Origin of the sequence: Pseudomonas sp. DE0010 (assembly GCF_007680745.1) — a bacterium.
Taxonomy (GTDB): Bacteria; Pseudomonadota; Gammaproteobacteria; order Pseudomonadales; family Pseudomonadaceae; genus Aquipseudomonas; species Aquipseudomonas parafulva_B.
This window is the reverse complement of sequence record NZ_VEJQ01000018.1, coordinates 57,672-114,299: the sequence shown is the minus strand read 5'-3', so window position 1 is coordinate 114,299 and position 56,628 is coordinate 57,672. Positions and strand designations below refer to the sequence as shown.

The 56,628-nt window shown below is 61.3% G+C and carries 49 protein-coding genes (1 of these 49 cut by a window edge); 27 read left to right on the top strand and 22 right to left on the bottom strand.

Annotated features, from left to right (window positions below; all coding sequences use genetic code 11):
• Positions 1-218: 218 nt before the first annotated feature.
• Complete coding sequence (gene rlmM / locus FS767_RS14985; RefSeq protein ID WP_144966543.1) at positions 219-1,283, bottom strand: 23S rRNA (cytidine(2498)-2'-O)-methyltransferase RlmM; 1,065 nt, start codon at positions 1,281-1,283, stop codon at positions 219-221.
• A gap of 225 nt (positions 1,284-1,508) precedes the next feature.
• Here rlmM and acnA point away from each other — a divergent pair, with 225 nt between their 5' ends.
• Both acnA and FS767_RS14975 read left to right on the top strand, forming a co-directional pair.
• Entirely contained in the window at positions 1,509-4,250 is a 2,742-nt protein-coding gene (gene acnA, locus FS767_RS14980) for an aconitate hydratase AcnA (RefSeq protein ID WP_144966541.1), read from the top strand.
• A gap of 235 nt (positions 4,251-4,485) precedes the next feature.
• Positions 4,486-6,051, top strand: a complete 1,566-nt coding sequence (locus FS767_RS14975) for a PAS domain-containing methyl-accepting chemotaxis protein (protein WP_058604537.1) — start codon at positions 4,486-4,488, stop codon at positions 6,049-6,051.
• Positions 6,052-6,102: 51 nt separating this feature from the next.
• On the opposite strand, the gene FS767_RS14970 is transcribed toward FS767_RS14975, so the two are convergent.
• The 5 genes from FS767_RS14970 to FS767_RS14950 form a co-directional block, all read right to left on the bottom strand.
• Positions 6,103-6,984 carry a pseudouridine synthase gene (locus FS767_RS14970; RefSeq protein ID WP_144966539.1) on the bottom strand — a complete coding sequence of 294 codons (882 nt, stop codon included), beginning with the start codon at positions 6,982-6,984 and terminating at the stop codon, positions 6,103-6,105.
• A gap of 52 nt (positions 6,985-7,036) precedes the next feature.
• The gene (locus FS767_RS14965; RefSeq protein ID WP_144966537.1) at positions 7,037-7,345 is read right to left on the bottom strand and encodes a transcriptional regulator; all 309 of its coding nucleotides are present in this window, start codon (positions 7,343-7,345) and stop codon (positions 7,037-7,039) included.
• Between the two features lie 65 nt (positions 7,346-7,410).
• Positions 7,411-7,842 (bottom strand): D-Ala-D-Ala carboxypeptidase family metallohydrolase, encoded by a 432-nt coding sequence (locus FS767_RS14960; RefSeq protein ID WP_144966535.1) that lies wholly within the window; start codon positions 7,840-7,842, stop codon positions 7,411-7,413.
• Positions 7,843-7,951: 109 nt separating this feature from the next.
• A complete protein-coding gene (locus tag FS767_RS14955) occupies positions 7,952-8,200 on the bottom strand; it encodes a glutaredoxin family protein (RefSeq protein ID WP_058604533.1) in 249 nt (82 codons plus the stop codon).
• Between the two features lie 72 nt (positions 8,201-8,272).
• Positions 8,273-9,481, bottom strand: coding sequence for an ammonium transporter (locus FS767_RS14950; RefSeq protein WP_058604532.1), 1,209 nt, complete (start codon positions 9,479-9,481; stop codon positions 8,273-8,275).
• Positions 9,482-9,788: 307 nt separating this feature from the next.
• On the opposite strand from FS767_RS14950, the gene FS767_RS14945 reads away from it, so the two are divergent.
• The 8 genes from FS767_RS14945 (at position 9,789) to dacB (ending at position 18,866) form a co-directional block, all read left to right on the top strand.
• Positions 9,789-10,103 (top strand): YqjD family protein, encoded by a 315-nt coding sequence (locus FS767_RS14945; protein WP_078478256.1) that lies wholly within the window; start codon positions 9,789-9,791, stop codon positions 10,101-10,103.
• A gap of 9 nt (positions 10,104-10,112) precedes the next feature.
• A complete protein-coding gene (locus tag FS767_RS14940; RefSeq protein WP_144966533.1) occupies positions 10,113-10,487 on the top strand; it encodes a phage holin family protein in 375 nt (124 codons plus the stop codon).
• On the top strand, positions 10,484-10,816 hold the full coding sequence (locus tag FS767_RS14935; RefSeq protein WP_144966531.1) for a hypothetical protein: 333 nt from the start codon (positions 10,484-10,486) through the stop codon (positions 10,814-10,816). The genes FS767_RS14940 and FS767_RS14935 overlap by 4 nt, the downstream gene beginning before the upstream one ends.
• Positions 10,817-10,908: 92 nt before the next feature.
• Positions 10,909-12,240 (top strand): deoxyguanosinetriphosphate triphosphohydrolase, encoded by a 1,332-nt coding sequence (locus FS767_RS14930; protein ID WP_144966529.1) that lies wholly within the window; start codon positions 10,909-10,911, stop codon positions 12,238-12,240.
• 279 nt (positions 12,241-12,519) lie between these two features.
• Positions 12,520-13,137, top strand: a complete 618-nt coding sequence (locus FS767_RS14925) for a response regulator transcription factor (RefSeq protein ID WP_144966527.1) — start codon at positions 12,520-12,522, stop codon at positions 13,135-13,137.
• A 7-nt stretch (positions 13,138-13,144) separates the two neighbouring features.
• On the top strand, positions 13,145-16,783 hold the full coding sequence (locus FS767_RS14920; RefSeq protein WP_144966525.1) for an ATP-binding protein: 3,639 nt from the start codon (positions 13,145-13,147) through the stop codon (positions 16,781-16,783).
• 41 nt (positions 16,784-16,824) lie between these two features.
• On the top strand, positions 16,825-17,169 hold the full coding sequence (locus tag FS767_RS14915; RefSeq protein ID WP_023533709.1) for a YggL family protein: 345 nt from the start codon (positions 16,825-16,827) through the stop codon (positions 17,167-17,169).
• Positions 17,170-17,408: 239 nt separating this feature from the next.
• Positions 17,409-18,866, top strand: a complete 1,458-nt coding sequence (dacB, locus tag FS767_RS14910) for a D-alanyl-D-alanine carboxypeptidase/D-alanyl-D-alanine-endopeptidase (RefSeq protein WP_144966523.1) — start codon at positions 17,409-17,411, stop codon at positions 18,864-18,866.
• Positions 18,867-18,908: 42 nt separating this feature from the next.
• On the opposite strand, the gene rlmKL is transcribed toward dacB, so the two are convergent.
• Positions 18,909-21,101 carry a bifunctional 23S rRNA (guanine(2069)-N(7))-methyltransferase RlmK/23S rRNA (guanine(2445)-N(2))-methyltransferase RlmL gene (gene rlmKL, locus FS767_RS14905; protein WP_144966521.1) on the bottom strand — a complete coding sequence of 731 codons (2,193 nt, stop codon included), beginning with the start codon at positions 21,099-21,101 and terminating at the stop codon, positions 18,909-18,911.
• Positions 21,102-21,659: 558 nt separating this feature from the next.
• Here rlmKL and rmf point away from each other — a divergent pair.
• Positions 21,660-21,875: a ribosome modulation factor gene (gene rmf, locus FS767_RS14900; protein ID WP_023533691.1), complete on the top strand. Its 216-nt coding sequence runs from the start codon at positions 21,660-21,662 to the stop codon at positions 21,873-21,875.
• Positions 21,876-21,970: 95 nt separating this feature from the next.
• Here the strand turns inward: rmf and FS767_RS14895 are convergent, their stop codons facing one another.
• The 9 genes from FS767_RS14895 to ppsA all read right to left on the bottom strand — a co-directional run bounded on the left by FS767_RS14895 (position 21,971) and on the right by ppsA (position 31,329).
• Positions 21,971-22,996: a quinone-dependent dihydroorotate dehydrogenase gene (locus tag FS767_RS14895; RefSeq protein ID WP_144966520.1), complete on the bottom strand. Its 1,026-nt coding sequence runs from the start codon at positions 22,994-22,996 to the stop codon at positions 21,971-21,973.
• Between the two features lie 236 nt (positions 22,997-23,232).
• A complete protein-coding gene (locus FS767_RS14890) occupies positions 23,233-24,270 on the bottom strand; it encodes an OmpA family protein (protein WP_023533705.1) in 1,038 nt (345 codons plus the stop codon).
• Between the two features lie 110 nt (positions 24,271-24,380).
• Positions 24,381-24,947, bottom strand: coding sequence for an RNA polymerase sigma factor SigX (sigX, locus tag FS767_RS14885; protein ID WP_144966517.1), 567 nt, complete (start codon positions 24,945-24,947; stop codon positions 24,381-24,383).
• A gap of 113 nt (positions 24,948-25,060) precedes the next feature.
• A complete protein-coding gene (locus FS767_RS14880) occupies positions 25,061-25,885 on the bottom strand; it encodes a mechanosensitive ion channel domain-containing protein (RefSeq protein ID WP_144966515.1) in 825 nt (274 codons plus the stop codon).
• Between the two features lie 2 nt (positions 25,886-25,887).
• Positions 25,888-26,160, bottom strand: a complete 273-nt coding sequence (locus FS767_RS14875) for a hypothetical protein (RefSeq protein ID WP_023533663.1) — start codon at positions 26,158-26,160, stop codon at positions 25,888-25,890.
• A gap of 87 nt (positions 26,161-26,247) precedes the next feature.
• On the bottom strand, positions 26,248-27,243 hold the full coding sequence (locus tag FS767_RS14870) for a zinc transporter ZntB (RefSeq protein WP_144966513.1): 996 nt from the start codon (positions 27,241-27,243) through the stop codon (positions 26,248-26,250).
• A gap of 27 nt (positions 27,244-27,270) precedes the next feature.
• Positions 27,271-27,762: a ribonuclease E activity regulator RraA gene (gene rraA, locus FS767_RS14865; protein WP_058604522.1), complete on the bottom strand. Its 492-nt coding sequence runs from the start codon at positions 27,760-27,762 to the stop codon at positions 27,271-27,273.
• A 95-nt stretch (positions 27,763-27,857) separates the two neighbouring features.
• Positions 27,858-28,850 (bottom strand): alpha/beta fold hydrolase, encoded by a 993-nt coding sequence (locus FS767_RS14860; protein WP_256674274.1) that lies wholly within the window; start codon positions 28,848-28,850, stop codon positions 27,858-27,860.
• 103 nt (positions 28,851-28,953) lie between these two features.
• Positions 28,954-31,329 (bottom strand): phosphoenolpyruvate synthase, encoded by a 2,376-nt coding sequence (gene ppsA / locus FS767_RS14855; RefSeq protein WP_144966509.1) that lies wholly within the window; start codon positions 31,327-31,329, stop codon positions 28,954-28,956.
• Between the two features lie 177 nt (positions 31,330-31,506).
• Here ppsA and FS767_RS14850 point away from each other — a divergent pair, with 177 nt between their 5' ends.
• A complete protein-coding gene (locus FS767_RS14850) occupies positions 31,507-32,325 on the top strand; it encodes a pyruvate, water dikinase regulatory protein (RefSeq protein ID WP_144966507.1) in 819 nt (272 codons plus the stop codon).
• Between the two features lie 118 nt (positions 32,326-32,443).
• Here FS767_RS14850 and FS767_RS14845 read toward each other — a convergent pair whose 3' ends face one another.
• Entirely contained in the window at positions 32,444-37,309 is a 4,866-nt protein-coding gene (locus tag FS767_RS14845; RefSeq protein ID WP_100851154.1) for an NAD-glutamate dehydrogenase, read from the bottom strand.
• A gap of 61 nt (positions 37,310-37,370) precedes the next feature.
• Positions 37,371-37,505 (bottom strand): hypothetical protein, encoded by a 135-nt coding sequence (locus tag FS767_RS23220; RefSeq protein ID WP_255212324.1) that lies wholly within the window; start codon positions 37,503-37,505, stop codon positions 37,371-37,373.
• Between the two features lie 77 nt (positions 37,506-37,582).
• On the opposite strand from FS767_RS23220, the gene FS767_RS14840 reads away from it, so the two are divergent.
• A complete protein-coding gene (locus FS767_RS14840) occupies positions 37,583-37,936 on the top strand; it encodes a hypothetical protein (protein ID WP_144966505.1) in 354 nt (117 codons plus the stop codon).
• Between the two features lie 40 nt (positions 37,937-37,976).
• Here the strand turns inward: FS767_RS14840 and FS767_RS14835 are convergent, their stop codons facing one another.
• Positions 37,977-38,882, bottom strand: a complete 906-nt coding sequence (locus tag FS767_RS14835; protein ID WP_144966503.1) for a LysR family transcriptional regulator — start codon at positions 38,880-38,882, stop codon at positions 37,977-37,979.
• 123 nt (positions 38,883-39,005) lie between these two features.
• Here FS767_RS14835 and lysA point away from each other — a divergent pair, with 123 nt between their 5' ends.
• The 8 genes from lysA to FS767_RS14795 all read left to right on the top strand — a co-directional run bounded on the left by lysA (position 39,006) and on the right by FS767_RS14795 (position 47,168).
• The gene (lysA, locus tag FS767_RS14830; RefSeq protein ID WP_144966501.1) at positions 39,006-40,238 is read left to right on the top strand and encodes a diaminopimelate decarboxylase; all 1,233 of its coding nucleotides are present in this window, start codon (positions 39,006-39,008) and stop codon (positions 40,236-40,238) included.
• 249 nt (positions 40,239-40,487) lie between these two features.
• Positions 40,488-41,198, top strand: coding sequence for a helix-turn-helix domain-containing protein (locus FS767_RS14825; protein ID WP_144966499.1), 711 nt, complete (start codon positions 40,488-40,490; stop codon positions 41,196-41,198).
• Between the two features lie 106 nt (positions 41,199-41,304).
• Entirely contained in the window at positions 41,305-42,720 is a 1,416-nt protein-coding gene (locus FS767_RS14820; RefSeq protein ID WP_256674275.1) for an efflux transporter outer membrane subunit, read from the top strand.
• Positions 42,721-42,806: 86 nt separating this feature from the next.
• Positions 42,807-43,952 (top strand): HlyD family secretion protein, encoded by a 1,146-nt coding sequence (locus tag FS767_RS14815; RefSeq protein ID WP_144966497.1) that lies wholly within the window; start codon positions 42,807-42,809, stop codon positions 43,950-43,952.
• Positions 43,942-45,456, top strand: a complete 1,515-nt coding sequence (locus FS767_RS14810; RefSeq protein ID WP_144966495.1) for an MDR family MFS transporter — start codon at positions 43,942-43,944, stop codon at positions 45,454-45,456. Before FS767_RS14815 ends, FS767_RS14810 begins: the two co-directional genes overlap by 11 nt.
• A gap of 80 nt (positions 45,457-45,536) precedes the next feature.
• On the top strand, positions 45,537-46,301 hold the full coding sequence (locus FS767_RS14805; RefSeq protein ID WP_144966493.1) for a GntR family transcriptional regulator: 765 nt from the start codon (positions 45,537-45,539) through the stop codon (positions 46,299-46,301).
• A gap of 33 nt (positions 46,302-46,334) precedes the next feature.
• On the top strand, positions 46,335-46,799 hold the full coding sequence (gene soxR, locus FS767_RS14800) for a redox-sensitive transcriptional activator SoxR (RefSeq protein WP_058604511.1): 465 nt from the start codon (positions 46,335-46,337) through the stop codon (positions 46,797-46,799).
• A 120-nt stretch (positions 46,800-46,919) separates the two neighbouring features.
• On the top strand, positions 46,920-47,168 hold the full coding sequence (locus tag FS767_RS14795) for a CsbD family protein (protein WP_023533700.1): 249 nt from the start codon (positions 46,920-46,922) through the stop codon (positions 47,166-47,168).
• 60 nt (positions 47,169-47,228) lie between these two features.
• Here FS767_RS14795 and FS767_RS14790 read toward each other — a convergent pair whose 3' ends face one another.
• Positions 47,229-47,501, bottom strand: a complete 273-nt coding sequence (locus tag FS767_RS14790; RefSeq protein ID WP_023533665.1) for a PepSY domain-containing protein — start codon at positions 47,499-47,501, stop codon at positions 47,229-47,231.
• A 106-nt stretch (positions 47,502-47,607) separates the two neighbouring features.
• A complete protein-coding gene (locus FS767_RS14785) occupies positions 47,608-48,834 on the bottom strand; it encodes an MFS transporter (RefSeq protein ID WP_144966549.1) in 1,227 nt (408 codons plus the stop codon).
• 672 nt (positions 48,835-49,506) lie between these two features.
• Between FS767_RS14785 and FS767_RS14780 the strand changes: the two genes are divergently transcribed.
• Genes FS767_RS14780 through FS767_RS14770 form a run of 3 tightly spaced genes read left to right on the top strand, consistent with a single transcriptional unit; the run spans position 49,507 to position 52,433 of the window.
• Positions 49,507-49,605: a hypothetical protein gene (locus tag FS767_RS14780; protein ID WP_058604509.1), complete on the top strand. Its 99-nt coding sequence runs from the start codon at positions 49,507-49,509 to the stop codon at positions 49,603-49,605.
• Between the two features lie 52 nt (positions 49,606-49,657).
• Positions 49,658-50,812, top strand: coding sequence for a YcaO-like family protein (locus FS767_RS14775; protein ID WP_144966491.1), 1,155 nt, complete (start codon positions 49,658-49,660; stop codon positions 50,810-50,812).
• Position 50,813: 1 nt separating this feature from the next.
• Positions 50,814-52,433: an ATP-binding cassette domain-containing protein gene (locus FS767_RS14770; protein ID WP_144966489.1), complete on the top strand. Its 1,620-nt coding sequence runs from the start codon at positions 50,814-50,816 to the stop codon at positions 52,431-52,433.
• A 299-nt stretch (positions 52,434-52,732) separates the two neighbouring features.
• Here the strand turns inward: FS767_RS14770 and FS767_RS14765 are convergent, their stop codons facing one another.
• Positions 52,733-54,022 carry a DUF2235 domain-containing protein gene (locus FS767_RS14765; RefSeq protein ID WP_144966487.1) on the bottom strand — a complete coding sequence of 430 codons (1,290 nt, stop codon included), beginning with the start codon at positions 54,020-54,022 and terminating at the stop codon, positions 52,733-52,735.
• A gap of 227 nt (positions 54,023-54,249) precedes the next feature.
• Here FS767_RS14765 and FS767_RS14760 point away from each other — a divergent pair, with 227 nt between their 5' ends.
• The 3 genes in view from FS767_RS14760 to FS767_RS14750 are tightly spaced (at most 4 nt apart) and all read left to right on the top strand, a layout consistent with a single transcriptional unit that may run on beyond the window.
• Complete coding sequence (locus tag FS767_RS14760) at positions 54,250-55,209, top strand: MoxR family ATPase (protein ID WP_023533720.1); 960 nt, start codon at positions 54,250-54,252, stop codon at positions 55,207-55,209.
• A 4-nt stretch (positions 55,210-55,213) separates the two neighbouring features.
• Positions 55,214-56,158, top strand: a complete 945-nt coding sequence (locus FS767_RS14755; protein ID WP_144966485.1) for a DUF58 domain-containing protein — start codon at positions 55,214-55,216, stop codon at positions 56,156-56,158.
• A protein-coding gene (locus FS767_RS14750) for a DUF4381 domain-containing protein (RefSeq protein WP_058637649.1) crosses the window boundary here: on the top strand, positions 56,155-56,628 show its 5' portion. Its footprint extends 21 nt past the window's final position; 474 of the gene's 495 nt are visible here — the first part of the coding sequence; its start codon is at positions 56,155-56,157; its stop codon lies off the right edge, out of view. Before FS767_RS14755 ends, FS767_RS14750 begins: the two co-directional genes overlap by 4 nt.

Sequence of the window (56,628 nt, the reverse complement as noted above, 5' to 3'; positions counted from 1 at the left end):
CTCCGCAAGCCCTGCGCTCGGCCTCCTGAAGTCGCGATCTGCGGCGCCTGAACTACCGCGCGCTTAGAAGCAAAAGCCAAAGCAACGGCAACGGCAACGGCAACGGCAACGGCAACGGCAACGGCAACGGCAACGTCGATTTTGGCCTGCTTTCAAGCACAGTGGCCGAATTAGTTGAAGGCAGTACAGACTACGCCTGCCTCAACCTCGCCAGACCCTCACCGCCCCTTCAAATCAACCCGCCGCAAATGACACGTCACCTCTTCACGATCGTGATACAGCTGCTTGCACGCAATCAGCACCCTCACCTTCCGGGCCTTGAATGTCGCCTCCATGCGATCGAGCAACCGCCGTACCTCAGCATACCGCTGCTTCATCGGCAGCTTCAGGTTCACCACCGCCTCGCGGCACAACCCCTCCCCCAACCACGCCTCGATCAAGGCCGTCGTCCGCGCCGGTTTCTCGACGATGTCGCACACCATCCAATCCACCGTGTGCTTGGGCTGCCAGGTAAAGCCATCGGCCATCAAATGCTGGACAAGCCCCGTGTCCATCAGGCTCTCGGCCATCGGACCATTGTCGATGGCCGTCACCAGCATGCCCCGCCGTACCAGCTGATACGTCCACCCACCCGGTGAGGCCCCCAGGTCGACACCGGTCATGTCATCGCCCAGCCGCTGCTCCCACTGCTCGCGTGGGATGAACTGGTGCCAGGCCTCCTCCAGCTTCAAGGTCGAGCGACTGGGCGCTTCACGGGGGAATTTCAAGCGGGGAATACCCATCGGCCATAAGGCACTGTTGTCAGCAAAAGCCTGCCCGACGAACACCCGGCGGCCACTGATGAACGTCAACAGCAGTCGTGGGCGATTCGGGTCATCCACCAGGCGACCGGCCTTTTCCAACGCCTTGCGCAATGGTGCTTCGAACTTGCGGCAGAACGTCGACAGTTCCTTGCCCTCGTTGCTGTCGAGCACCTCCAGCCACAGGCTGCCGAACACCGGCTGGTCGGCAAGGTACGCCAGCAACACGCTGATACGATCGCTCTCGGGCAACTCGATGAACGCGCCACGCGCCCACTGCCTTGGGAAAATCAGCTGGTTGAACCGCACCGCCTGCATCAAGCGCTCGGCACCGCCTTGCTCGCTGCAGACGAACTCGGCGCTGGCGCTGCCAGGCTTGCCTTTGGCATAGCCGGCAATCCCCAGGCGGGCGGCATGTTCACTGATTTCGGCGCACACCTCACCCTCGAAGCCGGGCCGGCAATGCATGAACAGGGTTTCCATCTCTCACTCCACGACGGCTGGCGCGACACAGGCGCCGGCAGGGCGGCGATGATAAAGGAAGATCGGAACCTGGGACATGCCCCGCTGGTCCAGAAAAGGGTCAGGTCAGGCAAACAGGACTAACCTGACCATTCAGTCGGACCCGTGCCGTGCGGGCCTGTACACAGCGGTGCCACCGGCAGCCCTTCGAGACGTTGCCGGGCACCGGCTCAGAAGGAGTTGGCAATGCCCTCGCTCGATAGCCTGAATACCCTCACGTCGCTCGATGTCGGTGACAAGACCTATCACTACTTCAGCCTTCCGAAAGCTGCTCGGCAGCTCGGGGACCTGCAGCAATTGCCCATGTCGCTCAAGGTGCTGCTGGAGAACCTGCTGCGCTGGGAGGACGGCAAGACCGTTACCGGCGAAGACTTGCAGGCACTGGCCCAGTGGCTCGTTGAAAAGCGCTCGGACCGCGAAATCCAGTACCGCCCCGCGCGGGTGCTGATGCAAGACTTCACCGGCGTGCCAGCCGTGGTGGACCTCGCCGCCATGCGCGCGGCCATGGCCAAGGCTGGCGGCGATCCCCAGCGCATCAACCCGCTCTCGCCTGTGGACCTGGTGATCGACCACTCCGTGATGGTCGATCGATATGGGACACCGCAGGCCTTTGGCGAGAACGTCGACATCGAGATGCAACGCAACGGCGAGCGCTATGCGTTCCTGCGTTGGGGCCAGAGTGCCTTCGATAACTTCAGTGTGGTACCGCCTGGCACTGGCATCTGCCACCAGGTGAACCTCGAATACCTGGGGCGTACCGTGTGGACCCGCGAAGCCGACGGCCGCACCTATGCCTTCCCGGACACGCTGGTCGGCACCGACTCCCACACCACCATGATCAACGGCCTGGGCGTGCTGGGCTGGGGCGTGGGCGGCATCGAGGCGGAGGCCGCCATGCTTGGCCAGCCTGTGTCGATGCTGATCCCACAGGTCATCGGCTTCAAGCTCACGGGCAAGCTGCGCGAAGGCATCACGGCCACCGATCTTGTGCTGACGGTCACCCAGATGCTGCGCAAGAAAGGCGTAGTAGGTAAGTTCGTGGAGTTTTATGGCGACGGTCTGGCCGAGCTGCCCTTGGCTGACCGCGCCACCATTGCCAACATGGCTCCGGAGTACGGCGCGACCTGTGGCTTCTTCCCCGTCGATCAAGTGACGCTGGATTACCTGCGCCTGTCGGGTCGACCTGAAGCAACCGTGCAATTGGTCGAGGCCTACTGCAAGGCACAGGGTTTGTGGCGCCTGCCTGGGCAGGAGCCCATCTTCAGCGACACGCTGGCGCTGGACATGAATGAGGTTGAGTCCAGCCTGGCTGGCCCCAAGCGTCCGCAAGACCGGGTTGCCTTAGCCCAGGTCAAGCAGGCGTTCGAACAGTTCGTCGAGTTGCAACCCAAACCTGCCGCCAAGGAAGTGGGCAGGCTTGAGAGCGAGGGCGGGGGTGGCGTTGCCGTGGGCAATGCCGATCAGGCGGGCGAAGCCGACTACAGTCACCAAGGCCAGACCCATACCCTGCGCGACGGCGCCGTGGTCATTGCGGCCATCACCTCCTGCACCAACACCTCCAACCCCAGTGTGATGATGGCGGCCGGGCTTGTGGCCAAGAAAGCCCTCGAGAAAGGTTTGCAGCGCAAGCCATGGGTGAAAAGCTCACTGGCACCTGGGTCCAAGGTCGTCACCGAATACTTCGAGGCGGCCGGTCTCACACCCTACCTTGATGAGCTCGGGTTTGATCTGGTCGGTTATGGCTGCACTACCTGCATCGGCAACTCAGGTCCCTTGGACGAGCCTATCGAAAATGCCATCAGCAGCGCCGACCTGACCGTCGCCTCGGTGTTGTCCGGCAACCGTAACTTCGAAGGGCGCGTGCATCCACTGGTCAAGACAAACTGGCTCGCCTCACCGCCTCTGGTCGTGGCTTATGCACTGGCTGGTAGCGTGAAAGTCGACCTGACCCAGGATCCATTGGGCACCGACAAGCACGGGCAGCCGGTCTATCTGAAGGATATATGGCCTAGCCAGCAAGAAGTCGCCGAGGCTGTGGCCAAGGTAAGCACGGCCATGTTCCACAAGGAATATGCCGAAGTGTTCGCGGGCGACGAGCAGTGGCAGGCTATCGAAGTGCCAGAGGCTGCCACGTATGTATGGCAAGAGGACTCGACCTACATTCAGCATCCCCCTTTCTTCGAAGGTATCGAAGGACCGGCGCCTCGGATCACCGATATCCACAACGCCCGCATCCTGGCGTTGCTGGGCGACTCGGTCACAACGGACCACATCTCTCCGGCCGGCAATATCAAGGCCGATAGCCCTGCGGGTCGTTATCTGCGCGAGAAGGGTGTGGAGCCTCGCGATTTCAATTCCTACGGGTCACGGCGCGGCAACCATGAAGTCATGATGCGCGGTACGTTCGCCAATATTCGCATCCGCAACGAGATGCTTGCAGGCGAAGAAGGCGGCAATACCGTGCATGTGCCAAGCGGCGAGAAACTCTCGATCTACGACGCCGCCATGCGCTACCAACAGCAAGGCACGCCCCTGGTGGTGATCGCCGGCCAGGAATACGGCACAGGCTCCAGCCGCGATTGGGCTGCCAAGGGTACGAATTTGCTTGGCGTGAAGGCAGTGCTGGCCGAAAGCTTCGAGCGTATTCACCGCTCCAATCTGGTTGGCATGGGCGTGCTGCCGTTGCAGTTCAAGGCAGGTCAGGACCGTAAACAACTCGGCCTGACGGGTAGAGAGCAGATCGATATCACTGGCCTGGAGGGGGCTGCCATTGTGCCGGGCATGAGTCTGGCACTGACCATCCTCCGCGAAGACGGCACGAAGGAGCAGATCGACGTGCTCTGCCGGATCGACACCCTCAATGAAGTCGAGTACTTCAAGGCGGGTGGGATCCTGCACTACGTGCTGCGTCAGTTGATCGCCGCGTAGGCCCCGCGCGGGTGCCAGTCTGTGCGCAGGCGGGCACCCTCCTTCTTCCAATCTGCCCTTGCTAGCTTCCCCTCCACCAAAGTACCTGTGAAAATCGCAGTGGGAACCGACCGCGAAATGCCAGTAGCCCACCCGTATCTGCCATGCACTGCCATGGGTCAATTCCTGGAAATATTCCCTCAATAAAGCGCGCACCGTGCCGATACCAGTCCAAAGCCCTGCGGACATCCTAGCCATGCGCAACAACCAGCCCATTACCCAGAGAGAACGGACTTTCCCTGCCAAGCAGCGGTTGATTTCCACCACCAATGCCAAAGGCGTGATCACCTACTGCAACGATGCCTTCATCGAAATCAGTGGTTTCACCCGCGATGAATTGATGGGCGCAGCGCACAACCTGGTGCGTCACCCTGATGTGCCGCCTGCCGTGTTTGCTCACATGTGGCAGACCCTCAAGCAGGGCCTGCCCTGGATGGGCATCGTCAAAAACCGCTGCAAGTCGGGCGACCACTACTGGGTCAATGCGTACGTCACACCGATTTTCGACAACAATCAGGTCGTCGGCTTCGAGTCGGTGCGCGTCAAGCCCACTGCCGAGCAAATTCGCCGGGCCGAGGCCCTGTACCAGCGTATCAACCAAGGCAAGCCTGCTGTGCCGCGGCGTGATCGTTGGTTACCCGTGTTGCAGGACTGGTTGCCATTCATCCTGATCAGCCAGATAGGCTTCCTCATCGGCAACTGGCTCGGACACTCATGGGGTTTTGCCTTGGCGGCAGCGTTGTCGGTCCCCCTGGGCCTGCTCGGCCTGACCTGGCAACAACGTGGGCTCAAGCGCTTGTTGCGCCTGGCCGAACAGACCACGTCCGATCCACTGATTGCGCAGATGTATACCGACAGCCGCGGCGTGCAGGCGCGCCTGGAAATGGCCATGCTCAGCCAGGATGCCCGGATGAAGACCTGCCTGACACGGTTGCAGGACAGCGCCGAGCACCTGAGCGATCAGGCGCGTCAGTCAGACGAGCTGGCGCATATGAGTTCATCAGGCCTGGAGCGCCAGCGTGTGGAAACCGAACAGGTCGCTGCCGCAGTGAACCAGATGGCCGCCACCACCCAGGAGGTGGCCAACCATGTACAACGCACCGCCGATGCGACCCAGCAGGCCAATCGCTTGACAGGCCAGGGCCGTCAAATTGCCGGTGAAACCCGGGCAGCCATCGAACGCTTGTCAGCCGCTGTTGGAGAAACTGGCCAGACCGTGACGCAATTGGCCAAGGACAGCGACGAGATCGGCGGTGTGGTCGATGTCATCAAGGGCATTGCCGACCAGACCAACTTGCTGGCGTTGAACGCCGCCATCGAAGCGGCACGGGCAGGCGAAATGGGCCGGGGCTTCGCCGTGGTTGCCGACGAAGTGCGGCAGCTGGCCCAGCGCACGGCTGAATCGACCGGGCAGATACACGGCCTGATCGCCAAGCTCCAGCAAACTGCCAGCAACGCCGTGACGACCATGGAAAGTGGGCACCGCCAGGCCCAGGAAGGTGTCGATCGGGTCATGCAGGCTGACGAGGCGCTAGTGGGCATCAGTGAAGCCGTGGCGAACATCACCGACATGGCCACGCAAATTGCCGCTGCGACCGAGGAGCAGACTGCGGTGGCCGACGAGATCAGCCGTAACATCAGCACCATTGCCGACCTGGCCGACCAAACTGCTGAGCAGGCACAGCATTCGGCAGTGCTGAGTGAGGCCCTCAACAGCACGGCCGGTAGTCAATATTCACTGGTAGAGCGCTTTAACCGCTAGATCGGATAGCCCGCGCGGGGTCGGCATCGTCGACCCTTTGCATGATCAACGCTACCAGTCAAGCCGCAGACGGGTTTCGAAGTGACGGGCCTGCCCGGTCAACGGATCATCGAAACTCAGGCTTTGCGCCAGCAATTTCAGCGGCCGTTGATAGTCATCCTCTACATCAAGCAATGCCGGGTAGAACGGGTCGTTACTGATGCCTGCTCCCAAAGCTGCCATGTGTACCCGCAGCTGATGCGTCTTGCCCGTGATGGGCGAGAGTTCATACCGCCACTGCTCCTGGTTCTTTTCCAATACGCGGGCATGCGTCTCACTGTTGGCCGGCCCTTGCACCTCATGCATGCGAAAGAACGGCTCCCCGTGTTCCAGGCGGCTGCGGTGCACCAGTGGGAAGGTGTGTTGCCCAAGCGCTGCAGCAATGGCCTGATAGCGTTTCTCGATCCGCCGCTCTGGAAACAAGCGCTGGTAAGCGCTGCGTGACTCAGGGTTGGCCGAGAACAGCACCAGCCCCGCCGTGTGCCGATCAATGCGGTGCAGGGGCACCAGGTGCGGATTGTCCAGCCGATGGATGAGACGGCGCAGCAAGGTCTGCTCCACGTACTCACCCCCTGGGGTGACCGGCAGAAAATGGGGTTTGTCAGCTACCACCAGGTGTTCGTCCACATGCAATATCGCTTCCTGCACGGGAATCACTCGCTCGTTCGGCACTTCGCGAAAATAGTGCAGACGCAGACCGCGCTTGTAGGGATGACCGGCCGAAATAGCCTGGCCGTCCGCGCCCAGCACCCGTCCCCGGGCAAAACGGTCCACCCACTGGCTACGGTCAATGGCCTTGAAGTGATCGCACAAGCAATCGAGCACCGTAGCCCATGGACCAGGAGGCAGACATACCGTGCTGGCTTGCAGTCGGGCGGGGTCGAATGGAGTCATCGTCTGGCTCGGAACCTGGCTTGGCGGCGTATTATCCTTCAAGCCCCGCCGATCAGCCAGCCTGGGCCAGCGACTCGCTGCGTGCCTTGAGCCAGCGCAGCACCTGCACGGGCTCCCAGCGGCTGGGATCGTACAGCGCATACACCAGCCCTTCATAACCCACCACATCCAGCCCCCGGTGGTAGCCAGCCCGCTGGAACAGCGCCTCCACCTCTGCAAAGCAGGTGTTGAAGTGCACCTTGCCGAAAGGCGTGCGGTCGTCGGTAACTAGGCCTTCAAGCCGCAGCTCAAGGACAGCGTCGGCCACCTTGTCGATGGGCATCCGATTGACGCTGTACTTCAATTGCTCGACGTTGAGCATGGGCTCACCTTGATACTGTATTTATGTACAGCATACGAACATCCTTCCGTTGCCGTCAATCCGTCTCATACCAGACCCGCGAGGTAACCGGCTCCCTTGCGCAGGGTGAGCACCTGTCGGCGTGGAACGCCAGGGGTTACAGACAGGTGCACCCAGCGGTCGTATTCCAGTATGAGCTGATCGAACGCGATCGGGCTTGTGCTGATGCGGTGCACCGTGTCCCTGGGAGAACGCTCGACGACCGTGAAGTCAGCGGCGAGCCCCTGCATGTGCTGGCTGCTGGAGGCGCCGCCGATCAACCGGTTGACTTGCTCGCTGCGGTATCCGCTGCTGATGATGATCGACGCGTTCCATAGGGCACGCACCTGTTCAAGGGTTTCGCACAGCAGACGAAGATTGTCGATGATCGGTTGGGAAGGCGTGTTATCAACACCGTTCCGGGCCGCAACCTGGGAGACGGTCATTTCGTTGAGGGTGAAATGTGGGGTGAGCAACATGACGTTCAGATCCGATGACAGAAGGCGGAGTCGACACTCAGGCTGCGCCCAGTGCCTGAATCGGATCATCGTATTGATGTTTCTGCAGTGGAGCAGGGTCACAGCTCCACTAGGGGTTTGGGTGCCTCAAAAAGGCCGCTACTTGTTCGGCATCGAAGGGCCAAAGCAATTCCGCCGCATTGTCGCGACGTCTCAGCACGGGGATTGCAAGGCCATAACGCTCGAACAGCGCATCGCTTTCGGCAATGTCGACCAGTTCGACGAGCAATCCATGATCGACAAAAGGCATCAGTATGGCCTCAGCCACCTCGCACAAATGACAACCCAAGGTGCCGAACAGCTGGCATTCAGGCAACATGGCACATATCCTCACTCAGTTGCACAGGCCGTTATTCTATGCCGCCCTACTGACGTCTGCATCTGTTGAGTATCAGTCCTGGCTCGTAGCGCCTATCCGGTGCAAGGACAAATCTGCCCCCTCAAACTCTTGTTCGTGACTGAGCCGCAAGCCAAGTACCTTGCGGATCACGCCATAGACGGCCAGGCCACCCAGCAGCGCCACGGCTGCACCGGCCAGGCTTCCCAGCAGTTGGCTGTAAACGCTGACCCCACCCAGCCCCCCCATCCAGACCTGCCCAAAAATACCGCAGGCGACACCGCCCCATACCCCACACAACCCATGCAGGGGCCACACACCCAGAACATCATCAATCTTCCAACGGTTCTGCGCGGCGGTGAATGCCCACACGAACAGAACTCCGGCCACCAGGCCCGTAGCCAGCGCGCCCACGGGATGCATGATGTCGGAGCCTGCGCAAATGGCGACCAGCCCTGCCAGCGGGCCGTTGTGCAGGAACCCTGGGTCGTTGCGACCCACCAGCAGCGCGGCCAGCGTGCCGCCAACCATGGCCATTAATGAATTTATAGCGACCAGGCCGCTGATGCCCTGCAAGGTTTGCGCACTCATCACGTTGAAGCCGAACCAGCCGATGATCAGTATCCACGAGCCCAAGGCCAGAAACGGGATGCTCGAGGGCGCGAACGCGACCAATCGCCCTTCACGGTAGCGCCCGCGCCTGGGGCCCAGTAGCACAACCGCAGCCAGCGCCAGCCAGCCGCCCATGGCATGTACCACCACCGAGCCGGCAAAATCATGGAACGGCGCACCAACATGCACCTGTAACCACGCTTGGACGCCAAAGTTGCCATTCCACACTATCCCCTCGAAAAAGGGATACACCAGTGCCACGATCAACGCCGTGGCGCACAGTTGCGGTGCAAACCGCGCTCGCTCCGCAATCCCGCCAGAAATGATCGCCGGTATGGCAGCTGCGAACGTCAGGAGGAAAAAGCACTTGACCAAGGCGTAGCCGTTATCAGCCGCCAGGGTTGCGGCAGGCTGGAAAAACGCAACACCGTAGGCCACCCAATAGCCGACGAAGAAATAGGCGATCGCCGACACGGCGAAATCGCTCAGAATCTTGGACAGGGCGTTGACCTGATTTTTGTAGCGTACGGTGCCGACCTCAAGAAACGCGAAGCCGGCATGCATGGCGAGCACCAGAATGGCCCCCACCAGTATGAACAACGTATTTGAACCGTTGACCTGAGACTGAATCGCGCTTGAAGTCATATCCATGAAGCAGCAGCACCTGTCGGCGGCACCAACAATGCTCAGTCGACCCCCATCCTGCACCGCTTCGGTGCCTGGCAAGGCGGTTATGGGCACTTGCCACGAATGGACGGGAGCCCAATCTGGCAGTCTGGGCAATTTGGGTTAATGTTTAGGCGTGGCGGGTGGCACGCGCCCCGAAGCAGCGCAGCGCGTTGAGAGGGCGCCCTGCAACGATGCATAAACCAAGCAAAGCCTGTACCAGTGTGGTGACTTGAACCTTCCAGTAGCCACGTCACTCGAAGTACCAACATCAACCGACAGGGAGAGACACATGGCCAGCAATTCGGCAAAGCATGCACAAGATGTACTGATGGCTGACTTCCAGGCACTGGTCCGCGACACGGAGAAGCTGCTGGCCGATACCGCCAACCTGGCAGGTGACCAGGCGCAAGTGCTGCGCGAACAGATGCACGAGCGCCTGGCGCAGGCACGCGAGGCGCTGGAAGTCACCCAGGAATCATTGCGCGAACGCAGCCAGGAGGCACTGGGCAGCGCCGAGCAGTATGTCCAGGAAAAACCCTGGCATGCCATTGGTATCGCCGCCGGCGTGGGCCTGTTGATCGGCCTGCTGGCAAACCGTCGTTAAGGGGTTTTCATGGACAATGACGCCATCGGCACCGGTGCCACCGGCAAGCGGCTCGGTGCAGCTGTTCTTGGGCTGCTGCACAGCCATATAGAACTGTTCGGCATCGAACTGCAGGAGCAGAAAGGACGAACCCTGCGCCTGTTGCTGTTCGCAGGCCTGGCACTGGTTTTCGCGCTGCTGCTGTTGACAGCGCTTTCCGGGTTGGTGCTTGTTCTGCTCTGGGACAGTTATCGCCTTGCCGGCATAATTGGTCTATGCGTGTTCTATGGGCTGGCGGCGCTGTACTGTGGCCTGCGCCTGAAAAGCGCGGTGTTCGACGAGTCCTCGCCCTTCCACTCCACCCTTGAGGAACTGGCCAAAGATCGGGAGCGCCTTCTGCCATGAACCTGCCTGACTTGCCCAATACACGTAATCCGCGTGAACTGCGCAAAGCGCTGCTGCGCCTGCGCATGGAAATGCACCGCCAGGAAATCCGCCATGAAACCGGCCAATTGCTCGAGCCTGTGCGGCGCATACGCGGCATGGGGAGCTCGCTTCATGCCGGGCTTGGCATCAAGCATGCACCCTTGTGGGGCATAGGTGCGGTAGTGGCCATGGGCTTTTTGACTGGCAAGGGCGTTCGAAGTGGTGGTCTTCCCCGCCTTGTCCGCCTGGGTGCCAGCCTGATTCCCTTGGTCAAGCTCTTCATGCAGAGCAACCGTCATCGCCGGTGATCCCCACCTCACGCCGTGTTCAGTGGTTGATCGCGGACAAGAACCACTGATACGGCGTATGCTTCGCTGCAACCCCTTCTGGAGACTGCGCCTTGGATTGGCATACCCTGCTCACCCGCGAACGCCTGGGCAAAGCTCAGTACAGTGCTGAAGAATTGGGACGCAGCCCGTTTCACAAAGACCATGACCGCATTATTTTCTCCGGCGCATTTCGTCGCCTGGGGCGCAAGACGCAAGTTCATCCTGTCACCAGCAACGATCACATTCACACGCGCCTGACGCACTCGCTGGAGGTGAGTTGCGTAGGCCGGTCCCTTGGCATGCGCGTTGGGGAAACGCTACGTACAAGCCTGCCCGACTGGTGTGAACCGAGTGACTTGGGCATGGTGGTGCAGTCGGCCTGCCTTGCCCATGACATCGGCAACCCCCCCTTCGGACACTCCGGTGAAGATGCCATCCGTCATTGGTTTCAGCAGGCCGCCAATCGTGGTTGGCTGGACGACATGCGCGACGATGAACGTGCCGACTTCCTCAATTTCGAAGGCAATGCCCAAGGCTTTCGGGTACTGACGCAGCTGGAATACCACCAGTTCGATGGGGGCACCCGCTTGACCTATGCCACCCTCGGAACCTACCTCAAGTACCCCTGGAGCGCGCGACATGCCGATGCCCTGGGCTACAAAAAACATAAGTTCGGGAGTTACCAGAGCGAATTGCCGCTGCTGGAACAAATTGCAGCTCGCCTGGGCCTGCCCCAAGTAGACGATCAGCGCTGGGCACGGCATCCTCTGGTGTATTTGATGGAGGCTGCCGATGACATCTGCTATGGCCTGATCGACCTGGAAGATGGCCTGGAAATGGAGCTTCTGCAGTACGCTGAAGTTGAAGCGCTGTTGCTCGATCTGGTAGGCAGCGACCTGCCGGAAACCTACAGGCAGCTCGGTCCAAGTGACTCCAGGCGCCGCAAGTTGGCGATCCTGCGCGGCAAGGCTATCGAACACCTGACCAATGCGGCGGCGCAAGCCTTCGTGGAACAGCAGGATGCACTGCTCGCCGGCCATTTGACCGGTGATCTTGTCGAGCACATGCACGGCCCCGCTAAACGTTGCGTACTGCACGCCAAGGCGATGGCGCGAAACAAGATTTTTCAGGACAAGCGCAAGACGCTTCACGAGATCGGTGCCTACACCACGCTGGAAATCCTGTTGAACACCTTCTGTGGCGCCGCACTGGAGCAACATGGGGGGCGCACGCCCTCGTTCAAGAGCCGTAGGGTATTGGACCTGCTAGGCAACAATGCCCCCGACCCCCATGGTTCGCTTTATCAGGCTTTCCTGCGCATGATCGATTTCATAGCCGGTATGACCGACAGCTACGCCAGCGAAATGGCACGGGAGATGACAGGGCGTTCCGGCTCTGCATAAAGATGCGCAGAAAATCTGTCGGCCTGCGCTTTCAAACAGATGAACCAGGAAAGACTTACATCCAATTCAACCAACCTTGGATACCGAGTTCAAAGCATAAACATTAGCTAACAAACAAGGTTTGACTTTGGTTGTTGACGCTACCGTACGTAAGTAGTTTTTGCTAAGTTTGTAGGCCATTTCCTATATACGGTTATTGAGCCGCCCCCGCATTACTTGCCGCTTTCAACTGGGTTAAGGTGCCAACTGTCACCCTCATTGATAGCAGGGAAGTAGAACATGTCCTCCATATTCATCGTCGACGACCATCCGGTAATCCGGCTGGCAGTGCGCATGCTTCTGGAAAATCAGAATTACAAAATCGCTGGCGAATCGGACAACGGCGTGGATGCCATGCAGATGATTCGCGAAACCAATCCAGACCTGATCATCCTGGATATCAGCATTCCCAAGCTCGATGGCCTGGAGGTACTGGCACGGTTTCAGTCCATGGCGATGTCACAGAAAATCCTTGTGCTGACCGCGCAGTCGCCAGCGCTGTTCGCAGTGCGCTGCATGCAATCAGGGGCAGCGGGCTATGTCTGCAAGCAAGAAGACCTGAGCGAACTACTCAGTGCGGTCAAGGCGGTTTTGGCTGGGTACAACTACTTTCCCAGCCAGGCGATGCAGACTCATGCACCTGTTGACAACGACCTACAACTTCTAAGTACCGTCAATGATCGGGAATTGATGGTTCTTCAACTTTTCGCACAAGGGCGAACCAACAAGGAGATTGCAAAAGGCATGTTTCTAAGCAGCAAGACGGTCAGTACCTACAAGAAACGCCTCATGCACAAACTCGAAGCCAGCACGCTGGTCGATCTGATCGACATGGCCAAGCGCAACGCACTGGTCTGAGGGCTCCATGGCACGTTTTATCGCCCTCCTGCTCCTGGTCGTCACACTGCCAGTCAACCTGGCGAACGCCGGGCAGCAAGGCGCGTCCCAGCTGTCCCTGGTCGCTCGCTCCACCGCACGGCCCGCCATGCCTGCGATCACCCCTGAACAACAGCAATGGTTGAATGCTCGTCACGAACTGGTGGTCGGCACCTCTGCCCCGGATTATCCACCTTTTGACATCAGCAGTGGCGGGCGCGACTACCAAGGCCTTACCGCAGAGTACGCCAGCCTGCTGGGCAAGGCGCTTGACCTGCCAGTGCGCGTGCTGCGCTATCCAAGCCGCCAGGCGGCGCTGCAGGCGCTCAAACAAGGCGACATCGATCTGCTGGGCAGTGCCAACGGCTATGACGCCAACTATGAAGGCGTGGTGCTGTCGCACGCCTACGCCATCGACCAACCCGTGCTGGTCACGCGAGAGGACGAACATCGGGCGCTGGACACTGGCCTGGCAGGCATGCGCCTTGGCATGCTGTATCACTACCTGCCCAGGAAAGAAGTACTCAGTGCCTATCCCGATGCCAAGGTCCTGGCCTTCGGATCATCCAGCGAAGCCTTGAATGCGGTGGCGTTCGGCCAGGCCGATGTCTTCATCGGCGACACGATTTCCACACACTATCAACTCAACCGCGGGCACCTGCCAAGGCTGCGTATGGCCAGCTTTGGCAACCATGAAGCATTTGGCTTCGGCTTCGCCCTACGCCAGCAAGACACGGTACTGCTCGCGCTGGTCAATGCTGCGCTCGACAGTCAGTCCCCCGCCCTGCGTTCGAGCATATTCAAACGCTGGAGTGCAGGCAGCGATTTGCTTCTGACCGACCGCAAGCTTCGACTGACGCGCACCGAAGAGCAGTGGTTGCAGCGTCATCCGGTCATGCGTGTCGTTGTCGACGGTACGGCGGCGCCATTGTCCTACTTCGACAAATCGGGCTATTTCCGCGGCATCACCGCCGACCTGCTGGAACTGATCAGCCTGCGTACGGGCCTGCGTTTCGAGGTGCAACGGGCCAGTGGCATCGCGGACATGATTGCCCGGGTCAAGGACGGGCGCGCCGATGTGATCGCTGCACTGGCGAGTGGCAGCATCGACCAGAACGATCTGCAGATCAGTCAGGCATATCTGGACAGCACCTATGTGCTGGTCAATCGCAAGGGCAACGCTGCAGCCACTTCGCTGGACGACCTGCGTGGGAAGCGGATCGCAATCACGCGCTACAGCGCCCTGGACACCATGCTTTCGCGCTACCACCCGCAAATTGGCTGGATAGAAACGGAAAGCTCGTACTACTCCATGGCCCTGCTCAACAGCGGAGCAGTGGATGCGGTCATCACCACACTGATCGACGCCAACCACGCCTTGGCCAGCAATCCCGACTTGATCATCCGCACCACAGTGGGCAGCGAACCTGCCAGTTATGCCATGGCCACCAGCCCCCCCTCCAAAACCCTCATTTCAATTCTGGACAAGGCACTTTCGAGTATTTCACCTGAAGAGCTGGGGGTGATCAACAACCGCTGGCGAGGCTTCACCCTGTTCGAAGACGCCAAGGGCGAGGGGTTGCGCCGCTTGACGGTATTGGTAGCCCTGGGTGCGGCGGTATTGCTGTTGCTGGCCCTGTTGTGGAATGCCCGCCTGCGTTTGCAGATCCGTCAACGCCAGCAAGCCGAGCGCGCCCTGAACGATCAGGTGGCATTCATGCGCGCATTGCTCAACGGTACGCCACACCCGATGTACGTCCGTGATCGAGAAGGCTGCCTGCAAAGCTGCAACTACAGCTACCTCGAAGCGGTTCAGGCCAGCGCCGAGGAGGTCCTGGGCAAGCAACTGGAGAGCAGCCTGTTTGCCGACTGCGAACAGACCCGACAAATCCAGAACGACTACGCCAAGGTGATGGCGGCTGGTACCCCGTTGATCATGGACCGTCCCTTGCGCATCAAGGGCCGGGAAATCACCATCTATCACTGGATCCTGCCCTACCGGGATTCGTTGGGCGAGGTACAGGGCATCATTGGCGGATGGATCGATATCAGCGACCGCCGCCAGCTGGTCAACGAGTTGCGTCAAGCCAAGCAGCAGGCCGATGACGCCAACCGGGCCAAGAGCACGTTCCTGGCCACCATCAGTCATGAAATCCGCACGCCCATGAACGCAGTCATCGGCATGCTCGAACTCGCCGTCAAGCGCGCCGAGCAGGGCCAGGTCGATCGCGGCGCGCTTCAGCTGGCTCACCATTCGGCCAAGGACCTGCTTGGCTTAATTGGCGATATCCTGGACATCGTGCGCATAGAGTCAGGGCACCTCACGCTGGTCCCTGAAGTGGTCGATCTGGCTGAATTGCTCGAGTCGGTAGGGCGCATATTCGAAGGCCAGGCTAGGCAGAAAGGGTTGGCGCTGGAAGTCATCATCGAGCCCGCGGCACGTTGCCATGTCCTGCTGGACCCCTTGCGTTTCAAGCAAGTGCTTTCCAACCTGGTGAGCAATGCCATCAAGTTCACCGAGCATGGGCAGGTACGCATCCACGCCAAGCTACTACAGAACGAAGACAGCGCCAGCTCGCTGTTGGACATGGAGGTGCGCGACAGCGGCATCGGGATCCACCCGGACGACATGGAACGGCTGTTCCATCCGTTCGTTCAGGCGAACCCGCACAGCCAGGGCGCACGCGCGGGCACCGGGCTGGGCCTTACCATCTGCCGAACACTCTGCGAAATGATGGGGGCCGACCTCAGTATCAAGAGCCTGGAAGGCCTGGGCACTCAAGTCCGGGTGAAGATGCCGCTGCAACAGGCTGACACTGCAGTGCAATCGGCACCGGTACTGGCTGCCGAGCGCTTGCAGGCACTCAACCCCCACCTCAAGGTGCTGGTGATCGACGATCACCCTGCTAACCTGCAACTGATGGCGCAGCAGCTCGGTTACCTCGGGCTGCAGCACGCGACGGCCGAGGACGGTCGCGAAGGCCTGGCGGCATGGCGTGCAGGCGACTTCGATGTGCTGGTGCTCGATTGCAACATGCCCCACATGAATGGCTACCAATTGGCAACTGCGGTACGTGCCGAAGAGCAACGAACAGGACGCAGACGCTGCACGATCCTGGGCTATACCGCCAACGCACAACCCGAGGTACGGCGCAAATGCCTTGACTCGGGCATGGACGATTGCCTGCTCAAACCCATCAGCCTCAGCACCCTGAGTCAGCACCTTGCAGCAGTGAACATGCAGCGCCGAAAAAAGAACCGACGCAAACCCTATTGCCTGGATGGACTCAGCGCGGTGGTTGGGCATGACCCGGCTGATCATGTGCGATTCCTCCAGACGCTGCAACAAAGCCTGGAGACAGACTTCACGCTCTTGATGGACCTGAAGCCTGATCAGGATCAACAGGCCATCGCAGCCCAGGCGCATAAAATTCTGAGCGCAGCACGCATGTTGGAAGCAGCAGCGCTGATGCGAGCCTGCGCCGCCCTTGACAGCGACGACCTCACCCCTGCCCAGGTTCGAGTGCGTCGACAAGCCCTGGCCAGGCACATGCGGCGTGTACACCGAGCGCTGACGCTGGACTTGTCGACAACCACGTGCACGCAGGCGGGCAACCGGGCGTGTTAACTGATAGACTGCGCGGCGTTATTACCTAAGAGGATTGTTTCATGGCCACAAACCGCTCCCGTCGTCTGCGCAAGAAGCTGTGTGTCGACGAGTTTCAGGAATTGGGCTTCGAGCTGAACCTGGAATTCAAAGAGGATCTGGATGACCAGGCAATCGATGCATTCCTCGACGCGTTCCTTGCCGAAGCCATGGATGCCAACGGCCTCGACTATGTCGGCGGTGACGACTACGGCCTGGTGTGCTCGGTCAAACGTGGCTCGGTCACCGAAGAGCAGCGCGCTGCCGTCGAAAGCTGGCTCAAAGGCCGCAGCGAACTGACCAAGGTCGAAGTCAGCCCACTGCTCGACGCCTGGTACCCGGAAAAGCCGATCAACAAGGCAGAGTAATGCTCTGTCGGGTTCGTTCGCAGAAGGCCACCCCTAGGGGTGGCCTTTTTAGTTTCGGGTCTGCGCACAAGCCGCGGTGCAGAGCAAACTCACCGTAGCGGTTCGATTTGAAACCCATGTGCATCGAACTGGCGCAACCCCGGGGGGCTTGGGGCATAATGCGTGTGCATTCGTTCTGGGGCCATCATTCCTCTACAGCCCCAATGCCCTTTCTCCTCGTTGCAGGGTATCCGTTGATCATGATCAAAACGCTCCGCCCCATCGTACTCGCCGGCCTGTTGCTGCCTTTGGCCCTGACCAGCCAGGCCGCTGCGGTCAATACAAGCCTTCCACCCAAGGTGCAGCAGGCACTCAAGGCCAATAAGTTACAAGACACGGCATTGTCATTGGTGATGCTGCCCTTGGATGGCCCCGGCACAGCCACGGTGTTCAACGCCGACGTGTCCGTGAACCCTGCCTCGACCATGAAGTTGGTCACCACCTATGCTGCCCTGGAGCTGCTGGGGCCGACCTACCAGTGGAAAACCGAGTTCTTCACCGACGGTACGCTCAGCAACGGTGTACTCAACGGCAACCTCTATCTCAAAGGTGGAGGCGATCCGAAGCTGAACATGGAAAAGCTGTGGTTGCTGATGCGTGACCTGCGCGCCAACGGCGTGCGCATCATTACAGGTGACCTGGTGCTCGACCGCAGCCATTTCGTGCAGCCCAACCTGCCGCAATTCAATGACGACGGAGGAGACCAGAACAAGCCGTTCCTGGTGAAGCCTGACGCATTGCTGGTCAATCTCAAGGCCTTGCGCTTCGTGGCGCGCAACGATGGGGGCAGGGTCAGCGTTGCCGTGGAGCCGCCGATTGCCAGTATTCGCATCGACAACCAGGTCAAGGCTGTCAACAGCAAGAATTGCGCAGGCGACGTACGCTACAACCCCGTGTCACAGCCGGACGGCATTACCGTGACTGTCAGTGGTCAACTGGGCGATGGCTGCAACTCGCAGACCTACCTCTCGCTGCTCGATCATCCGACCTATGCCGCCGGCGCGGTGCGTGCCATCTGGAACGAGCTGGGGGGGACCATCCAAGGTACCGACCGCATCGAAAACGTGCCCAAAAGCGCCCGGTTGCTTGCGCGTGCATTCTCACCGGACTTGGTCGAAATCATCCGTGACATCAACAAGTACAGCAACAACACCATGGCTCAGCAGCTGTTCCTGAGCCTGGGTGCCCAGTTCCGTACCGATGCCGATGGCGATGACGCCCGTGCCGCTCAGCGTGTCGTGCGTCAGTGGCTGGCCAAGAAAGGCATCACTGCACCGCATCTGGTGATGGAAAACGGCTCAGGCCTGTCCCGGGCCGAGCGCGTGAGCACTCGTGAGATGGCAGCCATGCTGCAAGCGGCCTGGAAAAGCCCTTACGCTGCCGAGTTCATGAGCTCGCTGCCGCTGGTGGGTATGGATGGCACCATGCGCAAACGGCTCAAGCGTACCGCCATGACCGGTGAGGGCCACATCAAGACCGGTACGCTCAACACCGTGCGGGCAATCGCTGGTTTCAGCCGTGACAGCAACGGCCATACCTGGGCAGTGGCCGCCATCCTCAACGACCCCAAACCGTGGGGCGCCTCTCAAGTGCTTGACCAGGTGCTGCTGGACCTCTACCGCCAGCCCAGCGCAGGCGCCAGTACAGCCGCCAAGTGACCTGCACGGCCTGTGCCCTGCAAGGGCACAGGCAACGGCGCATCAACGCAACTGCAGCTTCCAGGCACGGTGGATGCGGTTGTTGCGGGCGAAGTCCGGGTCAAGCGTCTGGGCGGTGATTTCTTCCACGGCGTAACGAGCAGACAGGTGCTCGTCGAGCTGGAACTTGCGGAAGTTGTTGGAAAAATACAGCACGCCACCTGGGGCCAGGCGCGCCATCGCCAAGTCCAGCAACTGAACATGATCGCGCTGGACGTCGAACACACCTTCCATGCGCTTGGAATTGGAGAACGTGGGCGGGTCGATGAAGATCAGGTCGTAGCTTTCACGTTCGGCCTCCAACCACGCCATGACATCGCCCTGCTCCAGACGATTGCGCTCTGAAAAGCCGTTGAGCGCCAAGTTGCGCCGCGCCCAGTCCAGATAGGTTTTCGACAGGTCGACACTGGTGGTGCTGCGCGCCCCGCCTTTGGCGGCATGTACAGTCGCCGTCGCGGTATAGCAGAACAAGTTCAGGAAGCGCTTGCCGGCCGCCTCACGCTGAATGCGTACGCGCATCGGCCGATGGTCCAGAAACAGGCCGGTATCGAGGTAGTCGGTAAGGTTGACCAGCAGCTTGACCCCAGCTTCCGACACCTCCTGAAAGCGACCCTCCGTGCCCTGGCGCTCGTACTGGCGGGTTCCGCTTTGACGCTCCCGGCGCTTGAGTACTACGCGTTGTGGCGAAATACCAAGGGCCTGGGGGATGGCCGCCAGCGCGTCGAGCAGGCGACCCTGTGCCTTGTCGGGGTCGATCGAACGCGGTGCCGCGTATTCCTGCACGTGCACCCAGTCCTGATACACGTCTACAGCCAGGGCGTATTCGGGCATATCCGCATCGTACAGACGGTAACAGCTGACCTGTTCGCGGCGAGCCCACTTGCCCAGTTGCCGAAGGTTTTTCTGCAGGCGGTTAGCGAACATCTGCGCACCCTCGGACAGGCGTGCAGGCTCGCTGGCCAATGGCGCCGGCTCGTGTGCTTGCGGGCCTTGCGCCTGTTCGGCCCGGCGCTCGCCGGTGACGAACTGGTCCGGCTGGACCTTGAACAACAGCAATTTGCAGGGCAGTGCACCGTTCCAGAATGCGTACTGCTTGTGGCTACGCAGGCCCATGCGCTTGCCCAACTGCGCAGCGCCGGTAAAGACGGCAGCCTCCCAACCCATGCATGCCTGACGCAGGCGTTCGCCAAGGTTCTGGTAAAGGTAAAGCAGGCTGGCTTCGTCACCCAGACGCTCCCCGTAGGGTGGGTTGCTGATGACCAAGCCTTTCTGGTTCTGGTCCGGGCGCGGCTCGAATGTGCTCACTTCGCCTTGATAGATCTTCACCCAATCGCTCAGGCCTGCGCGCTCGACGTTGTTGCGCCCTGGCTGGATCAAGCGCGGATCGGCTTCATAGCCGCGGATCCACAATGCAGGTTTGGCCAGGCCAGCCTCAGCGCGCGCCTGCGCCTGTTCATGCACCTTGCGCCAGAGCGCGGGCACATGGCCCAGCCACGCCGTGAACCCCCAACGCTCACGCTTGAGGTTGGGAGCGATGTCCGCGGCGATCATGGCCGCCTCGACCAGGAAGGTGCCGACACCACACATGGGGTCGGCCAGTGCGCCGCCCTGGGCCGCGATGCGTGGCCAGCCGGAGCGAATCAACACCGCGGCGGCGAGGTTTTCCTTGAGCGGTGCTGCACCTTGCTGCAGGCGATAGCCCCGCTGATGCAGACTATGGCCGGAAAGGTCCAGCGACAGGATCGCTTCGCCCCGGTCAAGGCGCAGGTGGACGCGCACATCCGGGTCGATCTTCTCCACCGACGGGCGCAGCCCGTCACGGTTGCGCAGTTTGTCGACAATGGCATCCTTGACCTTTAGGGCGCCGAAATGGGTGTTGTCGATCCCCGACCCATGACCGCTGAACTCAACTGCCAGGGTACCGTCAGCGGCCAGGTGATCAGCCCACTCCACGGCGTTGACACCGTCATACAAGTCGTCGGCGTTTTTCATGGAAAAACGCTTGAGCACCAGCAATACGCGGTTTGCCAACCGAGACCACAGGCACAAGCGGTAGGCGGTCTCCATGTCGGCAGCCCCGCGGATGGCCGAGGTGTGTTCACGGACCTCGTCCAGACCAAGGCTGCGGGCCTCTTCTGCAAGCAGGCTTTCAAGGCCTTTGGGACAAGTGAGGTAGAGTTCGAAACGGTCCGACATGAGTTATCCAGCACATTAGGGCTATTAGACTGGCGCTGCGACGCATCGCAACGCCCTGTTTACCTGCACGCCTTTCCAACAGGTGTGCAAGTGGCCATCTGCCCCTTGCGGAGGCGCAATGACCGGGCCGCCCGACTTACCCATCTCTGCCTGACGGCACAGACAGCTTAGATCATCGAGCAGTACATAAAATTCTTGCGAAGCCGGGGCCTATGTGACCCTTCGTCGCATTTCGAGCTGTTTCAACCGCTTCGCTAGGGCGATGGCAAAATGGCGTCAAACTTCGACGAACCCCTGATTCTGTGGGCTTACAGCGGGAATAAGGATGAGTCGCATTTATTTACTTATCCCCTGACCCTTGGAAAGGTTACGTGCTTATGACAAATCGATCATTCCCACCGTCACCCGCATTGGTTAGAACTGAACACAGGCCGCATCGCAACGAAGCGGCACTTCAGGCTCGCGACGCCGGCAGCGAGCCCACACCGGCAGAACGATTCTGCCCGGCCTCCAGGAGGCCGACGGGACATTACAGTCAACAAGTGAGGGCAACACCCTATGAGAAGACTTAAGCGTGATCCGTTGGAAAGAGCATTTTCACGTGGCTACCAATATGGAGTCACCGGCAAATCCCGGGAGCTTTGCCCCTTTACCCTGCCATCTGTTCGTCAAGCCTGGATCAACGGCTGGCGGGAGGGCCGTGGTGACAACTGGGACGGTATGACTGGCACCGCCGGTATCCACAGGCTCAACGAAAATCACGCCGTAGGCTGATAGAGGACATTCACCCGATTTACCAGGCACGCCCCACCAGGGCGGCGGGCTGAGGCCCAGGGGCCCCGTCAAGGGGCCCTTTTTTATTGGCGGGCTTACCGCTTGGGCATGGCGGCGATGGCGTCCACGGCTTCACGAATGAGTGCCGGCCCTTTATAGATGAAGCCTGAGTAAATCTGCACCAGGCTCGCACCTGCGGCGATTTTTTCCGCCGCATGCTTTCCTTCCGTGATGCCCCCAGCTGCGATGATCGGCAGCTTGCCGCCCATCTCACCGGCCAATACCTGAACGATCCGCGTGCTTTTCTGGCGCACTGGCGCACCTGAGAGCCCGCCCGCTTCGCCGCCATAGGGCAGCGCCTCCACGCCCTCACGCCCGAGCGTGGTATTGGTCGCGATGACCGCGTCCATGCCTGACTCCACAAGCGCAGCGGCTACCAGTGCCGTTTCTTCATCGCTCATGTCAGGGGCAATCTTGATGGCCAAGGGAACGTGCCGGCCATGACGCACGCTCAGCTGCGCCCGCCGCTCTGCCAAGGCATCGAGCAATTGCTTGAGCGAATCCCCGAACTGCAGGCTGCGCAGCCCCGGTGTGTTTGGAGAGCTGACATTGACCGTGACATAGCTGGCCGCGCCGTAGACCTTGTCCAGGCAGATCAGGTAGTCGTCCACCGCATGCTCGACGGGGGTGTCGAAGTTCTTGCCAATATTGATACCCAGCACACCCGTATAACGTGCAGCGCGAACACGGCCCAGCAGATGATCAACACCCAGGTTATTGAAACCCATGCGGTTGATGATGGCAGTTGCCTCTGGCAAGCGGAACAGGCGCGGTTTGGGGTTGCCCGGTTGCGGGCGAGGCGTGACGGTGCCGATCTCGACGAACCCGAAACCCAGCTGGGCAAAGCCGTCAATGGCCGTACCGTTCTTGTCCAGGCCGGCCGCCAGACCTACCGGATTGGCAAAATCAAGGCCCATGACCTTGACCGGCAATGAGGCCGGGCGCTTGCACAGCTTGCCATTCACGCCAAGTCGGCCGCCGGCACCGATCAGGTCCAACGACAGATCATGAGAAGTTTCCGGTGACAGTTTGAACAGCAGCTGGCGGGCCAGGTTATACATGGGCAGACAAGACTCGGGGTGAGTGAGGGGGCGATTATAGCCATCGCTGACGGGACAGGACAGCCCGATGTTGGCCAGCAGGTTTGCTGCAGGTGAACGTAGAGACAAATGTGTAGCAGGCAAACACTGCCTTGGTTGGGCCTTATACCAGTGCTTGCCTGCTAGACATCACGTGCTGTCAGGCAGGCAAAGAAAAACCCGGCCGAGGCCGGGTTTTTCATGAAGCTTCAAACCAATTACTTGGCCTGGGCTTCTACCTGAGCTTCAACGCGACGGTTGATAGCACGGCCTTCTTCGGTGGCGTTGTCGGCAACCGGACGGGTTTCGCCGTAGCCAACCGAGTCAACACGGCTGGATTCTACGCCGTACTGCTGGGTCAGAACCTGCTTGACAGCGTTGGCACGACGCTCGGACAGCTTCTGGTTGTAAGCGTCTGGACCTACGGAGTCAGTGTGACCTTCAACCACGGTGGTGGTCTGTGGGTACTGCTTCATGAAGTCAGCCAGGTTCTTGATGTCGCCGTAGCTGTTTGGCTTGACGACCGACTTGTCGAAGTCGAACTTGACGTCCAGCTCAACGCGAACGACTTCGGCAACAGCCGGGCAGCCGTCGGCGTCAACAGTGACGTTAGCCGGGGTGTCTGGGCACTTGTCGACGTTGTCGCAAACGCCGTCGTTGTCGGAGTCAGAGCAGACTTCAGCAACTGGAGCAGGTGCAGGAGCAGCCTGGTTCTTCGGGCTACCGCCGAAGTTCAGACCAACACCAACGCTTGGAGCCCACTCGGTGTCGCCCTGGTCGATGTTGTACTGAGCTTCAACGCCGGCACGGGCGTAGAACATGTCAGTGATGTACCACTTGGCGCCAGCGCCAACGTTGGCGAAGGTGGAGTGGTTACGACCACCGCGGCCGGTCTGGCCGATCGACTGGTGCGAGAAACCAGCAGAAACGTACGGACGGATGGCGTCGTACGGGTTGTTGAAGTGGTAAACGGCGTCCAGGGCAGTGTTGGAGCCCTTGATGTTCTTGCCGTCGTCGCCACGAGCGTTGTGGACTTCGTCGTAGCCCAGACGCAGTTCAACGTCGTCGGTCAGGAAGTAACCGATGGAGCCGCCGAACAGGTTACCGTCGTTTTTGAAGTCACGCTGGCTGTCGAAGAATTCTTTCTTGTAGAAGATTTCAGTTTCGACGGCGCCTTGGCCTTGTGCCATAGCGCCAATCGAGGTGGCGGCTACGAGCGAACCAATGGCCAAGCCCAAGGTGTTTTTCAGTTTCATCCGTTAAATCCCCATCTGGTGATAGTTAAGCAGTCCCACCAAAACCGGGGGGACAACTCGTCGGCGAGTCTAGCAGAACTCGCCGGTTCGTTAGAGATATTTGCTGGTCGTTAAGTTTCATCGAGACCGGCAAATTTCTCCCGAAGCTTGTCAAGCGCACGCTTGTAACGCATTTTCGTCGCGCTGAGCCCCATGTGCATGATGTCCGCGATCTCCTGAAACTCCAGTTCGGCGACGAATCGCAGCACCAGGATTTCCCGATCGATCGGGTTCACATGGACCAGCCACTTGTCCAGCCCGCCCTTTTCTTCGGCCTTGGGTGCCTTTTCCTCGGACGCCTCTTCGACGGGGTCCAGGCTCAGGGCATCCATCAACCTGCGCTTGCGGCGCTCCTTGCGGTACTGGGTGATGCATTCATTGTAGGTGATGCTGTAAAGCCAGGTCTTGAATTTGGATTTTCCCTCGAAATTCTTCAGGCCATAGAGCACTTTCAACATCACTTCCTGACAGACATCGTCCGCGTCCCGGTCGTTCCCCAAATAACGTGCACACACGTTGAACAGGGTTCGCTGGTAGCGACGCATGAGCTCCTCATACGCGCGAGTGACGTGGTACAGCTCCTCATGCGAGCGCGCCACCAACTCTTCGTCGGTGAGTTCGCGGGGGTCGTAGCGCATGGGCGGCGTGGGAACTTTATTCAAAACGGATCTGGCCGACAGTCAGGTCAATGTCGCCGCAAGCGCCCGGAGGGCCGGTTTTTGCGGCGGCATACATTAACAGCTTTGTTCGGTCAGCGGCTATTGACCCGCTGCTCGAGCAATTCCCGGTTGGACAGGGAAACCATCTCGTCATCGTCGGTGAGGATCACCGTCTTGACCGTGCCAATCTCCTCGATATGCCCTTCGACCTCGCCAATGCGCACCTGCTGGCCCACCTGGAACAACTCGCGGACATAAATGCCGGCCAGGATCTGACCAGCGATTTCGCGGCTACCCAGGCCCATGGCCAGCGCAACGGCCAGACCAACGGTAATCAGGCCGATGACGATCACATGGTTGAGCAGGTCGGTCTTGACCTCCAGCTGGCTGATAGCCACTGAAATGCTGATGATGATCACCAGGCCCTGAACGATGCGTCCAAGCCCTGCGGCGTACTCAAGCCCTACGCCTTCGGCGGCGCCGCGCACCAGGCCGTTGGCCACCTGCGCCAGAAGAACGCCCGCGAGCAATATCAACGCGGCACCGAATACCTTGGGCAGGTACAAGGCCAGCATGTCGAGCGTGGCGGAGACACGCTCCAGGCCCAGCGACTCGGCGGCCGACACCAGGAAGATCAGCAGCACGAACCAGTAGACGATCTTGCCGATCAGCGTGGAGATCGGCACCTGAATGCCAACCCGGCCCAGCATCTTGGTCAGGCCCGTACCAGCCATCAGGCGATCGAGGCCAAGCTTTGCCAGCAGTTTGGAGAGCAAGGTATCGAGCAGCTTGGCTACCACGAAGCCCAGCAGCACCACGACCAACGCGCCGAACAGGTTGGGGATGAAGTTCGCCACCTTGGTCCATAGGGCGGTCATGGCGGTGACCAGGCTCTGGGTCCAGAGATCGAGTTCCATATTCAGTCGGCCTTATCAGCTTTGCTGCCAGCGGCAGCGTTGCGGGAAGAATGTCTACGCACCGGCGCGACGTGCGCCGAGCCATTGTTGATGGCGATCATCAGCGCCTGGCTCCAACGGCCAAGCAAGCTGAACAGATCACCGGCGCCAACCTGGCGGTTGGCGGTCTTGAGCACGCGACCCAGGCAGGCGGCATCATCCTGGTCATGGCGATCATTGCCGGACGGGGATGCCTTGAGCAGGTCACGCAGGGATTGTTCAAACGGATCGTGCATGGGCACCTCGCGTAGTATCAGCAAGAGACGAGACGGCTTGGCGACGGGTCACACCTTGCGTCGACCAGGCCGCCGGCGCGCTGGTGGCTACACCCACTGCAAGCGCCGGAACAACCACCATTGCCCTGCTGCCAGCCCCACCACCACCAGGCACGCCAGGAGAAACCCATAAGGGTTCTGCGCCCCCGGAATGCCACCCACGTTGATGCCCAGCAACCCGGTAATGAAGCTCATTGGCAAAAAGATGCAGGTGATGATGCCGAACCGGTACATGGTGCGGTTCATGCGTTCGCTGCGGCGGCGGTCTTCGCTCTCAAGCACCAGTGCCGCACGTTCGCGGGTGAGTTCGAGCTCCTCGAGGTAGCGGATCAGGCTGTTGTTCAGCTCGTTCCAGTAATCGGCGTCGACCTCGGCAAACCAGCTCCACTTGCTGCGTGAAAGATGTGCATAGATGTCGCGCTGCGGGGCCAAAAAGCGTCGCAGCCCGGCCGCGCGGCGGCGGATCTGTTGCAAGCTGCCCTGATCAGGCTGGTGCCGCTCGTCAGCCTCTACCTTTTCTTCTTCGACATCGACCAGCTCGGACAGGTCGCTGACCAATCCCTGGACTTTCTCGGTCAGCAGCTCGCCCATCAGCAACAGCAGCTCGGAAGCGGTCTTGGGCCCCCTGCCCTGCTCCAGCTGCAGCAGGATTTCGTCGCTGGCCCTGAGCGGGCGCAAGCGCAGGGAAATCACCCGCTGGGCCTGGGCGAAGATGCGCACCGAAACCATGTCTTCAGGCTCGGCGCCAGGGTTGAGGTTGACCCCGCGCAAAAAGAGCAGCAATTGCTCGTCGGCCATCGGCAGCAAGCGCGGCCGCGTGTTCTCTTCAAGCAACAGCTCACAGGCGAATTCACTGAGGCCGCTTTCGCTCAGCAGCCAAGACCGGGTTTGGGGATGACTGCGATCCCAGTGCAACCAGAGGCTTTGCTCTGGCTGCAGTTGCAAGTCGCCCAGCTGGGTTCGGGCGATGGCGCGTGCCCCACCCTTGCCGTCGAGCACCAGGGCATGGACCAGCCCCCACTGCGCGTTGTCTTCCTCGAACATCAAAGCTCCATCAGCGCCTGCGGCGCGTCACTCCGGCATCTGCAGCGGGCTTGGCGAGACCAGCACGCCGTTGTTGTCGGCGTAGACGTATTCACCGGGCCTGAAAGTAACGCCCGCGAAATTCACCACGACGTTGAGGTCGCCAATGCCACGCTTGTCGGTCTTGAGCGGGTGACTGGCCAGCGCCTGTACACCTACGTTGGTCTGGATCAGTGCATCGACGTCGCGTACGCAGCCGTAGATCACCAAGCCTTCCCAGCCGTTTTTAGCCGCTTTCTCGGCGAGCATGTCGCCCAACAGGGCGCGACGCAGCGAACCCCCGCCGTCGACCACCAACACCTTGCCCCGGCCATCGAGCTCGACCTGCTCACGCACGAGCGAGTTGTCCTCGAAGCACTTGATGGTGACGATCTGGCCGCCGAACGAATCACGGCCACCAAAGTTGCTGAACATCGGCTCCAGCACCTGCACGAGGTCCGGATAGGCGTCACACAGGTCGGGCGTTACGTAATGCTGCATGGCAAGCTCCTGTCAGTCACAACGAAAGCGATTGTGGGCCAAGGCTACACCTTGGAGCACACCGCAGTCACCCGAGACCGCTCGGTCAGCGCCTTTCATACCGCTGGCACAAGCGCCAAGGCCTCGATGGAGGCATGCACCGGCAACCCGGGCTCACGTAGCCAACGTTCCACCAGCGGCCATACCTGCACGTGGGCAGCCTGGCTGGCCAGCATGTCCGCATGGCCAAAGGCATCGAAGCCCGCCGCAGGCCCAAGGCAGAGGAACTGCTTGCGTGCACCCCCGAATTGCTCGAACAACATGCGGCAGGCCCACGGTGGGCTCTGCGGGTCGGCCGCGGCGGCCACGGCAAGCGTCGGCACGTCGACTTGCGCAAGGCCTGCCCACCAATCACCCTGCTTGTCGCCAAAACGCCCAAACAAGCCGTGCCAGCGCATGTGTTCAAAGGCAAGGCCGACGGGTTCATCCTCTGGGCCGCGCCCGAAGCGCGCGCCAGACAGGTGCCCCCAGCGGCGAAGCAGCCAGCGCATGCCCCACACCACCGGAGGCACTTTCAACGGCCAGTAGCTGCGGCTTACCTGGGAACCGAACAGCGCCACGCCCGCTACATGCTGCGCAGCCAATGCGCCGCTACCCAGGGCGACCGCCAGCGTGGTGCCGCCCAACGAATGCCCTATCCACAGGGGCGCCCTGCCTGCTTTCTCATGCACGAAGGCACCGATGGCCGGCACGTCATCACGCGCATAGGCAGCCACCGTGTTCTGTGCCCAATCCCGATTGCGCGGCGACAGCCCGTGCCCCCGCATCTCGGGAATCCACACATCGAAGCCGGCCCGGGCCAGGTAAGCCCCGAGGCCACCCCCCTTGGGTGAATACCAGAACCGCCGATTGGAAAAGCTGCCATGCAGCAGGATGACCGGGATACCCTGGGCGCTGCTCTGATCAGCCAGGCCCAGGCGAGTCACGGCCAGCTCCACGCTGGGATCGGGACCCAGGCCGGCCTTGATGCGATAGACATCTTCACTGAGGTCGCCGCGGCGCTCGGCACTGAGCAAGGCGACGGGAAATAATGTACTGCTGCTTTGCATAGGTCGGTTGCTTGTCGCACAAAAAAGGGCGAAATCCATCGCTGGAACTCGCCCTGGAAAAAACCAAGCGAGGAGCGCCAGACGCCCCTCGCATCTTTCGGTATCAGGTCGCGCTTTGGCCTTCGGCCAGGTAGAACCAGGTTTCAAGCACCGAGTCCGGGTTCAGCGACACGCTGTCGATGCCCTGCTCCATCAGCCATTTGGCCAAGTCTGGGTGGTCCGAAGGGCCCTGGCCGCAAATGCCGATGTACTTGCCGGCCTTGTTGCACGCTGCGATGGCGTTGGCCAGCAGCTTCTTGACCGCAGGATTTCGCTCATCGAACAGGTGGGCAATGATGCCCGAATCACGGTCCAGACCCAACGTCAGCTGAGTCAGGTCGTTCGACCCGATCGAGAAACCGTCGAAATATTCGAGGAACTCGTCGGCCAGGATGGCGTTGGACGGCAGTTCGCACATCATGATGACGCGCAGACCGTTGTCGCCACGGGCCAGGCCGTTTTCAGCCAGCAGGTCGACGACTTGGCTGGCCTCACCGAGGGTACGCACGAACGGCACCATGATTTCGACGTTGGTCAGGCCCATTTCATTACGCACGCGCTTGAGGGCGCGGCATTCGAGCTCGAAACAATCGCGGAACGCCTCGCTGATGTAGCGCGAGGCCCCACGGAAGCCCAGCATCGGGTTTTCTTCTTCCGGCTCGTACAGCTTGCCGCCGATCAGGTTGGCGTACTCATTGGACTTGAAGTCCGACAGGCGCACGATCACTTTCTTGGGATAGAACGCCGCTGCCAGGGTGCTGATGCCTTCGACCAGCTTCTCCACGTAGAAGCCGACTGGGTCGTCGTAGCCTGCGATGCGCTTGTCGACGCTGTCCTTCAGGTCGGCCGGCAGGCCGGCGTAGTTGAGCAAAGCCTTGGGGTGCACGCCAATCATGCGATTGATGATGAATTCCAGGCGCGCCAGGCCTACACCGGCGTTGGGCAACTGGGCGAAGTCGAAGGCGCGGTCCGGGTTGCCGACGTTCATCATGATCTTGAACGGCAGCTCGGGCATGGCGTCCACCGAGTTCTGCTTGATGTCGAAGCCCAGTTCACCTTCGAAGATGAAGCCTGTATCGCCTTCGGCGCAGGAGACGGTCACGCCCTGGCCATCCTTGAGAATCTGGGTAGCGTTGCCGCAACCGACGACCGCCGGGATACCCAGCTCACGAGCGATGATGGCCGCATGGCAGGTGCGCCCGCCACGGTTGGTGACGATGGCGCTGGCACGTTTCATGACCGGCTCCCAGTCCGGGTCGGTCATGTCCGAGACCAGCACGTCGCCTGGCTGCACCTTGTCCATCTCGGACACGTCGTTGATCACGCGGACCTTGCCGGCGCCTATGCGCTGGCCGATGGCGCGGCCCTCGACCAGCACCGTGCCTTTTTCCTTGAGCAGGTAACGCTCCATGACGTTGGCGCTGGCGCGGCTCTTCACCGTTTCAGGGCGGGCCTGGACGATGTACAGCCTGCCATCGTCACCGTCCTTGGCCCACTCGATGTCCATCGGGCGCTGGTAATGCTGCTCGATGATCATCGCCTGCTTGGCCAGCTCAACAACCTCCTCGTCGGTCAGGCAGAAGCGGGCACGCTCGGCGCGATCGACTTCGACCGTCTTGACCGAACGGCCGGCCTTGGCTTCTTCGCCATAGACCATCTTGATCGCCTTGCTGCCCAGGTTACGGCGCAGGATGGCGGGGCGGCCGGCTTGCAGGGTGTGCTTGTGCACGTAGAATTCATCGGGGTTGACTGCACCCTGGACCACGGTTTCACCCAGGCCGTAGGCACCGGTGATGAACACGACGTCACGGAAACCCGACTCGGTGTCGAGGGTGAACATGACACCGGCGGTACCAGTTTCGGAGCGAACCATGCGCTGCACACCGGCCGACAGGGCGACCAGCTTGTGGTCGAAGCCCTGGTGCACACGGTAGGAGATGGCACGGTCGTTGAACAGCGAGGCGAACACTTCCTTCGCCGCACGGATCACGTTGTCCACGCCGCGGATGTTGAGGAAGGTTTCCTGCTGGCCGGCGAACGAGGCGTCCGGCAGGTCTTCGGCGGTGGCCGAAGAGCGCACGGCCACGGCCATGTTGTCGTTGCCATTGGCCATTTCGGCGAAGGCGGTGCGGATCTCGGCGTCCAGACGCGCCGGGAACTCGGCTTCCATCACCCACTGGCGAATCTGCGCGCCGGTCTTGGCCAGGGCGTTGACATCGTCCACGTCCAGGGCGTCGAGCGCCGCATGGATGCGGTCGTTGAGCCCACTTTGCTCGAGGAAATCACGGTACGCCTGAGCCGTAGTGGCAAAGCCGCCCGGCACGGACACGCCGGCACCGGCAAGATTGCTGATCATCTCGCCCAGGGATGCGTTCTTGCCCCCCACATGCTCTACATCATGGACGCCGAGCTTTTCGAGGGAAACTACGTACTCTACCAAGGTGATCTCTCCACTAGCTGTATTGGAAAAGCTCAACGGCGCCCGCCTGTCTTCTTGACTGGGCCGGACGCATGTGGCCTGTACCTGGAAAATAAGTGAGAATGCCGACAGCCGCATTCGGCAAAGCGAACTTATCATAATCAAGAAACGTCATCATCACTAAGGCCCCGATCGCAAATGAAACGAACCGCGTTCTTCATCTCCGACGGCACCGGCATCACTGCCGAGACCCTGGGCCAGAGCCTGCTCGCGCAGTTCGAGAGCATTCCTTTCAGCAAATTCACCCGGCCCTACATCGACTCCCCTGAAAAAGCGCGCAACATGGTCCAGCAGATCAATGCGGCCGCCGAGCGCGACGGCATGCGGCCGATCATCTTCGACACCATCGTCAATCAGGACATCCGCGAGATCCTGGCCACCTCAAACGGGTTCATGATCGACATCTTCTCCTCGTTCCTGTCACCGCTGGAGCAGGAGCTGACCGCCCATTCCTCGTATTCGGTGGGCAAATCCCACTCCATTGGTGGCAACTCCAACTACATGGAGCGCATCGAGGCGGTGAACTTTGCTCTGGACAACGATGACGGCGCCCGCACCCATTACTACGACAAGGCTGACCTGATCCTGGTGGGTGTATCCCGTTGCGGCAAGACGCCGACGTGCCTGTACATGGCCATGCAATTCGGCATCCGCGCGGCCAATTACCCGTTGACCGAAGACGACATGGAGCGCCTGCAACTGCCGGCGGTATTGAAAAAGCACCACAGCAAGCTGTTCGGCCTGACCATCGACCCCGACCGGCTGACCGCCATTCGCCACGAGCGCAAGCCCAATAGCCGTTATTCGAGCTTTGCCCAGTGCGAATTCGAGGTGCGAGAAGTCGAGGGCCTGTTCCGCCGTGAGAACATTCCCAATATCAACTCCACGCATTTTTCGGTGGAAGAGATCTCGGCCAAGATTCTGGTCGAGAAGGGTGTGGAGCGGCGTTTCAAATGACGCAGTAGTGGGGTTTGCCTGATGATGTCGTGGAGTTTGAGCTTCAACATCGTCAAAAGCACCCAACAATAAAAAAGCCCCGGCATCACTGCCGGGGCTTTTTCAGTTCAGCATTGACTCAAGACGGCATCACAGTCGCCTGTCCGCTCATGGCCAGATCGACCAGTTCGCGGTTGGCCACTGCATACATCGCGTAGTCATGGCCCGAAGCGCTGCGCAGGTCATCGAGCATGGCGCGCCAGCGTTCCACCATCACCCGATGCTGCTCGGCCCATAGCGCGACCCGTGCATCCATGTCCTGCGGAGCATCGGCCATCTGCAATACCGAGATGGTGATCGCGCGTTGTTGCAGGTCGATGTCGTCGCGGAAGGCTTCCCGGGCCAGGGCCTGCCAGTTGTTCTCCACCGGCAGGTTGCTGATTTCCTGCAAGTACCAGGTCAGGTCAAGCGCGCTGCCCACGGCGAAGAACGCCTTGGCCACCTGCGCTGGCTCGTGACCTGTCACATCAGCTGCCTCGATGATCGGCAGCAAGGTGTACAGATGGCTGGTGCCAGCCACCATACGTGCCAACAGCTCTGGCACCCCCGCTTCGACGAAGCTCTGGTAACGCACCATCCAGCGTTCGCGGGTTGGGCCTTCGAGCAATTCGTCGAGCTTGAGCCCAAGCTGGGCGATCTTCGGCCCGAAGTGGGCGCAATCACGGCCAGCGTCCTGCTCATTGCGACGGCTGCGCAGGAACCAGCGCGTTGCACGGCGGCCCAGGCGCATCAGTTCGTCCATCAGGGTCAGCTGGATCTCGGCGGGAACCTGGTAGTCCAGCGCCTCGATCTGACGGAACCAGTGCGGCAGGTGGAAGATGTCACGCACGATCACGTAGGCCCCGGCTACGTTGGCAGGGCTCATGCCGGTCGATTCCTTCAACCGCTGCACGAAGGTGATGCCCATGTTGTTGACCAGGTCGTTGGCGATCTGGGTGCTGACGATCTCGCGCTTGAGGCGGTGGCGGCGCATGGAGTCGGCGAACTTGCTGACCAGCGACGGCGGGAACGCGGTTTCCATGTCGCGGGTCAGGTAGTCGTCGTCCGGCACCTGGGACTTGAGCAGCTGCTCTTTCAAGTCGATCTTGCTGTAGGAGATCAGCACCGAGAGCTCTGCACGGGTCAGGCCCTGGCCTGCGGCGAGGCGCTCGGCCAGCTGTTCCTCGGAAGGCAGGAACTCGATGGCCCGGTCAAGCTTGCCGCGGGCCTCGAGGTCGGCCATCAGGCGCTTGTACTCGGCAATGCGCTCGCGCACGCGGCGCGCTGCCAGCGACAGCGCCTGGGTCTGCTTGTAGTTGTTGCCCAGTACCAGGCCAGACACTTCCTCGGTCATGCTGCCGAGCAACTGGTTGCGCTGCTTCTCGGTCATGTCGCCACCCTGCACCACCTCGTTGAGCAGGATCTTGATGTTGACCTCGTGGTCGGAGCAGTCCACGCCGCCGGCGTTGTCGATGAAGTCGGTGTTGGTGGCGCCGCCGTGCAGGCCGAATTCCACCCGGCCAAGCTGGGTCATACCCAGGTTGCCGCCCTCGCCTACCACCTTGCAGCGCAGCTCGTTGCCGTTGACACGCAAGGCGTCGTTGGCCTTGTCGCCCACGTCGGCGTGGCTTTCGCCACTGGCCTTGACGTAGGTGCCGATGCCACCGTTCCAGAGCAGGTCCACAGGCGCCTTGAGCAGGGCATTGAGCAGCTCGGTGGGCGTCAGGCGGTCGGCCTCGATGGCGAAGCGTTCCTTCATCTGCGCCGTGATGGCGATGCTCTTGGCGCTACGCGGGAAAATGCCGCCGCCTTCGGACATGATGCTGGTGTCGTAGTCGGTCCATGCCGAACGTGGCAAGTCGAACAGGCGCTTGCGCTCGGCAAAGCTGGAGGCCGGCTCCGGGTTGGGGTCGATGAAGATATGCAGGTGGTTGAAGGCCGCTACCAGCTGCAGCTTGTCCGACATCAACAGGCCGTTACCGAAGACGTCGCCTGCCATGTCGCCCACACCAATCACGGTGATCGGGTCTTCTTGCACATTGATGCCGCGCTCACGGAAGTGACGCTGGACGCCAACCCAAGCCCCACGGGCGGTGATGCCCATTTTCTTGTGGTCATAGCCTGCCGAGCCGCCCGATGCGAAGGCATCACCCAGCCAGAAGCCATAGTCGATGGCGATGCCGTTGGCGATGTCCGAGAACGTGGCCGTGCCTTTGTCGGCCGCCACCACCAGGTACGGGTCGTCATCGTCGTGACGCACCACGCCGACCGGCGGCACTACGCCACCGTCCTTGAGGTTGTCGGTAATGTCGAGCAACCCCGAGATGAAGATGCGGTAGCACGCCACGCCCTCTGCCGCGATCTCGTCACGCGTGCCGCCCAGTGGCAGGCGCCGTGGCAGGAAACCACCCTTGGCGCCGACCGGCACGATTACCGAGTTCTTCACCTGCTGCGCCTTGACCAGGCCCAGCACCTCGGTGCGATAGTCTTCCTCGCGGTCCGACCAGCGCAGGCCGCCGCGCGCAACGTTGCCAAAGCGCAGGTGCACCCCCTCGACCCGGGGTGAATAGACGAAGATCTCGAACTTGGGCACCGGCTTGGGCAGTTCGGGCACAAGCTTGGGGTTGAACTTGAAGCTGAAATACGACTTGTTCTGGCCGTTGGCATCGAGCTGATAGAAGTTGGTGCGCAGGGTGGCCTTGATCAGGTCCAGGTAGCGGCGCAGGATGCGGTCTTCGTTGAGTACCTGCACCTCGTCCAGCGCATTGAGGATCGCTTGCTCGAGCCGCTGCTGCTTGTCCTCCAGGTCATCCTGGGTCAGCTTGCGGGCCAGGTAGAAACGCGTCTTGAACAGGCGGGTCAGCTCGCGCGCGATGTCGGTATGGTTGTTCAGCGTACTGGCGATGTAGCCCAGGTCGAAGCCCAGGCGGATTTGTTTCAGGTAGCGTGCATAGGCACGCAGCAACGCCACGTCACGCCATGGCAGGCCCGCTGTCAGCACCAGGCGGTTGAAGGCATCGTTTTCGGCATCGCCGCCGACGATGTGGATGAACGCATCCTGGAAGGTGTCATTGAGCTCCTGAATGTTCAGGCTCAGGCCTTCGCTGTAGGTGAAGGCGAAGTCGTGAATCCAGTATTCGCGGCCATTGGCGTGGCGCAGGCGATACGGGAACTCGCCCAGCACGCGCAGGCCGAGGTTTTCGAGGATTGGCAGCACGTCCGACAGCGCCAGGGGGGTGTCGGCGTGGTACAGCTTGCAGTGCAGGGTGCGCTCGCCAACCCGCGTCAGTGGCTGGTAGAAACTCATGGCCAGTGGCTTGCTTTCCGACAGGGCCAGCACATGCTGCAGGTCCACCACCGCCGAATGGGCGGCGAAGCGCTCGCGGTAGCCGGCCGGGAAGCCTTTGGGGAAATCGGCCAGGATGTTGGTGCCTTGGGCCTCGCCGAAGTTCTCCACGACCAGCGCCGAGAAATCGTCCTGCCAGGAGCGGCAGGCCTGGATGACCTCACGCTCGAGCTGCTGTGGGTCGATGTCGATGCGGTTCTTCGGGTCCACCCGCAGAATCAGCTGCACACGGGCCAGTACCGACTCGGAGAAGAAGGTCCAGAATTCGCAATCGCTGGCCTTCAGGCGCTCCATCAACACCTGCTGGATTTTCTGGCGAACCTCGGTGGAGTAGATTTCACGCGGTACATAGGCCAGGCAATAGCAGAAGCGTCCGTACGGGTCCTTGCGCAGGAAGACGCGAATCTTGTTGCGCTCCTGAATCTGCACGATGGACATGACCGTGCTGAACAGCTCATCGACCGGCGTCTGGAACAGGTCGTCGCGCGGCAGCACTTCGAGCACCTGCGCCAGTTCCTTGCCCAGGTGAGCCTTGGTATCGAAGCCGGAACGGCGCTCGACTTCAGCGACCTTGACCCGGATGTAAGGGATGGCATGAACGCTTTCGCCGTACACCGTGGAAGTGTACAGGCCCATGAAGCGGTGTTCCTTGAGCACGTTACCCGAGGCATCGAGCTGGCGGATGGACACGTAATCAGGGTAGCCCGGGCGGTGTACGCGGCTTGGCAGCGCAGCCTTGGCGAAGGAGAGCAGCAGTGGCTCGGCCAGGTAGGCCACGGCGTAATCTTCGATGCGCAGCTCTTCAGGGGTCAAGCCCACGCGCAGGCGACGCGGCAGACCAAGGAACGACTGCTCATCGTAGACCATCTGCCCGCCGGCCTGATCGGCCTGGACGGTGAACTCTTCATAGCCCAGGAAGGTGAAGTGGTTATCCAGCAACCACTCAAGGAATGCCTTGACCTCGCCCTTTTCATGCTGGGCCGGCCCGTACGGGGTCTGCTCGACCAGCGCCACGACCTCCCGCAGCTTGTCCTTCATCGGTTCGAAATCATCGACCGCCACGCGGACCTCGGCCAGCACCTGCTCGATTTCCCGAGCCAGCACGCTCAACTCCGCAGCGTTGGCGCAGCGGTCGATTTCCAGGTACATCAGCGACTCGTGCCCCACCCCTTCACCGTGGGTGCCCTTGGGCAGCAGTTCCAGCAACTCGCCCTTGGCGTTGCGGCGCACGCTCAATACCGTGGTCTGCAGGGTATGAATGCTGTAGCCGCGGCGATTGAGCTCAGTGCGGACCGAGTCCACCAGAAACGGCAGGTCATGGTGCAGCACCTCGACGACCGTGTGGGTCGACTGCCAGCCGTTGCGCTCGTAATCGGGGTTGTACACGCGCACCTGCGGGTGCTCGGGGTCGAAACGCTCGACGATGCGCCAGGCCGACAGGGTGCAGCCGGCCAGGTCGGAAAGCCTGCGCTGGGTGAGTTCGTCCAGAGAGATGATGCCGAAGAACTGCTCGGCGAACAGCGCCACTTGTGGCAGGGACTGTTCGCTGATGTGCTGCGCCAGGGCCGCTTGCAGTTGATGCTGGAAGTCGGCTTTGCTGGCCGCGGTGAAGAACGCCATCTGTGGTACTCCGCTTGGGCTTTGTAATAGTTGAAGCGTCGCTGCGTGCGCCGTGCCGGGGTCAACGATAGACGATCGCAGGCAGGGCGAACGATGAAAACCAGGCGTTGAGCGTGCGCATGCACGCCCAGGACTGGGCGAAGCTTAACGACTGACCGGTCATCAAGGCTTGCAGCGCTGCGACAATTTCGTTCAAGGGGCGGTAACTTTACGTTTATGCATGTAAGCAAGACTGTCAGAATTCCCTTCCGTTTCCTTAGATCCGAGCTTGCCATGCAAATCGACACCGCCGTGCTGTTCGCTACCCCCTGCGATGAAGAGGAGGACAACATGGCAACCCTGTGCTGCCACAGTGACAAAGGTCAGATGTTCTTGCTGACCCGCTACCCTGACGAAGACACGGTTGATCTGACCCTGGACGATGAGCCCTCGACCCTGGACGGCTTGAAAGTGACCTTGAAGGCAACGAGCCTGTTGATCGAAGTGGCAGCAGGTGACCGGGACGCCTTGCGCGGTGATGAGGTGCTTCAGATCAACCTGACCAGCACGCTGAGCGACCTGGACGAGATCAGGCAAACCTTGGAGAACATCCTGGGCGGCACCGGCACTTTCGTCTGCGAGCTTTGATCCGTCGATCACTGCCCAGGCTTGCCGCGGGCCACGGGGGCTAGGCCAGGGCGCGCTGCATCGCCTGCGCCTGCTCGCGCAGTGTCTGGCAGAACGGCTCGACTGCCGCCGAGGCCGGCCGATGGTCTGGCCTGACCAGCATCACCTGGTAGGCGATCGAGATGTCCAGCGGCCTGATGAGCAAGCCACTCTGGGCGGCCTCCAGCCCGCTCAGGGGGTTGATGATGGCTACGCCCAGGCCCTGCCTGACCATGGCGCACACCGAGGCGGCGCTGGTGGTCTCGATGACCGTGCGACGGTTAACCCCAGCGGCGCGAAAATGGTGGTCCAGACGCTGACGATAGGTGTCCAGGCTAGCCAGGTTGATGAAATCGACCTCATGAAAATCCGCCAGGCCCAGCCGTGACTTGGCCTGCAACGGATGGTGCTCAGGCAGCACGCAGACCATGTCAGCGCTAAACAGCAATTCCCCGTTCGCCCCGCGGGGTATCTGCGCAACCTCCGTAAGGCCCAGGTCATGCTGCTGGGTGGCCAGAGATTCCTCCAGCAATGGCGACTCCTGGGCTTTGATGCTCACGCTCACCCCAGGGTGCTGTTTGTGGAAACGCTGGCAGACCTTGGGAAGCAGGGTCTGCGAAAACAACGGCAGGCAGGTGACGGCCAACTGGCCCTGCTGGAAGTTGCGAATGGCCTGGGCACACCGCTCGATGCGCTCAAGACCCACATACGCCCGCTCTACCTCCTCGATCAGCAGCAACGCCTGGGCGGTGGCTTCCAACCGACCGGCCGTGCGTTCGAACAGATGCAGGCCCGTCACGTGCTCCAACCGCGCCAGCTCACGGCTGATGGTCGGCTGCGAGGAAAATAGCAGACGCGCCGCGCCTGTGACGCTACCTGAGGCCATGATTGCGCGGAACACTTCGATGTGGCGGGCGGAGAGTTTCATGGGAGTACCGACAGCATTCTCAGGGCATATCAGAGATGAATGGACGGCGCAAAAATAGCTATTTTTCTGAATCGAGTCTACGGGCCATGCTGTCGACTTCCACCTGTGCCGAGCCATTCGATCATGACCATTTCCTTCTCTGTCCTAGCCAACGCCGTTCGCCAGTACGGTTCACCCCTGTGGGCCTACGACGCCGCCACCATCCTCAGTCGGATAGAACAGCTCAAGCCATTCGACACCGTGCGCTTCGCCCAGAAGGCCAATCCCAATCTGCAGGTGTTGCGCTTGATGCGAGAGCACGGCCTGGTGCTCGATGCGGTATCGCTTGGGGAAATGGAACGCGCCTTTGCAGCCGGCGCCAGTGTGGCGGGCGATCCTGCGGGGGTGGTGCTGACCTGCGACGTGCTGGACCGCGCTACCCTGGCACGCGTGGTCGCGGAAAAGATCGAAGTCAACGCAGGCTCCATCGACATGCTGCGCCAGTTGGGCGAGCACTCGCCAGGGCACCGTGTCTGGCTGCGCATCAACCCGGGGTTCGGCCATGGCCACAGCCGCAAGACCAATACCGGGGGCGAGAACAGCAAGCATGGCATCTGGCATGAAGACTTGCCGCAGGCGCTCGCCTGCATCAGGGCCCATCGCCTGCACCTGGTGGGCGTGCACATGCACATCGGCTCCGGCGTGGACTACACCCATCTGGAGCAGGTGGCTCGCGCCATGATCGAGCTGATCGCGCGCCTGGACACCGATATCGAAGCGTTCTCGATCGGCGGTGGGCTCTCGACGCCGTACCGCACTACCGATACGCCGGTGGACCTGCAGCGCTACGCGCAAACCTGGGCAGTGGCACGCCAGGAAATCGAAGCGCTGCTGGGCCACCCGGTGCGCATGGAGATCGAGCCAGGGCGTTTTCTGGTGGCCGAGTCGGGCTATCTGGTGACCGAAGTCCGTGCCGTCAAGCAGGTGGGCCGCAACACGTTCGTGCTGGTCGATGCTGGCTTCAACGACCTCATGCGCCCTGCGATGTACGGGGCCTACCATGCCATGACCCTGCTCGATGCCGATGGCCACCCCGTGGACCGCCCGCGGCAACCGACCGTGGTGGCCGGCCCACTGTGCGAATCGGGCGACGTGTTCACTCAGGATGACCAGGCGCTCTGCCCTCAGGACTTGCCCCAGGCCCAGGTCGGCGACTTGCTGGTGATTCACGATGCCGGTGCCTACGGTGCCTCCATGTCGTCCAACTACAACAGCCGGCCCTTGCTGCCGGAGGTGCTGATCGAAGGCCAGGCCGTGCGCCTGATCCGACGTCGGCAGACCATCGAAGCGCTGCTCGCGCTTGAGGAAGGCTTGTAACGTCCAATTCCTGCATGCCGACCTCCATCGACAGCCGGCATGCCCGGGATAGACTGTTGAGCGCTCCCCAGACACTGCGCTCGGCTACACAATTACAACTGCAAAAATCAAATAATCCGCAATCACACCTCAACTTTTAAGCCGATCAAGCAATTCAATCGCACTTAGCCCGTGCACTACCCCACGCTTTGCAACATCTACACACAATCTCCCCTTACAATTGGATCCATTCCCACAATGGATCCCGCCATGCAAACACTCGAAATGGATTACGCCCCCGGCGATCACGTGGCCAGCCACTGCCACGCCCACGACCAGCTGATCTACGCAGCCAGTGGCACTGTGCATGTGAGTACCGATTCGGGAAGCTGGGTGATTCATGGGGGCAATGCGCTGTGGGTGCCGGCCGGCGTCAGCCATGCGATTGTCATGGAAGGCGTCGTCAGCATGCGCTCCCTGCTGCTGGCGCCCCACGTCGACCACTGCCAGGTGATCGTGGTGACGGGGTTGCTGCGTGAGTTGATCCTGGCAGCCTCGCGCATGCTCGGTGTCCAGGAGGGCGAGCACGTACGGGCGCTCATTCTGGGCGAGCTCGCCCATGCAAGGCGCATCGACACATTCATAGCACTGCCGACGCACCCACGCCTGAGGGCCTGGTGCGAGCGCATGCTGCAGGCACCGGCCGAGGAACATGCCCTTGAACAGTGCGCCACGGCGCTGAACATGAGCACACGCAATGTGGCCCGGCTGTTCCAGCGCGAGCTGGGCATGTCCCACGGCCAATGGCGCGCTCGGGCGCGGGTGATGTTGAGCCAGCAGTGCCTGGCGGCAGGTCGGCCGATCATCAATGTGGCGCTCGAACACGGCTACCAGAGCCCCAGCGCCTTTGCAGCCATGTTCAAGCGCATCTTGGGGTACGCGCCCAGCGACTGGCAGGACGGTAGCGCACGCCCCCGCTGAAACGGCTCGGATTGTCCGGCTGGCGCGCACGGTTGTCCCGCTTGCGGCAGCCTTGGCCTGACTGATCTCGTTAACGTTGCATCATGACTGCCAAGCGATGTTCATGATGCCCACTTTGTCGATGATCCCCTCCCCCGTACGCCTTTGCACTGTTCTGACGTTCGGCCTGCTGGCAGGTTGCACGCACCCCGTCGCCTGCGAACAGCCCCCTGCAGCCATGCGGGTCAATCCTTTGGCCGAGACCCGGGCCGGGGTTAGCGCACAGTCTTTACCCGAGCGCTGGTGGCAGCTATACCAGGACCCGCAACTCGATCGCTGGGTAGAGCGCGCATTGGCCAATAACCAGGACTTGGCGCAGGCCCAAGCCAACGTGCGCGCACTGCTGGCCGGCATTGGCGAGTTCCAGGCGCAGCGCCTGCCTGCTACCTCGCTGGGCATTGCTGCGACCTACGGCAGGGACAGTGACGATCAGACCCTGGCCCAGGCCCGTGACAGCCATGCTTCTTCCTCCTGGCACTTCAATCCGGGCATGGAGCTGGCCTATCAGGTGGACCTGTGGGGGCAGGTGCAAGCCCAAATCGATCGCGCCAAGGCGCAAGCGCAGGCCGCGGCTGCCGCACACGATGCCGTGGGACTGCAGGTGGCAGCCCAGACCAGCCGTGCCTACATCGAACAATGCGTCTACACCGCTCGCCTGAGTCAAGCCAGGCAAGCCCTGCGCACCCTTGATCGCAGCCTGCTGTTGAGCGACCGCCAGCGTCAGGCCGGCATCGCTACGGCGCTGGACGGCGAGCGGCTGCTTGGCCTGCGTGAGCAGGTTCGCGCCCGGATACCCGTTTTCGAGGCGCGGCGCCAGGTGGCACTGTTCGAGCTGAGCACGCTGGCGGGTGAGGTCACGGTCGATCACACCCAACCCTGCGCTGCCATCCCTTCGCTCACGGCAGCGCTGCCCACAGGCGATGGCTGGCACCTGCTCGAACGGCGCCCCGACGTACGCCAGGCTGAACGAGAGTTGCAAGCCGCCGGCCTGGAAACCGACATCGTGAGCGCCGACCTGTACCCCAAGGTTCGCTTTGGCGCCCAGCTGGCTAGTGCTGATCGCCACATCAATGGCCTGGGTGCCAGCCGCGCCATCACGTTCGGCGTCGGCCCACTGATCAGCTGGGAATTTCCCAACCTGCAAGCCAATCGTGCCCGGTTGGGCAAGGCCCAGGCTTTGCAGCAGGCCCAGCGCGCTCACTATCGCAGCGTCGCGCTCAAGGCCCTGAAGGATGTGCGCCAGGCCTTGGCCCGTCATGCCGGTGAGCAGCAGCACCTGTCTTCGCTGCAGGCCGCGCTTGAGCACAGCCAGCGTGGCTTCGCCCTGGCAGAGGCCAGCTACCGTGCGGGCACCCAGGACGGGCTAGCCCTGCTTGACAGCGAGCGCGAGCTGATTGCCCTGCATGACCAGCTCCTCGAGGCGCGCGGCAAGGTGGCCAGGGCGCAGGTCGACCTGTTTCGCGCGCTGGGCGGGGGATGGTGAATCCGCCACGCCCCAGGCACCGCTCACCGCCCAACGCCCACCGCTCGCATAGCGCAACTGCCTCAACTCGACAATGGAACCCCACCATGAACGCTGCTGTAGAAACGCCCACCCCCACCCCGACTGCCGAGCATGCGACCATTCGCCCGCGACGGCGGTTGGTTTATATCGGCGGCGCAGGCCTGGGCGTGCTGGCACTACTGGCCCTTGCTGGCTACTGGTTCACCACCGGGCGCTACCTGGAAAGTACCGATGACGCCTACATCCGCGCCGATTGGGTGGCATTGAGTTCGCGCGTGGCAGGCTATGTGGCGACGGTAGAGGTCGAAGATGACCAGCCGGTTCAAGCCGGCGCTGTGCTGGTGCGGTTGCAGGATAGCGATTACCAGGCTCGTAGGGATCGCGCGCGCGCTGCCGAACGCCAGGCGCAGGCGGCCATAGACGCGGCACGGGCTCGCTGCGAGCTGGCCGTGCAGCGCATCGAGCAGCAGGCGCAGGCAACCCTCAAGGCCGAGGCCGCCGTGCACAGTGCCAGCGCCGAACGTCGTCGCAGCCAGCTGGACCTGCAGCGCTACCAGGGCCTGGTACGCGATGAGGCCGCCACGACCCAACGGCTGGAGCAGGCGCTGGCCGCTGCCAACCAAGCCAAGGCTGTCGAGCAAGGGGCCAAAGCAGCCTGGCGTGAACAACAGGCACAGCAACGGATGGCCAAGGCCGGCGCTGCCCAGGCCGAGGCCGACTTACAGCAGCGCCAGGCCGCCTTCGAAAGCGCCAGCGCCGAACGCCGGCTGGCCGAACAGGACGCTCAAGACACCGTACTGCGCGCCCCGGTGGCAGGCGTAGTGGGCCAGCGCCGCGTGCGTGCAGGGCAATACGTGGTGCCGGGCCAGCCGTTGCTGGCGGTGGTGCCGGTGGCGAAGGCCTATGTCGTGGCCAACTACAAGGAAACCCAGTTGGCTCGGATGCGCCCAGGGCAGCCTGTGCAGGTTCAGGTGGACAGCTTCCCTGGCCATGCATTCAAAGGTCACGTGGCGAGCTTCTCGCCGGCCTCGGGCAATGTCTTCGCGCTGCTGCCGTCGGACAATGCCACGGGCAACTTCACCAAGATCGTCCAGCGTTTTCCGGTGCGCATCCTGCTCGACCTGCCCGCAAACGGGCCGCAGATACTGCCCGGCATGTCGGTGGTGACCACCGTCGACACGCGCACGCCGGAGCCTGGCGATGCGCGCTGAACAACCGGTATCCCTGCGCGCCTGGGTGGCCGTGCTGGGCGGGCTGTTCGGCTGTTTCATGGCCGGCATGAACGTGCACGTCACCAGCGCCGCACTGCCCGAGATACGCGGCTCGCTGGGCGCCAGCTTCGAGGAAGGCTCATGGATATCCACCGCCTACTTGGTGGCAGAGATCGTGATGATCCCCTTGACGGCCTGGCTGGTGGAGGTGTTCTCCCTGCGCCGGGTGATGTGGACGGGCTCGCTGGTCTTCCTGATCGCGTCGGTGGCCTGTTCGTGGGCGCCGAACCTTGAAACCATGATCGTGATCCGGGTAATTCAGGGCGCCGCCGGTGCCGTCCTGATTCCGCTGTCGTTCCAGCTGATCATCACCGAATTGCCGGCCAGCCGGATGGCCATGGGCATGGCCTTGTTCAGCCTGGCCAACAGCGTGGCGCAGGCCGCGGGCCCTTCGATCGGCGGCTGGTTGACCGATGCCTATTCCTGGCGCTGGATCTTCTACCTGCAGCTGTTTCCTGGCATCGCGTTGCTGTGCGCCATTGCCTGGTCCATCGAGGCCAGGCCGATGAAGTTGCAGCTGCTGCGCCACGGTGACTGGCTGGGCATCGCCGCCATGGTGATCGGCCTGGGCGGGCTGCAGATCGTGCTGGAAGAAGGCGGCCGGTTGGATTGGTTCGGGTCTTCGTTCATCACCGGCATGACCGTGGTGTCGGCATTGGCCCTGGTGCTGTTCGTGACGACTCAGCTGTTCGGCCCGCGCGCGTTCATCAACCTGCGGTTGCTGGGCCGTTACAACTTCGGCGTGGCCAGCCTGGCGATGTTCATATTCGGCGCCGCCACCTTCGGGCTGGTGTTTCTGGTGCCCAACTACCTGTCGCAACTGCAGGGCTTCAGTGCACGAGACGTGGGTGTGGCGTTGATCGCCTACGGGCTCGTGCAGCTGCTGCTGGCGCCGTTGATGCCGCGCCTGATGAGGTGGACCAGCGCAAAGTTCATGGTGGCCAGCGGGTTCCTGATCATGGCGCTGGGCTGCTGGATGGGCGCCAGCCTGACTGCTGACAGTGCCGACAATGTGATCATCCCTTCCACCGTGGTGCGGGGCATCGGCCAGCCTTTCATCATGGTCGCGTTGTCCGTGCTGGCAGTGGCCGGGCTGGACAAGCGCGAGGCCGGATCCGCCTCGGCGGTGTTCTCGATGCTGCGTAACTTGGGTGGCGCCATCGGCACGGCCGGCCTGACCCAGCTGGTGGCCACGCGCGAACGCCTGCACAGTGCGCGCATCCATGAGCACGTGACCGTGTTCGAGCCGCAGCTGCACGCGCGCCTGGACCCGACCGTGCAGACATGGCTCTGGCACTCACAGCAGTGGCTCGAAGGGTTGTCGGGCACCATCCGGCGCGAGGCCTACCTGATGGCCTACAGCGATGCGTTCTACCTGGCTTGCCTGGCGTTGCTCGGCTGTGCGGTGGCAGCGTTGCTACTGAGATCGCACAAGGGGCAATGAGGCGATGGCGGGGAGCTGGGCTCGGGAACGACCTCGGCTGGTACACTGGCGCTTTTGTAGACGTCCAGACAGGTTCCACCATGCACCAAGCCCGCTATGCCACTGTGGCCAAGGACTTGATCGAGGCAATCGCCAGCAACCGCTACCCGGTCGGGGGCTTGTTGCCCACTGAAATCGAACTGTGCGCGCTTTACGGTGTAAGCCGGCACACGGTTCGCGCAGCGGTCGAGCAGTTACAGAGCCTTGGCCTGGTGTCCCGGCGCAAGCGCGTTGGGACACGTGTCGAGGCGCGCCACCCCCAGATCGGCTACCGGCAGTCGATCGCGAACCTGGCAGAGCTCTCGCATCACCTTCAGGCACCGGTGCGTCAGGTTCGCGATGTCCGCCAATTCGTGGCCGCCCCTGAAGAGGCCGAGCGCCTGGGACTGGTGCCAGGGGAACAGTACTTGTGCATCGAAGCGTTGCACCGTACCTCTGCCGGGCACGCCTTGGCGCTGTGTGCAAGCGCCGTGTATGCCCAGTCCGACTACGTGCAGGTGGTCGAGCTGGCCCAGGCACATCCCGAGCAGTTGATCGCCCGCCTGATCGAGCAGCATTACGGGCGAGTCATCGCGGTGATCGACCAGCGCATTCAGGCACAGGCGCTCACCCTGCAACAGGCACAGGTATTGAGTGCCGAGCCGGGCTCACCGGCGCTGTGCGTGGTGCGCCACTACCGCGAGGAAAACGGCGACCTGATGGCGGTCTGCGAAAACCTTTACCCCGCTGATCGCTACAGCCTGGTCAACCAGCTACGTCGCGACCGCATGCCCGCCAGCGCCGCTGCTTTCCCCCCAGCGTTCTGACGCACCACAGCCACTCATTGGAGATCGACCCGCATGGCAGCAGATTCGACACGGATGCTTACCGTAGGTGAGGTGGCTCGCCGCAGCGGTATCGCAGTATCGGCACTGCATTTCTATGAAAGCAAAGGTTTGATCGCCAGCACGCGCACAGCTGGCAACCAACGCCGCTATCCGTCGCTGGTGCTGCGCACCCTGGCGATCATCAAGGTAGCCCAGCGTACCGGTATTGCCCTGGATGACATCAAGCAGGCGCTGGGGCGCTACCCGCCCAACAGCAAGCTCACGGCGGCTCAGTGGGGCGAGATGTCCAGCGCGTGGCGAGAAGACCTGAACCAGCGCATCCGTCTGCTCCAGGCGTTGCGCGACAACCTGGACAACTGCATCGGCTGCGGCTGCCTGTCGCTGGAGCAATGCCCGCTACGTAACCCACAGGATGTGCTGGGCGAGGAAGGCAGCGGGCCGAGGATCCTGGAACGGCACGTGCGTGAAGGCACGTAGCAGCGGCAGGTGCACGGCGCGGCAGTATTTGGGACCGCTTTCGTTGGAACCAATAGGCGGCGCTAGCGCCCTAACCTTTTGCTATTTAACCAATCCCGTTAGCGAAAGGATGACCGAACCATGAAACGCGAACAGATCGAAGGTGTAGCAGAGAACATTGCGGGTAAAGCCCAGAGCGCTGTAGGTCGTCTGATCGACGATCCGGCCCTGGAAGCCGAAGGCGAAGGCCGCCAGGCAGCAGGCCAGGTGACCAAGACTTACGGTGATGCCGTGAACTGCGTCTCGTCGTTCGTCAAGGAAAAGCCGTTTGCAGCGGTAGCCATCGGTGCCGCGCTGGCCATGGTGGTGTCGCGCCTGCTGCGCCGCTGACCCAATGCATCAGGCCCACGCTGTTGCGTGGGCCTGATGGGCTTTGAATGCAGGCTGAACTCAGTTATCCAGTTCATCCTTGACGATACGGCCATCGTGCGGGTCGACCTTGAACTCGTACTGCTTGCCGTCAGCTTTCATCCCCTCGCCTTCCCAGTGACCGTCATCGGCTTCGATCTTGGTGATCTGGGTGTAGCCGGCGCCTTTGAGGGCAGCTTCGGCCTGATCCTTGTTCACTTTCCAGTCGGCGCCGGGCTGATCGGCCCAGGCAACAGAAGCGCCCATCGCGCCAACCAGGGCCAGGCCAGTGAACAGTCGAGTCATCGCTTTCATTGCAGGTTTCCTTCTTGGAGGGTGTGAACATGCGACCCTTAGTCGGTGCGCCGCGTTCATTCCAATCCCCCCACACCGCCCGGACGCGGGTCGATCAGTGCCAGGCTCAACCCGGCTGGCTGACCATCGCATTGCTGACACTGCGCCCGAGCACCAGCACCGTCACGAAACCGCAACCTACCAGTGCCGTAGCCGCGCTCAGCAGCACACCGGTGCCCAAGTGATCGACCACCTGACCACCGAAGAACGAGCCCACGGCGATGATGACCTGGAACATGGCCACGAACAGCGGCATGCCCCGCTCCACATCCTTGGGCGCGACCACGAACATCCAGATGTTCGCGCAGGCAGGAAACGCCCCGAAGGCAAAGCCCCATAACGCGATGAGCATGGCAGCGCCCGTCATGCCGGTGGCAAAGTGCGGGAACAGCGCCGTGCTGGTGGCTATCAGCAATGCCACCAGCAGCAGGGTATGCCGCACACTGCGGTTGGCCGCGAAGCCGGCGAAGATGTTGCCCATGAAGCCTGCCACGCCGTAGAGCAGCAGCAATGAGCCAATGGTTGGGCCATCGAAGCCGGCGCTTTGCTTGAAGAAAGGGGCCACGTAGGTGTAGGCCGCAAAATGCGCCAGGCCGATCAGCAACACGGCAATCAGGCCCACCCGCGCTTGCGGGTTGATGAACAACGCCGGCAGGTCGCTGATGCGGATCGCCTTTTCTGGCATCAACCGGGGCAGCAGCATGACCTGCGCCAGCAGTACCGGCACCCCTACCACGGCGGTGACCAGGAACGTCATACGCCAGCCCATCAGCCCGCTGAGCCAGGTACCCACCGGCACGCCGATGACCGTGGCCAGGGTGACGCCGGCCATGATGATCGAATTGGCCTTGGCCACCCCGACGCCCTCGGGCGCCAGGCGGCTGCTCAAGGCGATGGCGGTCGCCCAGAAGCCACCGATACTCACCCCCAGCAGCACGCGCCCGAGCAGCAACAGGTGGAAATTACCGGCAAAGGCGACGATGGCGTTGGCCAGGATCATGATCACGGTCAGGCCAATCAGCAGGTAGCGCCGGTCCAGGTTGCCGACACCGACAGAAATGGTCGGCGCCGCCAGGGCCGCCATGATGCCGGGCAAGGTGACCATCAGCCCGGCAAGGCCTGCGCTGATGCCCAGGTCATTGGCGACGTCGTTCAGCACGCCTACTGGAAGAAACTCGCTGGTCACCAGGGCGAACGCGCCCACGGCCACGGAGAGAATGGCCAGCCATTGCTGGAGCAGGCTTTGCTGTTGGTGTTCGGGCAGACCACGAGGGGCCGGGCTGACGCTTGGCATTGTGCACACTTCCATGACATGGCGCCTGAGACAGGCGCACGAGAGGCTAAATCAGGCCGCGAGTATAAGAGCACGGGCTGCCAGGCGAGAGACCGGCCGCTCGATAGTGGTTATCGCTGTGATCGATAGCGTGCAGGGCTCAGGATACCGAGGTGTGCGGGATTCTTTGTCAGAGCGGGCTTGCCGCGCGGGCGGCGCTCGATCTCACAGGCGCTGAAATTGCCACGGCGAACACCTGGCGGCCTTCATGCAATCAAAGCCACCCTCTCACTGCTCCATCCCCAACTTCGCATCATCCATCAGCGCCTGCCTATCGCACTCAAACCAGATCGAGACAGACTTCAAGAGCATCGCGACTCTACACAGTAAAAGCCAAGCCTGCTGAGACCAATGATGGCCGCGCGCCCTCTTTGTCGGCCGTTCGTAATCCTTTCATTTTTTACTGAATGTTTAACCTCTCTAACTCTCAGCAAACGCTAACCGGCTAATTATTAGAACATTTTCTCTACCTCTTCAAAAAATGTAGGAAGCAGGCCTCAAGCATTGGGAAAAAATCCTACGATAACTTTCCCCCACAAACCTCGGTCAGACCTTGAGCCAAGAAAAAAATAAGTGTTACAACAGTGACGCGTTGAAAGGCGCACCAAAACAAACTTTATAGGAGTAGTAACCATGGGACGTCGTCGTTCTGAAATCACCATTCCACAGGTCCCTCGCGTGATGAACTACACATTCACCGAGTCCGAGATTGAGTTTCTCAACCTGCTGTAAGCGATAACCCAGAAGGGGCTTAGCCCCTTCTGGTCCTGCCAAGGAGCAAGATATGATGACTGAGCGCGAACTAAACACAGAAGAAGCCTACTGCCGCCTGACAACACTGCATCGTCACCTGGGGTTTCATTCGAAGACAAAATTATCAAAATATAATGGCCTGGTCGCTACATGCCATTTATACGACAGTGCCTACAAAGAAGTATCTTGCGGAGCAGGAAAAGGGGAGCACTGTGAGCTAGGCGCACTTGCCGAAAGCCTAGAGCATTACTTCGTCGACAAGGCCACCCCAACAGTCATCGAAAGCGATAAAATTCTGCAGTCGATAGCACCTTTTGATGACTGGCTGCTCAAGTCCATACCACCTGGTTGCCTAATACCCTATTTCAGCCTTCAGGCGCTGAATACTTACGACGAAATAACCATCCCCGCAATATTGATATCGCCCTCTCCCAGAAACATTAACGAAATCGAGAAAACTGCAGCTGGCTTCCTCTCCAAATATACAAGCAATTCTGGCACCGCACTTGGTTGCACAGAGAGCGAAGCTTTGCTACACGCCATAAATGAAGCTATCGAACGCCACGCCCTCTCTATGTACTACCTATCGCTTTGCGGCCTGACTCCTCCACTCAAACTTTATCAGCCCTCGGATTCTTTTCTAGAAGAAACATTCGCTCATGACACCGATCTTCTCCGCCGAACGAAGAAACTAGAAATATACCTGACGCACGACTTCTACGAAGTTCCATTTTGCATTGCCGTTTCTCGCAGTAAAAAAGAAGGCTCACTCAGCAGCATAGGTTCGGGAAGTTCCATCAACCCCTCCATTGCAATGTACCGCGCCGTAACAGAACAGATTCAGTGCGAGCAGCTTTCTGGAGCCACAGAAAAACAAGAAGATCTCGCTGCTGAAAAAATGCTTGCTCATTCCAGCCGTCTTTCGGCACTTCTGCACCCCTGCCCTACCTATGCTGTACCCGTTTTTCACCCTCCACGTACTAATCTCAGCGTGCGAGGGCAAGTCAAGCGAACGCTAATCAATCTGGAAAAACAAAATAAGACCGCGTTCTATCGCACACTTTATGAGCACCCTAGTCTCGCCACGGTTGTTCAAGTGTTCATACCCGGACTGGAACGCTTCCACCTGATCAGATCAGGTATTCCAGTCGCGCCACAGAGTGCACTCAAAGGCATAGGGCAATGACATGCAAATCTATCGAGGAATCCTCGCAGCCCTGAGCGCAACACTCATCCTGAAAATCTCAACTGTCGTACCCGCGCTGATCCTGGCCGACATCATCGACAACCTGGCCACGTCAGCCGCATCTTCCCAGCTTCTGCTCGGAGCCTTCATATGCCTTGTCGCATTACAAGCCTCAATGACCCCTTTGCAAGCCTGGTGCCTGGCACGGCTCTGCCAGGAACGCGTGAAGCAATTGTCCATCCGCTGGTGCCGCGCATTACTGGACAAGCGCTTCGAGGCCTATGGACAACTCCATGGCGGAACACTGGTAAAGGTGCTGGATAGGGGCATTACCGCACAGGAGCGGTGGTTAGGCTTTCTGATTGGCACGGCATGGCCAGTGCTGGCCGAAGCCGCAGTGCTGATCACGCTCTTCACGTACCTGGGGGCTACTTCGGTATTGATCGGCCTCATCCCTTTGAGCCTGGCCTACCTGTGGGCCAATGATCGCCTGGTGCGCTGGCGCCGGCCACACATCGAGGCAGTCAACGCGCGTGAGGATGAACTGGCGGAACAATGGGTGGATACATTCGCCAGCGCGGCAACGGTCAAATTGGAAAAGGCCGAGGATGCCGCAATGCTACCGGTCAACCAGACACTTTCGCACTATGCCGATTCAGCAGTACGAGTAGCTCACAGCGGGGGCTGGGTGCAGGGATTACGCACGTTGTTCATTGGCCTGGGCAGCGGTGGTTTGCTCATGTGGGGCATCCATGATCAGGCTCTGGCAACACCGCAGTTAAGCCTGGGCGAGCTGGTTGCTCTCTTCACTTTGGTGAGTGGGTTGCTGGCAGGGGTTGCACAACTGGCGGAGGCCTGGCGCTTACTCGACCAGTTCAGGCTCGACAAACACAGACTCGAACACTGGCTCCAACTGCCCTCGTTTGGCCCGACACATTCTGCCGGGACGAAATTGCACGAGAATGGCACCGGGCTGCGCATCGCCCCGTGTCAGTTGAGCGCCCGGAACACGGTGCAACTTCACATCGAAGAACCTTTGGTACTGCACAAAGGGGAACGGGTCGCGCTGATCGGGCCCAGCGGATGTGGTAAATCGACACTGCTGCATGCGCTGGCAGGCACGATATTCCAGTTGCGCAAGGATGTTCACCTGCAAGGCAGGTGCCTGGCTTCGCTCGACGCGAGTAAACAGTTCAGTCGTTTGCGACTCTGCCCTCAGGATGCGCACTTCATACCCGGCGCCCTGCCCCGCGCGGTGCTGTTCGAACAGACTCATGACCGCGCTCAAATCGAACGATGGCTTGAACGGCTGGGCCTGAGCAAAGACTGGTACGAACTTGACCTGGATGCGCGCGCAGAATCAATTTCGGGCGGCGAGGCGCGCAGGCTGACGCTGCTACGCCTTCTTAATCAGCCTGGAGAGTTCAATTTCTTTGACGAACCCACAGCCGGGCTTGATGCCGGATCGGCTGAGCGCACCTGGGATCTGTTGTTCGAAACATTCCAAGGGAGAGGGCTGATTTGCGTGACGCATGATCAGAGCGCACTGTCGCGGTTTGACCGGGTGATCACCTTGAGCGAGGGGCGGATCATCAGCCAAGTGCAAGCGGAGATGGCTTAGGACATTGAGCTAGCCGGCGATCACTGGCGCAGTCGGTGCCATAAATCGCGTTGCCTCCTTCGCGAACTTGCCCGCTCCCACAGGTAGGGCGCCGGCTTGGCGTTAAGGCTATACCTGTGCGGCCTGGCCGGGGCGCCGGACTGACCGCGATGGGCGCGAAGCGGCCCCAATATTTCAGCTTTGCAGCCGAGAGTGTCGGGGGGGCCGCGTTGCGGCCCATCGCGGCTAGGCCGCTCCCCCGGGAAATTCGATAGCCTACAGATTTGGTGCAAGGCAGCCCCACTCTACACCCGAACACCCTAGACAGGATTAGGATGCACCACCCGCCCCGCTACGCCCGGCCGGTCGATGAACAGCACGTCCAGTGAACTGCTGCGCATGCCCTTGACGGCATTCCAGTGCGCCGAAGTATGGATATAGCGCTCGCGCAACAGGATTTGCTCCGGCCCGCTCAGTTCCAGCGATGGGCAGGCTCCCAACGCATAGGCATGCAACTTGTCGCTGATGCCACGCAGTTCCTCCGGTACAGCGTGCTGCCTGTCGCAGCCCAGTGGTGCAAAGGGCACGCCTGCGCGCGCTGCGTACTCGCGCATGATGCTCAAGTAGACCCGTGACAGCTGCCCGGCTACCTGTCGCCTTCGACCAATGGCGGCATAGACCTGTTTCTGCGGTTCACGGGGCTCCCCACCAGGCACAGGCTGTTCCCAACTGACCACATGCGCAGGCGGTTGGCCAAGGTCATTGAACGCGGTAGCCATCAATGCGGCGACGGCTGTGTAGACGCCGGCCTGTTGTGCAGGTACCTCAGCCGCTACCCGCTGGGACTGGGGCTTGCACAGCAGCACGTCTTCGTCGACCACATCCTGATAGCCACCACCGATATTCGAATGCACACCCGGTAGCACGATGTCGTGCCCACTGCCTATCAGGGGAAAGTTGTGGCGCTGCTCATCCCCGGCCACCAGTTGCACGACATGGTTGGCAATGCCTTCGGGCAACCCGAGCTGCAGCCCACCCTGACGGGTATCGGCGGGGTCGAAATCCCCTTGCAGGGGTGCAACGATGGCTGCCACCGTGTCGAACAAGCCGATGAAATGGATGACGATCGGGCAGTGTGGAAACAGACGCGCAGGCTCGTTGCGCAACACATTGGCCATATGCCTGGCCGCCGCTGCACCGCGGCTGAAACCGAACAGGTCCACACTTATCCGCTCGATGCGCGTTTGCCGATGGCCTTGCTGCCAGTCGCGCAACAGCGCGGCGATATCGGCCAGCGCTTGCTCCACACGCGCCTCGATGCCCGTACGCCCGCGACCGGTGGCCGAAGCATAGATTTCATCGGCTTCCCCAGCCTGGGTGCCAATCCCCTGGACATAGTGCTTGAGCACGAGGCGCTGCCCATCGTCTTCCGGTTGCTGCGCATAGAGGTCATGCAGCAGTGCGACGTTGCTCAAGGCATTGCCATAACTTGCACCCTTGCCGTGCGACACCGTGGTGTTGTGCTGATTGTTGCCCGTGCCGTCGAAGAATAGGCCCAGACGTATTTCGATAGCGTCTGCCCTTTGGCTGCCGGTGATGTGCGTATTCATTGTAGTGCTACCTGCCTGGCTGAAAAGCACAAGCAAGCGCCACGGTACGATGCCGAACCATCAGGCAATGGCGATCATCGGGCAGGACATTTCCGGGTGCCAGGCAGCCGAGGATGGATAAATTTCCAAGCCGCCATTGGTCGCCACCCCCTCGGATGGATTAAAGTATCAACCCTTGCCGGGCCGCTGCCATCAGCCGCCTGGTCCTCTATCAGGAACCGTCGCCGATGGAACACCGTGAGGCGCTGATCGCGCTGCGCACCTTTCTCTCTTCCCAGATCCTTGGCCAGGAAAAGCTGGTCGAGCGGCTGCTGATCGTGCTGTTGGCCGATGGCCACATGCTGGTGGAAGGTGCACCGGGCCTGGCCAAGACCAAGGCCATCAAGGAACTGGCCGAGGGCATCGAGGCGCAATTTCACCGTATCCAGTTCACCCCTGACCTGCTGCCCGCCGACATCACCGGCACCGAGATCTATCGGCCCGAGACGGGGAGCTTCGTGTTCCAGCAGGGGCCGATCTTTCATAACCTGGTGCTGGCGGACGAAATCAACCGGGCGCCGGCGAAGGTGCAATCGGCGCTACTCGAAGCCATGGCCGAGCGTCAGGTCAGTGTGGGGCGCAGTACCTACGACCTGTCGCCGCTGTTCCTGGTCATGGCCACGCAGAACCCGATCGAGCAGGAAGGCACCTATCCCCTGCCCGAAGCGCAGCTCGACCGTTTCCTGATGCATGTCAAGATCGGCTTCCCCGACGCCGCCGTGGAGCGCCGCATCCTGGCCCAGGCCCGTGGCGAGGCGCTGGGGGGTGAGACCAAGCCCGAACGGCGGGTCAGCCAGCAGGCGATCTTCGCAGCACGCAAGGAAATCCTCGGTCTGTACATGGCGGACGCGGTGGAGGAGTACCTGGTGCAACTGGTCATGGCCACGCGTACGCCGGCCAAATTCGACAACGAACTGGCCGACTGGATTGCCTACGGCGCCAGCCCGCGCGGTTCGATTTCCCTGGACCGCTGCGCACGGGCCCACGCGTGGCTTGCCGGGCGCGATTTCGTCAGCCCCGAGGACATTCAGGCGGTACTGTTCGACGTGTTGCGCCACCGCATCATCCTGTCGTTCGAAGCCGAGGCGGCGGGGGTCGACCAGGACCGGGTCGTGCAGCGGATCCTCGACGTCGTGGCCGTTGCCTGACCCCATGTCCAGCGCCCCGCTGATCGAACCCGGCATTCGCATCACCCTTGCCGAACTCATCGACATGCGCCACCGCGTGCGCGAAATCCAACTGTTCTCCAACCCCGGCCAACGCAGCCCGCTGGTGGGCCTGCACCATTCCAAGTTGCGGGGCCGGGGTGTGGACTTCGATCAGGTGCGGGTGTACCAGGCCGGTGACGATGTGCGCAATATCGACTGGCGAGTCACTGCCCGTACCCAAGAGCCCCACACCAAGCTGTTTCACGAAGAACGCGAGCGGCCGATCTTCATTCTCGTGGAGCAGAGCCAGCGGCTGTTCTTCGGCTCCGGGCTAGTGTTCAAGTCGGTACTGGCGGCTCAGGCAGCTGCCCTGTTCGGCTGGGCCGCGCTGGGGCACAACGACCGGATCGGGGGGCTGGTGTTCGGTGACAACGATCCCCACGAGATCAAACCCAGGCGCAGCAAGCAAAGCCTGCTGCAACTGCTCAATCGCCTGGCCAAGGTCAACCAGTCGCTGCACACCGAAGGCGTGGCCCAGGCCGATAGCCTTGGCCTTGCGCTGCGCAGGGCGCGGGAAGTATTGAGGCCTGGCAGCCTGGCCATCGTGATTTGCGATGAGCGCTCGTTGACGCCCCAGTGCGAACAGCACCTGGCCATGCTCTCCCGTCACTGCGACCTGTTGCTGATGCCGGTATCGGACCCACTGGACCACGCCCTGCCGGCAGCCGGCTTGCTGAGGTTCGCGCAACGGGGTGCGCAGCTGGAACTGGACACGCTGCACGAAGGGCTGCGCCAGGCCTACCGGCAACAGGCCGAGGCGCGCATCGAGCGCTGGGAATTGATGGCGCAAAAGCTCAGGGTGCTGCTGATGCCCCTGACTACGCAAAGCGAGATGATCGAGCAATTGCGCGATTACCTGAGCGCACAACGCCTGGGCAGCGCCTCGTGAACCCGCTTGACCAGTTGCAGCCATTGATCGCGCCCCCGCCGATCAGCCCATGGCCGCCGGCGCCTGGCTGGTGGCTGTTGCTGGCGTTGGTGCCCGTGCTGGCCTGGGGCCTGTGGCGCGTGCGTCACTGGCGCCCCCGCAAACGGCCCGTACCCCGCACCGAGCAGCCGCTGGACCCGGTGCGCGTGGCCGCCCTCGAGGAACTGGCGCGCCTGCCCCGCCCTTATGACAAAGCGCCTGCCGGCGCCTGGCTGCAGCAGATCAACGCCCTGCTCAAACGGCTGTGTCGCAGTCACTACCCCTTGGCCAACAGCCACACACTCAATGGCCGGCAGTGGCTGGCGTTTCTTGACAACCGCTGCCCGGCGGCAGGCCTGACCCGCTGGATGGTGTTGGTCGAAGGGGCCTACAAGCCCGAATGCCGCCTGGACGACAAGGCCATCGCCGGCCTCAGCCAAGCGGTGGAAACC

What these genes read in the sequence shown, in the direction of transcription:
- rlmM (WP_144966543.1), bottom strand. Translation starts at nt 1,283, where the DNA reads ATGGAAACCCTGTTCATGCATTGCCGGCCCGGCTTCGAGGGTGAGGTG.
- acnA (WP_144966541.1), top strand. Translation starts at nt 1,509, where the DNA reads ATGCCCTCGCTCGATAGCCTGAATACCCTCACGTCGCTCGATGTCGGT.
- FS767_RS14975 (WP_058604537.1), top strand. Translation starts at nt 4,486, where the DNA reads ATGCGCAACAACCAGCCCATTACCCAGAGAGAACGGACTTTCCCTGCC.
- FS767_RS14970 (WP_144966539.1), bottom strand. Translation starts at nt 6,984, where the DNA reads ATGACTCCATTCGACCCCGCCCGACTGCAAGCCAGCACGGTATGTCTG.
- FS767_RS14965 (WP_144966537.1), bottom strand. Translation starts at nt 7,345, where the DNA reads ATGCTCAACGTCGAGCAATTGAAGTACAGCGTCAATCGGATGCCCATC.
- FS767_RS14960 (WP_144966535.1), bottom strand. Translation starts at nt 7,842, where the DNA reads ATGTTGCTCACCCCACATTTCACCCTCAACGAAATGACCGTCTCCCAG.
- FS767_RS14955 (WP_058604533.1), bottom strand. Translation starts at nt 8,200, where the DNA reads ATGTTGCCTGAATGCCAGCTGTTCGGCACCTTGGGTTGTCATTTGTGC.
- FS767_RS14950 (WP_058604532.1), bottom strand. Translation starts at nt 9,481, where the DNA reads ATGGATATGACTTCAAGCGCGATTCAGTCTCAGGTCAACGGTTCAAAT.
- FS767_RS14945 (WP_078478256.1), top strand. Translation starts at nt 9,789, where the DNA reads ATGGCCAGCAATTCGGCAAAGCATGCACAAGATGTACTGATGGCTGAC.
- FS767_RS14940 (WP_144966533.1), top strand. Translation starts at nt 10,113, where the DNA reads ATGGACAATGACGCCATCGGCACCGGTGCCACCGGCAAGCGGCTCGGT.
- FS767_RS14935 (WP_144966531.1), top strand. Translation starts at nt 10,484, where the DNA reads ATGAACCTGCCTGACTTGCCCAATACACGTAATCCGCGTGAACTGCGC.
- FS767_RS14925 (WP_144966527.1), top strand. Translation starts at nt 12,520, where the DNA reads ATGTCCTCCATATTCATCGTCGACGACCATCCGGTAATCCGGCTGGCA.
- FS767_RS14920 (WP_144966525.1), top strand. Translation starts at nt 13,145, where the DNA reads ATGGCACGTTTTATCGCCCTCCTGCTCCTGGTCGTCACACTGCCAGTC.
- FS767_RS14915 (WP_023533709.1), top strand. Translation starts at nt 16,825, where the DNA reads ATGGCCACAAACCGCTCCCGTCGTCTGCGCAAGAAGCTGTGTGTCGAC.
- dacB (WP_144966523.1), top strand. Translation starts at nt 17,409, where the DNA reads ATGATCAAAACGCTCCGCCCCATCGTACTCGCCGGCCTGTTGCTGCCT.
- rlmKL (WP_144966521.1), bottom strand. Translation starts at nt 21,101, where the DNA reads ATGTCGGACCGTTTCGAACTCTACCTCACTTGTCCCAAAGGCCTTGAA.
- rmf (WP_023533691.1), top strand. Translation starts at nt 21,660, where the DNA reads ATGAGAAGACTTAAGCGTGATCCGTTGGAAAGAGCATTTTCACGTGGC.
- FS767_RS14895 (WP_144966520.1), bottom strand. Translation starts at nt 22,996, where the DNA reads ATGTATAACCTGGCCCGCCAGCTGCTGTTCAAACTGTCACCGGAAACT.
- FS767_RS14890 (WP_023533705.1), bottom strand. Translation starts at nt 24,270, where the DNA reads ATGAAACTGAAAAACACCTTGGGCTTGGCCATTGGTTCGCTCGTAGCC.
- sigX (WP_144966517.1), bottom strand. Translation starts at nt 24,947, where the DNA reads ATGCGCTACGACCCCCGCGAACTCACCGACGAAGAGTTGGTGGCGCGC.
- FS767_RS14880 (WP_144966515.1), bottom strand. Translation starts at nt 25,885, where the DNA reads ATGGAACTCGATCTCTGGACCCAGAGCCTGGTCACCGCCATGACCGCC.
- FS767_RS14875 (WP_023533663.1), bottom strand. Translation starts at nt 26,160, where the DNA reads ATGCACGATCCGTTTGAACAATCCCTGCGTGACCTGCTCAAGGCATCC.
- FS767_RS14870 (WP_144966513.1), bottom strand. Translation starts at nt 27,243, where the DNA reads ATGTTCGAGGAAGACAACGCGCAGTGGGGGCTGGTCCATGCCCTGGTG.
- rraA (WP_058604522.1), bottom strand. Translation starts at nt 27,762, where the DNA reads ATGCAGCATTACGTAACGCCCGACCTGTGTGACGCCTATCCGGACCTC.
- FS767_RS14860 (WP_256674274.1), bottom strand. Translation starts at nt 28,850, where the DNA reads ATGCAAAGCAGCAGTACATTATTTCCCGTCGCCTTGCTCAGTGCCGAG.
- FS767_RS14850 (WP_144966507.1), top strand. Translation starts at nt 31,507, where the DNA reads ATGAAACGAACCGCGTTCTTCATCTCCGACGGCACCGGCATCACTGCC.
- FS767_RS14845 (WP_100851154.1), bottom strand. Translation starts at nt 37,309, where the DNA reads ATGGCGTTCTTCACCGCGGCCAGCAAAGCCGACTTCCAGCATCAACTG.
- FS767_RS14840 (WP_144966505.1), top strand. Translation starts at nt 37,583, where the DNA reads ATGCAAATCGACACCGCCGTGCTGTTCGCTACCCCCTGCGATGAAGAG.
- FS767_RS14835 (WP_144966503.1), bottom strand. Translation starts at nt 38,882, where the DNA reads ATGAAACTCTCCGCCCGCCACATCGAAGTGTTCCGCGCAATCATGGCC.
- lysA (WP_144966501.1), top strand. Translation starts at nt 39,006, where the DNA reads ATGACCATTTCCTTCTCTGTCCTAGCCAACGCCGTTCGCCAGTACGGT.
- FS767_RS14825 (WP_144966499.1), top strand. Translation starts at nt 40,488, where the DNA reads ATGCAAACACTCGAAATGGATTACGCCCCCGGCGATCACGTGGCCAGC.
- FS767_RS14820 (WP_256674275.1), top strand. Translation starts at nt 41,305, where the DNA reads ATGCCCACTTTGTCGATGATCCCCTCCCCCGTACGCCTTTGCACTGTT.
- FS767_RS14815 (WP_144966497.1), top strand. Translation starts at nt 42,807, where the DNA reads ATGAACGCTGCTGTAGAAACGCCCACCCCCACCCCGACTGCCGAGCAT.
- FS767_RS14810 (WP_144966495.1), top strand. Translation starts at nt 43,942, where the DNA reads ATGCGCGCTGAACAACCGGTATCCCTGCGCGCCTGGGTGGCCGTGCTG.
- FS767_RS14805 (WP_144966493.1), top strand. Translation starts at nt 45,537, where the DNA reads ATGCACCAAGCCCGCTATGCCACTGTGGCCAAGGACTTGATCGAGGCA.
- soxR (WP_058604511.1), top strand. Translation starts at nt 46,335, where the DNA reads ATGGCAGCAGATTCGACACGGATGCTTACCGTAGGTGAGGTGGCTCGC.
- FS767_RS14795 (WP_023533700.1), top strand. Translation starts at nt 46,920, where the DNA reads ATGAAACGCGAACAGATCGAAGGTGTAGCAGAGAACATTGCGGGTAAA.
- FS767_RS14790 (WP_023533665.1), bottom strand. Translation starts at nt 47,501, where the DNA reads ATGAAAGCGATGACTCGACTGTTCACTGGCCTGGCCCTGGTTGGCGCG.
- FS767_RS14785 (WP_144966549.1), bottom strand. Translation starts at nt 48,834, where the DNA reads ATGCCAAGCGTCAGCCCGGCCCCTCGTGGTCTGCCCGAACACCAACAG.
- FS767_RS14780 (WP_058604509.1), top strand. Translation starts at nt 49,507, where the DNA reads ATGGGACGTCGTCGTTCTGAAATCACCATTCCACAGGTCCCTCGCGTG.
- FS767_RS14775 (WP_144966491.1), top strand. Translation starts at nt 49,658, where the DNA reads ATGATGACTGAGCGCGAACTAAACACAGAAGAAGCCTACTGCCGCCTG.
- FS767_RS14770 (WP_144966489.1), top strand. Translation starts at nt 50,814, where the DNA reads ATGCAAATCTATCGAGGAATCCTCGCAGCCCTGAGCGCAACACTCATC.
- FS767_RS14765 (WP_144966487.1), bottom strand. Translation starts at nt 54,022, where the DNA reads ATGAATACGCACATCACCGGCAGCCAAAGGGCAGACGCTATCGAAATA.
- FS767_RS14760 (WP_023533720.1), top strand. Translation starts at nt 54,250, where the DNA reads ATGGAACACCGTGAGGCGCTGATCGCGCTGCGCACCTTTCTCTCTTCC.
- FS767_RS14755 (WP_144966485.1), top strand. Translation starts at nt 55,214, where the DNA reads ATGTCCAGCGCCCCGCTGATCGAACCCGGCATTCGCATCACCCTTGCC.